Origin of the sequence: Bergeyella cardium (genome assembly GCF_009914665.1) — a bacterium.
GTDB lineage: Bacteria > Bacteroidota > Bacteroidia > Flavobacteriales > Weeksellaceae > Bergeyella_A > Bergeyella_A cardium.
Genome location: NZ_CP029149.1, coordinates 921,473 through 979,143, shown reverse-complemented (window position 1 = coordinate 979,143; position 57,671 = coordinate 921,473). Strand labels below are relative to the sequence as shown.

At 39.9% G+C, this 57,671-nt stretch carries 45 protein-coding genes (1 of these 45 cut by a window edge); 28 read left to right on the top strand and 17 right to left on the bottom strand.

What is annotated here, in order from left to right; translation table 11 throughout:
• Nucleotides 1-32 precede the first annotated feature (32 nt).
• Complete coding sequence (locus DBX24_RS04500) at nucleotides 33-2,528, bottom strand: TonB-dependent receptor (protein ID WP_160224093.1); 2,496 nt, start codon at nucleotides 2,526-2,528, stop codon at nucleotides 33-35.
• 368 nt (nucleotides 2,529-2,896) lie between these two features.
• On the opposite strand from DBX24_RS04500, the gene coaE reads away from it, so the two are divergent.
• Nucleotides 2,897-3,508, top strand: coding sequence for a dephospho-CoA kinase (gene coaE, locus DBX24_RS04495; RefSeq protein ID WP_120488177.1), 612 nt, complete (start codon nucleotides 2,897-2,899; stop codon nucleotides 3,506-3,508).
• A gap of 47 nt (nucleotides 3,509-3,555) precedes the next feature.
• Here coaE and DBX24_RS04490 read toward each other — a convergent pair whose 3' ends face one another.
• Both DBX24_RS04490 and nth read right to left on the bottom strand, forming a co-directional pair.
• Complete coding sequence (locus DBX24_RS04490) at nucleotides 3,556-3,732, bottom strand: BF3379 family histone-like protein (RefSeq protein WP_120488178.1); 177 nt, start codon at nucleotides 3,730-3,732, stop codon at nucleotides 3,556-3,558.
• A gap of 50 nt (nucleotides 3,733-3,782) precedes the next feature.
• Nucleotides 3,783-4,403 (bottom strand): endonuclease III, encoded by a 621-nt coding sequence (gene nth, locus DBX24_RS04485; protein ID WP_160224092.1) that lies wholly within the window; start codon nucleotides 4,401-4,403, stop codon nucleotides 3,783-3,785.
• 33 nt (nucleotides 4,404-4,436) lie between these two features.
• Between nth and bcp the strand changes: the two genes are divergently transcribed.
• Nucleotides 4,437-4,883 carry a thioredoxin-dependent thiol peroxidase gene (bcp, locus tag DBX24_RS04480; RefSeq protein WP_160224091.1) on the top strand — a complete coding sequence of 149 codons (447 nt, stop codon included), beginning with the start codon at nucleotides 4,437-4,439 and terminating at the stop codon, nucleotides 4,881-4,883.
• Here bcp and surE read toward each other — a convergent pair.
• Nucleotides 4,873-5,637, bottom strand: coding sequence for a 5'/3'-nucleotidase SurE (surE, locus tag DBX24_RS04475; protein ID WP_120488180.1), 765 nt, complete (start codon nucleotides 5,635-5,637; stop codon nucleotides 4,873-4,875). The genes bcp and surE overlap by 11 nt on opposite strands.
• A 114-nt stretch (nucleotides 5,638-5,751) precedes the next feature.
• On the opposite strand from surE, the gene DBX24_RS04470 reads away from it, so the two are divergent.
• Entirely contained in the window at nucleotides 5,752-7,887 is a 2,136-nt protein-coding gene (locus DBX24_RS04470) for a carboxy terminal-processing peptidase (RefSeq protein WP_160224090.1), read from the top strand.
• Nucleotides 7,888-8,236: 349 nt separating this feature from the next.
• Here DBX24_RS04470 and DBX24_RS04465 read toward each other — a convergent pair whose 3' ends face one another.
• Nucleotides 8,237-12,610, bottom strand: coding sequence for a S8 family serine peptidase (locus DBX24_RS04465; RefSeq protein WP_160224059.1), 4,374 nt, complete (start codon nucleotides 12,608-12,610; stop codon nucleotides 8,237-8,239).
• A gap of 576 nt (nucleotides 12,611-13,186) precedes the next feature.
• Here DBX24_RS04465 and DBX24_RS04460 point away from each other — a divergent pair.
• Together DBX24_RS04460 and thiL are read left to right on the top strand one after the other, a co-directional pair.
• Nucleotides 13,187-13,714 (top strand): acyl-CoA thioesterase, encoded by a 528-nt coding sequence (locus DBX24_RS04460; RefSeq protein ID WP_160224697.1) that lies wholly within the window; start codon nucleotides 13,187-13,189, stop codon nucleotides 13,712-13,714.
• A gap of 173 nt (nucleotides 13,715-13,887) precedes the next feature.
• A complete protein-coding gene (thiL, locus tag DBX24_RS04455) occupies nucleotides 13,888-14,955 on the top strand; it encodes a thiamine-phosphate kinase (RefSeq protein WP_160224089.1) in 1,068 nt (355 codons plus the stop codon).
• Nucleotides 14,956-15,287: 332 nt separating this feature from the next.
• Here thiL and DBX24_RS04445 read toward each other — a convergent pair whose 3' ends face one another.
• Nucleotides 15,288-16,565: a T9SS type A sorting domain-containing protein gene (locus DBX24_RS04445; RefSeq protein ID WP_160224087.1), complete on the bottom strand. Its 1,278-nt coding sequence runs from the start codon at nucleotides 16,563-16,565 to the stop codon at nucleotides 15,288-15,290.
• 89 nt (nucleotides 16,566-16,654) lie between these two features.
• Here DBX24_RS04445 and DBX24_RS04440 point away from each other — a divergent pair, with 89 nt between their 5' ends.
• Both DBX24_RS04440 and DBX24_RS04435 read left to right on the top strand, forming a co-directional pair.
• A complete protein-coding gene (locus DBX24_RS04440) occupies nucleotides 16,655-18,787 on the top strand; it encodes a TonB-dependent receptor plug domain-containing protein (protein ID WP_160224086.1) in 2,133 nt (710 codons plus the stop codon).
• A 21-nt stretch (nucleotides 18,788-18,808) separates the two neighbouring features.
• Nucleotides 18,809-19,882, top strand: coding sequence for an HmuY family protein (locus DBX24_RS04435; RefSeq protein ID WP_160224085.1), 1,074 nt, complete (start codon nucleotides 18,809-18,811; stop codon nucleotides 19,880-19,882).
• Nucleotides 19,883-19,969: 87 nt separating this feature from the next.
• On the opposite strand, the gene DBX24_RS04430 is transcribed toward DBX24_RS04435, so the two are convergent.
• Entirely contained in the window at nucleotides 19,970-22,417 is a 2,448-nt protein-coding gene (locus DBX24_RS04430; RefSeq protein WP_160224084.1) for a bifunctional UDP-N-acetylmuramoyl-tripeptide:D-alanyl-D-alanine ligase/alanine racemase, read from the bottom strand.
• A 269-nt stretch (nucleotides 22,418-22,686) separates the two neighbouring features.
• On the opposite strand from DBX24_RS04430, the gene DBX24_RS04425 reads away from it, so the two are divergent.
• Together DBX24_RS04425 and ybeY are read left to right on the top strand one after the other, a co-directional pair.
• Complete coding sequence (locus DBX24_RS04425) at nucleotides 22,687-24,852, top strand: patatin-like phospholipase family protein (protein WP_160224083.1); 2,166 nt, start codon at nucleotides 22,687-22,689, stop codon at nucleotides 24,850-24,852.
• Between the two features lie 30 nt (nucleotides 24,853-24,882).
• On the top strand, nucleotides 24,883-25,299 hold the full coding sequence (ybeY, locus tag DBX24_RS04420; protein WP_120488191.1) for an rRNA maturation RNase YbeY: 417 nt from the start codon (nucleotides 24,883-24,885) through the stop codon (nucleotides 25,297-25,299).
• Between the two features lie 64 nt (nucleotides 25,300-25,363).
• Here ybeY and DBX24_RS04415 read toward each other — a convergent pair whose 3' ends face one another.
• From DBX24_RS04415 to DBX24_RS04390, 6 genes are all read right to left on the bottom strand, one after another.
• Nucleotides 25,364-26,404, bottom strand: a complete 1,041-nt coding sequence (locus DBX24_RS04415) for a hypothetical protein (RefSeq protein ID WP_160224082.1) — start codon at nucleotides 26,402-26,404, stop codon at nucleotides 25,364-25,366.
• Nucleotides 26,405-26,411: 7 nt separating this feature from the next.
• On the bottom strand, nucleotides 26,412-27,434 hold the full coding sequence (locus tag DBX24_RS04410; RefSeq protein ID WP_160224081.1) for a hypothetical protein: 1,023 nt from the start codon (nucleotides 27,432-27,434) through the stop codon (nucleotides 26,412-26,414).
• Nucleotides 27,435-27,494: 60 nt separating this feature from the next.
• A complete protein-coding gene (locus DBX24_RS04405; protein WP_160224080.1) occupies nucleotides 27,495-28,490 on the bottom strand; it encodes a hypothetical protein in 996 nt (331 codons plus the stop codon).
• Nucleotides 28,491-28,625: 135 nt separating this feature from the next.
• Complete coding sequence (locus tag DBX24_RS04400) at nucleotides 28,626-29,507, bottom strand: hypothetical protein (RefSeq protein WP_160224079.1); 882 nt, start codon at nucleotides 29,505-29,507, stop codon at nucleotides 28,626-28,628.
• A gap of 28 nt (nucleotides 29,508-29,535) precedes the next feature.
• On the bottom strand, nucleotides 29,536-29,817 hold the full coding sequence (locus DBX24_RS04395) for a hypothetical protein (RefSeq protein WP_160224078.1): 282 nt from the start codon (nucleotides 29,815-29,817) through the stop codon (nucleotides 29,536-29,538).
• A gap of 39 nt (nucleotides 29,818-29,856) precedes the next feature.
• Nucleotides 29,857-30,291 carry a hypothetical protein gene (locus DBX24_RS04390; protein ID WP_160224077.1) on the bottom strand — a complete coding sequence of 145 codons (435 nt, stop codon included), beginning with the start codon at nucleotides 30,289-30,291 and terminating at the stop codon, nucleotides 29,857-29,859.
• Between the two features lie 310 nt (nucleotides 30,292-30,601).
• On the opposite strand from DBX24_RS04390, the gene DBX24_RS04385 reads away from it, so the two are divergent.
• The 5 genes from DBX24_RS04385 to DBX24_RS04365 all read left to right on the top strand — a co-directional run bounded on the left by DBX24_RS04385 (nucleotide 30,602) and on the right by DBX24_RS04365 (nucleotide 35,871).
• Nucleotides 30,602-31,261, top strand: coding sequence for a hypothetical protein (locus DBX24_RS04385; protein WP_160224076.1), 660 nt, complete (start codon nucleotides 30,602-30,604; stop codon nucleotides 31,259-31,261).
• A 37-nt stretch (nucleotides 31,262-31,298) separates the two neighbouring features.
• Nucleotides 31,299-32,066 carry an RsiV family protein gene (locus tag DBX24_RS04380; protein WP_160224075.1) on the top strand — a complete coding sequence of 256 codons (768 nt, stop codon included), beginning with the start codon at nucleotides 31,299-31,301 and terminating at the stop codon, nucleotides 32,064-32,066.
• A gap of 390 nt (nucleotides 32,067-32,456) precedes the next feature.
• Entirely contained in the window at nucleotides 32,457-34,319 is a 1,863-nt protein-coding gene (gene mnmG, locus DBX24_RS04375; RefSeq protein WP_160224074.1) for a tRNA uridine-5-carboxymethylaminomethyl(34) synthesis enzyme MnmG, read from the top strand.
• Between the two features lie 69 nt (nucleotides 34,320-34,388).
• On the top strand, nucleotides 34,389-35,030 hold the full coding sequence (locus DBX24_RS04370; protein WP_120488202.1) for a YiiX/YebB-like N1pC/P60 family cysteine hydrolase: 642 nt from the start codon (nucleotides 34,389-34,391) through the stop codon (nucleotides 35,028-35,030).
• 16 nt (nucleotides 35,031-35,046) lie between these two features.
• The gene (locus DBX24_RS04365) at nucleotides 35,047-35,871 is read left to right on the top strand and encodes a class I SAM-dependent methyltransferase (RefSeq protein ID WP_120488203.1); all 825 of its coding nucleotides are present in this window, start codon (nucleotides 35,047-35,049) and stop codon (nucleotides 35,869-35,871) included.
• Between the two features lie 171 nt (nucleotides 35,872-36,042).
• Here DBX24_RS04365 and DBX24_RS04360 read toward each other — a convergent pair whose 3' ends face one another.
• The 3 genes from DBX24_RS04360 to pncB form a co-directional block, all read right to left on the bottom strand.
• A complete protein-coding gene (locus DBX24_RS04360) occupies nucleotides 36,043-37,233 on the bottom strand; it encodes a phosphoglycerate kinase (protein WP_160224073.1) in 1,191 nt (396 codons plus the stop codon).
• A 659-nt stretch (nucleotides 37,234-37,892) separates the two neighbouring features.
• On the bottom strand, nucleotides 37,893-39,116 hold the full coding sequence (locus DBX24_RS04355) for a 3'-5' exonuclease (RefSeq protein ID WP_160224072.1): 1,224 nt from the start codon (nucleotides 39,114-39,116) through the stop codon (nucleotides 37,893-37,895).
• A 3-nt stretch (nucleotides 39,117-39,119) separates the two neighbouring features.
• Nucleotides 39,120-40,295 (bottom strand): nicotinate phosphoribosyltransferase, encoded by a 1,176-nt coding sequence (gene pncB, locus DBX24_RS04350; protein WP_120488207.1) that lies wholly within the window; start codon nucleotides 40,293-40,295, stop codon nucleotides 39,120-39,122.
• Nucleotides 40,296-40,439: 144 nt separating this feature from the next.
• Here pncB and DBX24_RS04345 point away from each other — a divergent pair, with 144 nt between their 5' ends.
• The 14 genes from DBX24_RS04345 to DBX24_RS04280 all read left to right on the top strand — a co-directional run bounded on the left by DBX24_RS04345 (nucleotide 40,440) and on the right by DBX24_RS04280 (nucleotide 56,729).
• Nucleotides 40,440-41,225, top strand: a complete 786-nt coding sequence (locus DBX24_RS04345) for a DUF5672 family protein (RefSeq protein ID WP_120488208.1) — start codon at nucleotides 40,440-40,442, stop codon at nucleotides 41,223-41,225.
• A gap of 2 nt (nucleotides 41,226-41,227) precedes the next feature.
• Entirely contained in the window at nucleotides 41,228-42,229 is a 1,002-nt protein-coding gene (locus DBX24_RS04340; protein WP_160224071.1) for a WaaS/CpsH family glycosyltransferase, read from the top strand.
• 88 nt (nucleotides 42,230-42,317) lie between these two features.
• A complete protein-coding gene (miaB, locus tag DBX24_RS04335; protein WP_120488210.1) occupies nucleotides 42,318-43,760 on the top strand; it encodes a tRNA (N6-isopentenyl adenosine(37)-C2)-methylthiotransferase MiaB in 1,443 nt (480 codons plus the stop codon).
• 334 nt (nucleotides 43,761-44,094) lie between these two features.
• Entirely contained in the window at nucleotides 44,095-45,417 is a 1,323-nt protein-coding gene (locus tag DBX24_RS04330) for a sigma-54 interaction domain-containing protein (protein WP_160224070.1), read from the top strand.
• Between the two features lie 15 nt (nucleotides 45,418-45,432).
• Nucleotides 45,433-46,140, top strand: a complete 708-nt coding sequence (locus DBX24_RS04325; RefSeq protein WP_120488212.1) for a hypothetical protein — start codon at nucleotides 45,433-45,435, stop codon at nucleotides 46,138-46,140.
• Entirely contained in the window at nucleotides 46,124-46,654 is a 531-nt protein-coding gene (gene lptE, locus DBX24_RS04320) for an LPS assembly lipoprotein LptE (RefSeq protein ID WP_120488213.1), read from the top strand. Before DBX24_RS04325 ends, lptE begins: the two co-directional genes overlap by 17 nt.
• Nucleotides 46,655-46,657: 3 nt before the next feature.
• A complete protein-coding gene (locus DBX24_RS04315; protein ID WP_160224069.1) occupies nucleotides 46,658-48,130 on the top strand; it encodes a DUF8458 domain-containing protein in 1,473 nt (490 codons plus the stop codon).
• Entirely contained in the window at nucleotides 48,130-48,753 is a 624-nt protein-coding gene (locus tag DBX24_RS04310) for a TatD family hydrolase (RefSeq protein ID WP_245957156.1), read from the top strand. Before DBX24_RS04315 ends, DBX24_RS04310 begins: the two co-directional genes overlap by 1 nt.
• 270 nt (nucleotides 48,754-49,023) lie before the next feature.
• Complete coding sequence (locus tag DBX24_RS04305; RefSeq protein WP_120488216.1) at nucleotides 49,024-51,117, top strand: TonB-dependent receptor; 2,094 nt, start codon at nucleotides 49,024-49,026, stop codon at nucleotides 51,115-51,117.
• A 206-nt stretch (nucleotides 51,118-51,323) separates the two neighbouring features.
• Nucleotides 51,324-53,348: a penicillin-binding transpeptidase domain-containing protein gene (locus DBX24_RS04300; RefSeq protein WP_160224068.1), complete on the top strand. Its 2,025-nt coding sequence runs from the start codon at nucleotides 51,324-51,326 to the stop codon at nucleotides 53,346-53,348.
• Between the two features lie 21 nt (nucleotides 53,349-53,369).
• A complete protein-coding gene (rodA, locus tag DBX24_RS04295) occupies nucleotides 53,370-54,590 on the top strand; it encodes a rod shape-determining protein RodA (RefSeq protein ID WP_160224067.1) in 1,221 nt (406 codons plus the stop codon).
• Between the two features lie 154 nt (nucleotides 54,591-54,744).
• Nucleotides 54,745-55,425 carry a MotA/TolQ/ExbB proton channel family protein gene (locus DBX24_RS04290; protein ID WP_160224066.1) on the top strand — a complete coding sequence of 227 codons (681 nt, stop codon included), beginning with the start codon at nucleotides 54,745-54,747 and terminating at the stop codon, nucleotides 55,423-55,425.
• 4 nt (nucleotides 55,426-55,429) lie between these two features.
• Nucleotides 55,430-55,828, top strand: a complete 399-nt coding sequence (locus DBX24_RS04285) for an ExbD/TolR family protein (protein ID WP_120488220.1) — start codon at nucleotides 55,430-55,432, stop codon at nucleotides 55,826-55,828.
• A gap of 37 nt (nucleotides 55,829-55,865) precedes the next feature.
• Nucleotides 55,866-56,729 carry a ferric siderophore ABC transporter substrate-binding protein gene (locus DBX24_RS04280; protein WP_160224065.1) on the top strand — a complete coding sequence of 288 codons (864 nt, stop codon included), beginning with the start codon at nucleotides 55,866-55,868 and terminating at the stop codon, nucleotides 56,727-56,729.
• Between the two features lie 141 nt (nucleotides 56,730-56,870).
• Here the strand turns inward: DBX24_RS04280 and DBX24_RS04275 are convergent, their stop codons facing one another.
• Nucleotides 56,871-57,671, bottom strand: partial view of a glycosyltransferase family 9 protein gene (locus tag DBX24_RS04275; RefSeq protein WP_120489650.1) — the 3' portion only. It continues 177 nt past the right edge of the window; the window shows 801 of its 978 coding nt (coding positions 178-978); its start codon lies beyond the right edge, outside the window — the gene reads right to left on this strand; the stop codon is at nucleotides 56,871-56,873.

The window sequence follows — 57,671 nt, the reverse complement described above, 5'->3', positions numbered from 1 at the left end:
AGTATCTATATAATATGAAAACCAAAATTCTCTTAGAAATTAAAGGCTAGGCTCGCGGACCAAGTTCTACCAAAACCGAAATAAACTTTGTTTGCGATATCTATCCCTTTATACTTGATACCTTTAGCTTCTGGATCTCCTTCCATAGTACTTGAATAGGATTCTGCAATATAAGTAGTATCAAGGAGGTTATAAACATTACCTCTAAGGGTAAAGGATTGCTTATCGTTTAGTTTAAACTTATAAGACAGGCCTAAATCCATAAGGTTGTAGCTTGGCAACTGTAATGCTTTTCTTCCAGTGTCTGTATTAAAGGAGTGTACATCGAGATTAGCATAAAGCTGATCTACATATCTCCAATTGACATCTAATTTCAAATTGGTTACAGGCTGTAGTGTAACCCCAATGGAAGCGGTAAGCTGAGCGGCGTCTCCTACTTTTACTTTATCAAGGTAGAGGTCATAGGTGCTTGAAGTTTTACCTTTTGGGATATAAGGCAGGTTGGCTTCATCGAACATTTCTGCGTGTGCTTTGCCTTTGTAGAACCAGTCTCCTAATGAGAACATACCATTGATGCTAAGGTAGTTTGTAGCTTTGAAAGAAGCATCAAATTCTACCCCTTGGTGGATTTCATTGAGGTTGGTAATCTCTCCATAGTAGCTTTTCCCAGCCTCTCTGTAAGCTCTGGTTCTAAGGTATCTATCATCCCAAGAAGTTCTGTACAGATTCACATTGGCATTAAACTTATGAGATCTGAAACCGTAGCCCAATTCAACCCCAAAGATTTTCTCATTGGTATTTTTGGAACTTACGATATTTTCATTACCTCTATAAACGGAGTTAAAGAAAGGTTGCTTGCTGTAATAACCGACATTACCAAATACATTGTGATGTTCATTGATATTATAGTTTAAACCTGCTTTTACATTGTATCCTAAGATATTTTCAAAGTCGGTTTTAGCTTTCATTACCTCTCCTCTCTTGGATTTGGTTACCCCATCGATAATGAAGTCATCGATACTTCTAAAGCCTTGATTAGAAAGGGAGCCTTGAAGGAATGCAGAGAAGTTATTTGCAGTATATTCTATCTGACCGAAACCACCATACCAAAGGACTTCACCTTCGTTGCTATAACTGATTCTGTCATTAAGAGATTGAACGCTTGCAAAAGGGTTCCAGTTTGGTTTAGATTCAAAAGTATTAGAGATGAGCCTTGAAGGTTCGTTTAGATTTCTCTTATCCAAGTAAGCAGATGCTCCTAACAGGTCTGAGACCACTTGATAGTGATATCCTTTATAGTATCTACCATCTACTCCTAGGCTGAAATTCCAGTTATCATTAATTTTCTGTTGGAAGTTGGATAAAATACCGAACCAGTTATGAGAATTAACAGATGCTCTTTTTACGATAACGCCACTGGTTGGGTTTGAAGCGAGGTTTGCAGCTCTGATAGCATCGAAGTCATAAAGTCCGTCTGCAGTTCTAAATTTGCTGGCATATTGACCGCCGACTCTTCCTAAGTCGCCAGAACCTCCACCTCTACCGAAGGAAGCATAGAGGACAGTGGATAGTTTAGACTTTTGTGCCATATTCCAATCCCAGTTGAGGGACATAATAGGCTTGTGGTAGTAGTTTGTAGCGAAGGAATACTGTCTTGAAACGCCATCTCTTCCTGTCATATATCCCCAGTCGGAGTTATATTTTCTGTTGGGCTTGTCTTCGCTGCCGCCGTATTTAGGATCGAGATAATCTGAAAGGGCAACGGAGGTTTTTCTTTGGTTGTGCCATTGTGGAGCTCCTGTGATGGTAAGCTGGAAGTCATGTTTTTTACTCGGAGCGAAACCTAATGCGAAGTAATAGTTATTTGCCTCGAAGTCTGTACCATCTGCATACATAGCGCCTGCCGTTCTACTCATTAAGAAAGAGGAAGACCAGCCCGATTGAGTTTTACCTGTATTATAAGCAAATAGTGCTTTGTGGTAGCCATTATTACCCAAGCCAACGGTAACTAAACCGCCTTGTTTTTTATCTGCAGCTCGTGTAATTACATTAATAGTACCCCCTACGGAAGCAATTGCGAGTTTGGAAGCGCCGAGACCCCTTTGCACTTGCATAGCGGAGGTAACATCTGCGAGCCCTGCCCAGTTTGACCAATATACGGCACCGTTTTCCATATCATTTACAGGCATACCATTAACCATTACGGCGATATTGGTTTGGTTAAACCCACGGATATTAATCCTGGAATCTCCGAAACCACCACCTGACTTGGTAGAATAAACGGAAGGCGTAGTATTAAGGATTTCTGGGAACTCTTGGTTTCCTAATTTCTCGATAATAACGCTTTCTTTAATGGTAGAAACTGCTACGGGGGTTTTTCTATCCTTAGCAATATCTGCCGTGCCGACAAGTACAACCTCTTCTATGTCTTTGGTGCTTCTGAGGCTGTCCTTGGTACTCTGTGCGAAATAAACACTTGCTGTGGATAATGTAACAGCAGCGAGTAATGATTTACTTAATAAGTCCATTTTTTACTTGTTTTTAATTCTTCAATATTATGCCCCAAAGATGAGATTTTTTTATTAACTATTCTTAACCTCTGGGTAAAAAAAATAAATTTTTATTTCATCAAAAAGTGAGAAATAGCCTGTATATCATTTTTAGAGCATTATGGGAATATCTTAAAAATTTTTCATCAATAGAAATGAATTAACGAATAATTAATATTTTAAAAGAGATTGAGTTTTTAACCCGATTTTTTAATTTCAATGAAAACGCTGTAGTCTTTAGCTCCATTATCTGTATTTGAATACCCAATTTTTAATCTCAATAAGGCGAAAAGAAAATTTAGTGTAGGAGACTTCATCATTTTTGGAGTTAAAAAGATTTAAAAATAATGATTATCTTGGCTGAAAAATTCATCAAAATGAAAATCATAGGGCTTACGGGAGGGATTGGTGCTGGGAAAACGGCGGTAGCAAGGCTTATTGAAAAGGCTGGATACCCAGTCTATTATTCCGACGACAGAGCGAAGGAAATTGTAACTGATGATGAGGCTTTAAGAGAGAAAATCAAGGCAGTTTTGGGGGAAGAGGCTTATGATGAGGAGGGGAATTACAACAGAAAATATGTGGCAGAGCAGGTTTTTAACGATGCGAAGCTATTAGAGGAGCTGAATGGGGTGATACACCCTGCGGTGAAGAGAGATTTTGAGAAGTGGGTGGGTGAGCAGGTGGCAGACTTTGGTTTTAAGGAAACGGCACTGCTGTTTGAGCTGGGTTTGGATAAAAGTTGCTATAAGTCTCTATTGGTTACAGCAGAGGAGTGTATAAGGATGAAGCGGGTGATGGATAGAGATGGGAAAACCTACCGAGAAGTGGAGAAAATAATGCAAAAGCAAATGCCCGAGAAGGAAAAAATAGAGCGAGCGGACTTGATTATATACAATAACGGAAACCTCGAGACACTTGAAAAAGAAGTAGAAAATACTCTAAAAAAACTAAATTAAAAAAGCCTTAGGAAAAACCTAAGGCTTTAAAAGGATGTGAAATACAATTATTTCTTGGATTCTTCAACAGAAACTTTTCTGAATTCTTTGAAAAGTTTGCTAAGTTCTAGAGCGGCTTTTCTTGCTCTGGTACCTGCTGCTTTGTTTCCTTTTTCTGCTTGTGCATTCGCTTCTGTGGAGAATGCTTCAAATTCTGCATTAATTTTTTCGATTAAGTCTTTCATCTGTAAAAAATTTATAAAATTGAAATATGTAGATGCAAATATAAATAAATCTAGCTATGAAACAGCATAGGGGTGAGAAAATCTTTCTCTTGGGAGCCTCTTGCTGGGGAATATTCGCGACCGTAGAGGATGATTTGGATGTGTAGCTTGTTCCATTTCTCCTTAGGGAAGAGCTTTTTAGCGTCTTGCTCGGTTTGGATGACATTTTTGCCATCGGAGAGTTTCCACTGCTTCATCAGCCTGTGAATGTGGGTATCTACAGGGAAAGCGGGATGCCCAAAGCCCTGACTCATCACGACGGAAGCGGTTTTGTGCCCTACACCTGGTAGCTCTTCGAGCTCTTCGAAAGATGCTGGAACCTTGCCATTGTACTTTTGTACAAGGATTTCGGACATTTTTTTGAGGTTTTTGGCTTTTTGGTTAGATAAACCGATTTGCTTGATGAGCTCCTTAATCTCTGGGACTTCTAATTTTGACATTTTTTCTGGGGTATCGGCTATGGCAAAGAGGTGGGGAGTGATTTCATTTACTTTTTTATCAGTCGTTTGAGCCGAGAGTGCAACCGCTACAAGCAAAGTAAAAACATCGGTATGGTCTAAGGGGATTTCAATCTCTGGGTAGAGCTTTTCAAGCTCAGTCATTACGATTTCGGCTCTTTGTTTTTTGGTCATATTTTTCTTTTATTTGAGGCAAAATTAGAATTTATGATAGAAACAGGAAACTCATTGCCAACTTTTGAAGGCACAAACCAAGATGGAAAAACGATAAAATCATCAGACTTTAAAGGGAAAAAACTCGTGGTATTTTTCTACCCAAAAGCAAGCACACCTGGCTGTACTGCAGAAGCCTGTAACCTGAATGAGAACTATGAAAGGCTTACCGAGCAAGGATTTCAGGTATTGGGAATCAGTGCAGATTCTGTGGAAAGACAGAAGAAATTTCACACGAAAAACAATCTACAATATGACCTCATTGCGGATGAAAAGAGGGAAATCATCACGCAATTTGGAGTGTGGCAACTCAAAAAATTTATGGGCAAGGAGTTTATGGGAATTGTGCGGACGACCTTCCTGTTTGATGAGAAGGGCATCTGTACGGAGGTAATCACCAAAGTGAAAACCAAAGACCATAGCTCACAGATTATTCCATAACCTTGCGAAGATCGGAAATGTATTCGTAGGCGGTAAGGTCAAACTTTACAGGAACGATGGAGATATACCCTTCGGATAGTGCGATTTCATCTGCATCTTGGCTATTGTCCATATTATTAAAATAGCCTGTAAGCCAGTAATATTTTTTACCGTGTGGGTTTATTCTTTCATCAAAGCTCTCTTCCCATTTGGCTTGTGCTTGTTTGCAGACTTTTATCCCTTTGATTTCCTTTTCTGGGAGTTTGGGGATATTTACATTGAGGACGATACCTTTGGGAATTGGGTTTTCTAAAACATTTCTTACGATCTGCTGAATGTATTTTTTCGCCTGAGAGAAGTCAGCATCCCAGCTAAAATCCAACAACGAAAATCCAATCGCTTGAAGCCCTTCTACTCCTGCCTCCACAGCAGCAGACATCGTCCCTGAATAGATGACATTAATAGAGGAATTGGCTCCGTGATTAATGCCCGAAACCACCAAATCTGGCTTTCGGGTAAGGATTTTATCTAATGCAAACTTTACACAATCTACGGGAGTACCGCTTAGAGAGTAGTTTTTCTGGTTTTCATCAAGATGGATTTCTTCATAGGTAAGGGTAGAATTAATGGTGATTGCATGCCCTTTTCCACTTTGAGGAGAATTGGGTGCAACGACTACAACCTCTCCTATCTCGCCCATAAACTCTGCTAATTTTCTAATACCTGGCGCAGTAATACCATCATCATTAGTTACCAAAATCAAAGGTTTCTTCATCTGAAAAAAATTTGAGCAAAAATATCAAAAAAATACTTGCTATATGAGAATAAATCTTACTTTTGGTAATTCATTTTTTAAAATTAACTTACAAACGAAATACATTTAGGATTTATGAATTTTATAAAGAAACTGAGATTAAACAAACTCCTCTTATTCTTACCTCTTACTACTCTTATTTTCTGCTTTAACTCACCTAAAAATGACGATGATAAAATGCGAACCATTATGGTGAGTGTAATGAACACCCTGCAATACTGGCATTATAGCCCCAAACCGATTAATGACGCTTACTCCCGAGAAGTCTATAATAAATACCTTGAAATGATAGACCCAGGGAAAAGATTCTTTATGAAAGAGGATATTAGTGAGTTTAACCAACATAAAGATAAGCTGGATGACTACTTCAAAACGGGAAATCTGGCATTCTATAAACTCAGTACCGATAGGCTCTATCAGCGAGTAGATGAGGTGGATAAAATAACCCAAGAAATTCTCAAAAATCCTATTAATCTCAATGAAAACGATGTATATATATTAGATTCCAAGAAGAAAAACTACCCTGCCAACAAGCAGGAACTCTATAACGAATGGAAGAAATACATCAAGTTTAATATCCTCCAAGAAATGGAAACCCTCACTGCCAAAGAGGAAGCCCAGCAAAAGAAGAAAGATTCCGTGATTGCCAACAAACTATTGGATACCATCAATGTGAAAAAACTCTCACCACAAGAGAAACTCACAAAAGCTACAGATGAAGTGAAAGACTACATCTCCCAATACTTTATCAGGTTTAAGAAAAGAAAGAGAATGAACTGGTTTACGGTCTATATGAATGCCCATACAGAGGTGTTTGACCCACATACAAGCTACTTCTCCCCGACCAATAAAGAAGATTTTGATGCCTCTTTCAAGGGAGAAATCATCGGTATTGGCGCTATTATTCAAGAGAAAAAAGGCAACCTCTTCCTCGGAGAGCTTACCATAGGCGCCCCTGCGTGGAAGTCTAAACAGCTGACCGCAGGAGACAAAATCCTGAAAGTAAAATCTAAACCCTCTGCCGAAGCGGTAAATGTCTCTGGAATGCTCGTAGATGAAGCCGTAAGACTCATCCGTGGAGAGCTGGGAACAAAAGTAACCCTCACCGTAGAGAAGAAAGACAAATCCATAAAAGAAGTAACCCTCATCAGAGAAAAAGTATCCATAGAAGACACCTTTGCAAGAAGCATCATCGTCAATGCGCCCAATGGTAAGAAATACGGGCTCATCAACCTACCGAGTTTTAACGCAGATTTTGAAAATAAGAAAGGAAGAAATGCCTCTGATGACATTAAAGCAGAGATTTTAAAGCTCAAAAAGCAGAACATAGAAGGCATCATCCTTGACCTTAGAAACAACGGCGGAGGCTCCCTCACCGAGGTGGGCGATATTATGGGGCTGTTTATGAAGTCTGGCGCTTTTGTACAGGTAAAAGATGGAGAAGGCAAAACCGAAACCTATAAAAGCAAGTCCATAGACCCTATCTGGACGGGTGACCTCATCATTATGCAAAATGAATTCTCAGCATCTGCATCTGAGATTCTTGCAGGACAAATGCAGGACTATGGCAGAGCCATCATCTTAGGCTCCCCACAATCCTTCGGAAAAGGTACAGTACAAACCTTCGTAGATCTCAACAGATTCCTAAACTCCTCTGATGATTTCGGTTCATTAAAACTCACCATACAGAAATTCTACCGCGTAACGGGGGAATCCACCCAAAGAAAAGGCATAGAGGCTGATATTAAAATGAAAGACTTCTTCAGCTACGCAGAAATCGGTGAGCGGTTTGATGACTATGCCCTCGCTTGGGACAAAATCTCCCCAACCCCTTTCAAGAAAGTGAATGAAATAGACCTAGAAACGCTCTCAAAAGCAAGCTCTAAAAGAATAGATGCCAATAAAACCTATCAGCTTCTGATGGAATCCTCCAAATGGAAAGAGGCGATGGATAAAGAAGAGAGCATTACGCTCAATCAAAAGAAATTTGATCAGCTGATGAAAACCCGAAAAGCTCAAATAGAGAAGTTCAATAGTTTGGATAAATTCAGAAACGGCCTCACCTTCTCCATCTTCCCCGAAGAAATAGAGCGAGAGAAAAAAGACGAGGCCTTTAAGAAAAAGACCGAAAACTGGATTAAAAACCTGCAAAAAGACCTCTTCGTAGAAGAAGCCATACACATCATCACCGATATGCAGAAAGCCAAATAAACTCAAAGCCACTTTCCTAATAAGTGGCTTTTTTATTTTAATATAGCTTCCATTTCCCTTAAAAAACACCTCTCTTTAAGTAGAATTAAGGTTAAAGGATTTCCTCTCTCCGTTTTTAGAAAATGATGGGAGGCTTTACAAGGTTTTGGAGCTTTCAGGCGAGCTGAAAGCTTCCCGACATAAAGGTTAGCGCTTTCACACGAATTATTCGCAATAAAACAATGAAAACATTACATTTTTAATAATTTAACACTGCCCAAAAAGCCTTATTTCCCCCAAAAAAGCAATAAAAAAGCGGGTTAATGAATATTAACCCGCTTTCAAATGATTAAGCTATGAAAAACTTACCTTACTGAACGATGAGTTTAGCCGTTTGCTTCTCACCTTTGCTATTGGTAAGGTGCAATAGATATGCGCCTTTCGGATAGTGGGTAAGGTCGAGATCAGCTCTGCTACCGCTATAATCCTTCTTGAAGAGTAGCTTACCTGAAAGGTCATAAACCTGTGCTTGAACTGAAGAAGTTCCACTACCAAGCTCGATAGTAAATCTACCATTGGATGGGTTTGGATAGATTTTCAGACCACCTTTCACTACCTCTGAAGCAGAAAGGTTATCTACAACAATCGTTACACTTGCCTTATCAGACTTCTTACCATCAGAGTACACAGCGTATACATCGTAGGTATAAGTACCAGTCTGTGTAAGATTATCTGTGTGTTTCAATGTGTTATAGTCATTGATATCGGTGAGTTTTACATTGTTTCTCACAATCTCATACTTCTCAAGTTTAGGAAGGTCTGTAGCTCCAAACTCTACTGGCACTTGCTCTCGTGCTTCTGCTTTGTATGGATCTTCAAAATCACCAGATTTCAGAATCTTAGTACCTTCTCTTACTACTTGCTTCAAGTCAACAGATGCTTCATCAGATGGTTTTGCAGCTACTGTCTTATCAGAGCTTACATTATCTTTATATCCTATCTGGATATCATCTAATGCAAGGAGAAGAGCGTCATCATCTTTTGTAGTTCTGTGGTGGAACACTACGAAGAAGTCATCCTTAGAGTGTTCTTTGATATCAACTTCTCTTTCAACAAATGTACCTTTAGTTTTTTCAGTTCCATCAAACTTGTAAACAATTTCACCTGTTGCTTTGATTTCATCTATCGTTGGTGCTTTACCAGAAGCTGGTGCTTTCACTACATACACATCATATCTTTCTACATAGTCGTGTTTCACAAAATATTTAAGCACTTCTGCTCCTCCTTTTATTTTAGGAGTTACGATCCAGTCATCTACATCCATACTTCTGAAGTACCAACCATAATTGAGTAGTCCATAATTTCCACTTGCTTTATTAAAAGCAGAAATCATCCAGCTCATTTTATCTGCATTATTGTCATAGACTGTCATCTCGGTAGGTATTTTTCCAGATTCAAATCCTTCGGTATAGGAAGGGTTCATATTAGGCCTTACCCACTTGAGATTTACCTTGTTATTCTCTTGAGTAGCTGAAAGATCTTTCACGGAATTATGTACTCCTGCTACTTTTATATCTACCTCAGCAGTGGTTTCGTTTTGTGGAGAAGTTGCTTTTAGAGAAACTTTATAGTCTCCGGATTTATTAAACTTAACTACTGGGTTATTAGATGTAGAAGTAGTACCACTTACAAATTCTGTATTATCGCTTGGCGTTACCGTCCATTCAAATGATGTAGGAAGCGGATCACCAGTAGATTTATTAGTAAATGCTACCGTTTCAGTTTCAAAGATTGAATTTCCTGAAGTGATAAATTTAGCTTGAGATGGCGTATTCTTAACAGTGATAAAGTCTTTTTTCTCCTTAACATCATTACCTGAAGAATTCGTTGCCTTCAATGTTACTGAATACTGTTTCTCTTCTGTAAATCTTACTTTCGGATCTTTAGATGTGCTTGTTGTACCGTCTTTATACTCTACTGTATTCGGGCTGAATGACCATTCATAAGTCGCTGGCTGAGTAGAGGCAGTTGTTGTATTATTATTAAGCTGAACTGTCTCATAAGAATTAACTCTTGGTTTAGCCACTGTAAAGTCTGCTGATGGTTTCCCTTCTGCAAATCTTACCAATACATCATCTACTGCTACAGCATAAGAGGCCTTATCGGCGTCCATCTTATTGTGGAAGCCTAAATAAATGACGCCATCTTTTGTAGGAGTAAATTCTCTATTTACTTTATTATAACTTGGAGCAAGGGTTAATTTATCTCCTAACTTATTGGTCATTGCTGATACTTCCGGGCTATCACCATAGAAGAATTCAAGATTTTCTTCATCATTCTGGAATCTACCTGCGTAGAGCTCCAGCATATAGAGCTTACCTGCTTTCACCTTGATAGGGTTGGAGAATAACCAATCGTCTGTACCTTTTGCTCTATTAGGGAAGTTCACCGCAAAGCTCTTTCCTGTATTTGCTAAGTCTGCATCTGTATATTTCATCCAGGTTCTTCCATTTCCATCTACATCCTTAGATACCCAGCCGCTCTTCTCGAAGTCTTCCTCAAAACCGAAGAAATGAGACTCGCCCGGATTCTCTACTGATGCAACTACCCCATACGCACTTACTGATGCAGTATTGTTCATCGTTACCTCATCTCCCACAAATACTACTTCTACCTCTACATTGTAATTCACAAATGATTTGGATAAATCTACATTAAACGACTTGCTAAGCGTCTTTCCTTGTGCTACTTCTTCTAATGCTACTTCTCCTGTATGCTCTACGGCATTACCATTGTCTACATTTACGAGTTTGTATTTAAGTTTAGCTCCTGTTGCAGATGCACTTCCTAAGTTCTCTACCTCTACCGTTACTGGCGTTTGGTTTGTATACTCCTTAGCTGGTGGTAAGGATACGGATTTTAATGCCAAGTCTTTTGATACACCATTGTTAATTCCCGTTGCAATAAGAGAGAAGTCTTGAGAAGCTGCAGGAACTAATTTACCCTGGTCATCGTTCTTTTTCAGGTCACCCTTATGGCTTACGGTGATGGTGTATTCCTTGCCTGCTACCGGGTTTTCTATCACTACCTGCTCTACATTGTCTTTGGTATTATCGCCTTTGGTAGCAGCGTTCGCTGGATTATTTACATCTAATTTCCAAGGGAAGAAAGTGGTTGCTCCATCGGATACTCGTAAATCCAAGTCATTTACCAATACGGATTCTCTGTTGTTAAGCGTAGCATCTGGAAGTTTCTCTACTACGGCATCATCCCAAACAATGGTTACAACTAATGGTGCACTTCCCGTTGCCGTGAGTTTTAGGGTATAAGTGCCATTATTATTTAAGGTAACCTCTTCTACTTTTGAGTATTTATTTTTGGTGGATAATACTTCTGCAGCTTTAAAAGTATTGAGAAGTCCCCAACCGAACTGATAATCTGGTCCCGGATGTTCGCCAGCTTCATTTGCTGTATGAATCGCCAATGCTTTTAGCGTAGCAGATTTCATAAACGAGCTGTAGAGTTTATTGTGATGCTCTTGTAATAAAGCGAGTGAACCGGTTACATTCGGAGACGCCATTGAGGTACCGCTCAAAGAGGTATATTGGCTATCGCCGGTGGAGGTGGTAGAATAAACTCCTACGCCTATCCCCGCTAAATCCGGCTTGATACGACCATCATCGGTAGGACCGAAAGCTGAGAAACTCGCTGCTTTTACATCACTTGGCTGTTTGTAGCCACCTGGGATTTTATGAGCCGCTCCGATAATAAGCCCATTTTTACCTGTTGCACCGTGGTTAATACAATCAAAACCATTGGCTCCCCCATTCTTTTGGCGAACTTTTGTAGATTTTGCCCATACTAATTTACCATTCTCTAATTTTCTTACATAGTGTGCTCCACCAGGTTCAGGACCATCTCCTCTTGGGTTACCTGCTGCTTTTACCGCCAAGTAATAAGGAGCATTTTTTGAGATTAAATCCCATTGAGCATCCGTTTCTCCATAATGTCCATAGCCTACATATTCTGTATCATCATCAGTTCCTAACCAGTGCCAACCTGTAGCTCCTGACCAGTTACCATACTCAAAACCTCCTAAATAACCATAAGAGTGATTTGAAAGAAGTGCCCCGTTAGTTGCAGCTGTTGTCATTTCATCCTCATCATCATTCCAGTCATAGGCGATAAGCTCTGCTTTTGGTGCCATTCCTTTCGCTTTCTTATCTACTCCACTGGCAACCATTGTCCCCGCCACATGGGTAGAGTGGCTATTAAGCCGTGTAGAGGTATCACCCATTTTGGCTCTTCCTCCAAATTCCTGGTGGGTAAGCCTTACAGCTCCTCCATCCCACTCACGGAGAACAATACCTTCTCCTTGAAGTTCCAATCCTGGGCTCGTCTGAAGCCTTGAAACTCCCGTACCTTCTGCTGCTCCAGCATTGCTCGTTACATAGTACAAAGGGAAGCCCTTAGCGTTAAAACCTTGCAACTGGTAAAACTTACCTCCAAACTCGGTGGTGAACGGAATGTTCATCTCCTTTGCTCTGGACTCCAGCTGCGCTCTGCTTAGCGTTCCTTTGCGGAATTGCTTGCCTAATAAATTCAATCCTTTTAGGTTCGTCTTGCTTTGAAGAACCTTTACCTCTTGGGCATTCTGTGCAAACACTGCCGTAGCAAATAAGTAACATAATGCTACTGGCAATTTTCGGGTAAATGACCCGAACTCTAATGTAGACTTTCTCATTATTAATTCATTTAAAATTAACTGGACAATACTACACAATATTTTTAATACTACAAAATTTTATTTATTTTAATAAATTTTTAATATTAAAAAACATAAAATAATTATTATTTTATTATATATTAGCAATATTTACAATATTAGCATATATACAAAAAGCAATAATAAATATTCTCAATCTTATGCTACATTCTATGAAAAACATAATAATTTATTATTTAAACCTATATTAAATTATTACATCACTAACAAAAACCACATTTACTTTATCATTATATTCTGAAAATACAATAAAATAATTGATGAAAAATTTATTTAAGATTTTTAGTTAAAATACCCTATTTTTAGTTAAATTTAAGTGTTTAGAGCTCCCAAAATCTCACACAAGTTTCCCATTTTCGTCATTTAGAAAGAAAAATTAATCAACAGTTTCAAAAAACAAACTGCTTTTTGAAAGAAAATTTTAGATTTTATACTGAACTTTTATACTTTTTATTGAAGAACAATCACCCATCAATACCACTTATAGATATTAGTAAAAAAATATGTATGTTTGACCACATAAAACATCACACAATGGCAACCTACTACCATAAATTTGAGGTGAGATGGAGCGATATAGATGCCAACCGATGCCTCGCAAACGCTGCCTATGCAGATTACTGTACGCAGACCCGTATGGGCTTTATGAACAAGCACAAAATGGGGCTTTCACAGCTGAACCGATGGGGCATCGCGCCCGTTATCCTCCACGAGGAGGTGTTTTTCTTTCAGGAGATTTATACCGACCAGGAGGTCTATGTCTCCCTCGAGCTGGCAGGGCTTTCCGAAGATGCGGGCATCTATAAATTCATCCACAGATTCTATCTCGCCGATGGCTCCCACTGCGCTACCGTTGCCGTACTCGGTGTTTGGATAGATTCTATGATTAGGAAGATGACCTCACCACCAAACGATGTGCTCGCTGCCTTTTCTGATTACAAGACCCAGAGCACCGAAATGCTCTCCCGAGACACCCTTAAAAACAGTCCTACACGCCCAGAGAATATAGACCCTTCGGTATTCCTACCCAAGAAATGGACGAAGATTCAGCTGCGCTCTTAGGAGTTAGAGAAGCCTTCTTCTATAATAAAACGATCCCCTGCTTTTTATGAAGTAGGGGGCTGTATTTTGATTTTTTTTGGTTTATGGGATAAGTAAAAAAAGAAATTCTATCTCCCCTCCTCCACAAGCATTAGAGAAAAATTCTGTATGTTTGGCGCCTTAAAACAGAAGAAATGCTCGAAGATAAATCACCACAACTTACCCCCGTTTCCGAGCTCGGAGAGTTTGGGCTCATTAAGCACCTGACCAAGAGGTTTAGCCTCCAGCAGCCTTCCTCCATCTTAGGCATAGGCGATGATGCCGCACTGCTCTCGGCAGAAGGCAGAGAGATTGCCATCACAACCGATATCCTTGCCGAAGGCGTGCACTTTAACCTTGGCTATGCCCCACTGAAGCACTTGGGATACAAAGCGGTAGTTGCCAACCTGAGCGATATTGCTGCGATGAATGCCGTGCCTGCGCAGATTCTCGTAGGGATTGCGGCGTCTAACAGGTTCCCCGTAGAGGCTTTCGAGGAGCTGTACGAAGGAATCGAGCACGCCTGCAAGCATTACGGAGTAGATGTTGTAGGAGGCGATACGACGAGTTCTCATTCTGGGCTGGTGATCAGCATTACCGCAATAGGCTATGGAGAAAAGGAAAGCCTCACGAAACGAAGCGGTGCACAACCGAACGACTTGCTCGTACTGACGGGAGACCTCGGAGGGGCGTATATGGGTCTGCAAGTGCTGGAGCGGGAGCATTCGGTATTCCTCGTAAATCCGAATATGCAGCCCGAGATGGAGGGCTATGACTACATCCTCCAAAGGCAACTAAAACCCGAAGCGAGGACGGATATCCGCGCTAAGCTCCAAGAGCTCGGCATACAGCCCACAGCGATGATTGATGTATCCGATGGGCTCGCCTCCGAAATCCTTCACCTCGCCGACCAGAGCAAGATAGGTTTCCGCCTCTACGAGGAGAAAATACCGATGGATGAGCTCACGATAATGACGGCAGATGAGTTTAACCTCAACCCAAGCATCGCAGCACTCTCTGGGGGTGAGGATTATGAGCTGCTGATGACGATTGCCCCTTCAGACTACGATAAAATAAAGAACCACCCCGACTTTACGATTATAGGGCACGCTACGGAAGCCTCCGAAGGCTGCTACCTTGTGCTAAGAGGGAGTAACGAGCTCTCCAAACTCACGGCACAGGGCTGGGATGCGTTTCTTAATAAAAAGGGGAAGGAGGATTAAAACGAAAGCAAACCCTAGGGGCATTCTCTCGGGTTAGTTATTGAGGATATAGTGGGTACTGCGACCTCCTGACTCGGATTTTTTTAAAACACCCTTTTGGAGCAAATCATTAATATCCCTGAGGGCGGTATCGGGAGAGGTTTTGGTAATTTTAGCGTACTTGGAGGTGGTAAGGTTTCCCACTGATGAATATAAAGCGCCATTGTTTCAATTTTGCGGTAAATATACGGCTTATTCTCCGAAGGTTTTGCGGAGAATAGATATAAGACAAATCCCAAAAACTAGGTTTTTGGGATTTGCACGATATGAAAAAATTTAAACTAGAAAAGTTCTTACTTCAAGATAAGCTTTTTGGTTTGTGAAGCTCCTCCGTAGCTTACTTTGAGGATATAGTTTCCTGCTGGTAGGTGCTGGAAGTTGAGCTCCTGCTTATAGAGACCGCTTTGATTGCTTAGAGAGACTTCATATACCTTCTTACCGGAGAGGTCGTAGAGCTCGGCAGTACCTTTATTACTGTCTTTTTCTTTTACATCGAAGAGGAGGGTAGCTCTTTTATCCACAGTTGGGTTCGGATATACCCCGAAAGATGCTTTAGTGTTAAGATCTTGTACGCCTAAATCATCGGTAATGTCTTTATACTTAAAGTGCATATTACCAGTAGATGCACCGCCATTGATAATAAAGTACATTCTATAGAATTTCTTTGTGCTGTTATTCTTAATATAGTATACTACATTATTATGTACAGTACTTATACCTTTCCAAGAATGCCCAATAGTGGTAATACCTTTTGAGTATTTAGAAGCTACAGGTGCGGTGAAAGTTGGAGTATCTTGGGTCTCATTTGTCTGTGCTACTACGATATTAGGGCTTTGGATAATACCAGACATACGATACATTGCTACATTATTATACAAAGTCCAATAACGGGTAAACATTAGATCCCAATCTTTTTTCGGTGGCTCGAGGTTAGGGACTTTTGCATTAGTATCAAAGGAGAAGTAGTTGAAGAAAGCGTCATCTGTTCCATCTGGGATAATTGCTGTTTTAGTATCCTCCCAAGTACCATCACTTTTTAGTTTTGCATACTTAATTTTATAATTCTTAAATCTATTCTCAATCATAAATTTATAATAAACAGCACCGCCATAGTGCAAGATATAAATCACTTTTCCTTCTATCTGGTGGGTAGTTGGGTTATAATCTCCCCAACCTAAAGATCTCGGGCCTTGTTCAAATGCTCCTACTTCAATTTTTTCTGTTTTATCAGGATTGTAAAGAGGAGTACCTGTGGAAACGATACTTGTATTAACGCTATCCCACTGGGTAGGGTCTTCACTGGCTACATAAACTAGGATATTCTTAGCATCATTTATCCTTGTACCTGTTTCAAACATACTGTTTCTATAAAAAGCAATATCCCAAGTCTCGGCAGGCTGAGAGATGAGATTGTTCTTCCCGAAGCTGTAAAACACCCTGTTCTGATAATTCTGCCCCATAGTAGCCTCTACGGTAGTGTAACCATTCGCATCTTTTACCTGAGCAGATAGATGCGTACTCATATTAGCTGAAAGAGCTAATGCCATTGATAGAAATAAACCTTTTTTCATAATTAAATCACTTTAAAAATTTTCGCAAATATAGTGATTTAGTAATATCAATTCTAAATAAATATTATCTTTGCCTAAAATTAATTTTTATGAATAAAGTTAAATATACTCTCGGAGCACTGTGCATAAGTATGGCAGCAGCAGTACAGGCACAGAAAACAGATTCCTTGCAGACAAGAGATATAAAAGAAGTGGTGATTACTGGTCAGTTTTCACCACAGTCTATAAACAAATCGGTTTATAAAGTAGAAGTAATAGACGGAGCACAAATCAAGAATATGGCGGCAAATAATGTAGCTGAAGTGCTTAACCAAAACCTGAATATGCTTATCGTTCCCGACAGGTCTAATGGTAATTCGTATGCTAATATATTGGGATTAGGAGGCGAATATACCAAAGTATTAATAGATAACATCCCCGTTATTAATGATGAATCTCTCGGTAACTTAATCGATTTAACTAAAATAAGCGTAGATAATATCGAGAAAATAGAAGTAGTGCGCGGCTCTATGGGTGTAGAGTATGGAAGTAATGCCGTAACAGGGGTAATCAACATCATTACGAAAAAGAAATACAACAAAAAATTTACAGGCAGCATCAACCTGCAAGAAGAAACCGTAAATACAGGCTACGACCTCTACAAAAAAGGTAAAGGGAGGCACATACAAAATGTAAATCTCAACTATAACATAAACCCTAACTGGTCGGTGAGCTTGGATTTTAATCATAACGATTTCAAAGGCTATGAAGGCTCAAGGAATGGCTATAAGTTTTTTAGCGAAACCGTTAATGGAAAACGAGGTTATGACTGGCAACCCAAGGATTTATACAACATCAACGGGACGATAAGATACCATAAAAACGCTACTACCCTCTTCTACAAAGCTAACCTAATGAAAGAGGAAATCAATTACAGAAGCCCCATTACCGAATCTCTACTCTTTGCTGGTGGCAAACGAACCCTAATCTCAAGAGATAACGACTACTATACCCAAAGATGGGTTCACCAGCTTAATATCGTTAGCAAGCTCGGGCATATTAATTATATGGGAGATTTTTCTTATCAAAAACAAGAAAAGCAAACCCAGAGCTATATATACGATGTGCCCAACCGAAGCGAGCTATCCAGAAATGAGAAGCTCACTTACTACGATATCAATACGATATATTCCAGAGGTATGTTTAGTAACTTTACTAACAGTGATGTATTTAATTTCCAACTGGGGTATGAGCTCGACAGAACCCAGGGGTTCGCCGACTCAAGCACAGGACTTTTCGGGGTAAATAATATTGAAAGAACAGTGTTCAATTATGCTCACTTCCTCTCCGCAGAATGGAGACTATTCCCTAAGTTTCATATACGGCCAGGTGCGAGATATAGCCTCAATAATAAGTCTGATGACCAGCTTAATTACTCACTTGCCTTAAAGTATAATCTATCTGACAAATCAGAAATAAGACTTTCGGGAGGTTCTGCAGGTCGTTTCCCAACTTATACGGAGCTTTACACTTACTTAGTAAATGCTAACCACGACATTCGCGGAAATGAAAATCTCTCTGCCGAAAAAGGCCTTACCGCAGCAATCTTTGCCGATTATAAAATCTCAAAAGAGAATAAAAAATATAATTTTAGCATCTCTGGAATGTACCTCCAAGTAAAAGACAGAATAGATTTATCCATCGTGAATCTGCAGCCATTAAAGTATCAATACATTAATATTAATGATTATAGGTCTTTATTATTCAACTTAAACTTTGATGGTAGAATCAACAACTTTAATTTCAATACCAGTGCCTCACTAACGGGAGTTTCTCAATCCTTAAAATCAAAAGTAGTAGATACTGTCTCTCCAGAGGAGTATTTCTTTACACCAGAAATCAGCGTATCTGCTGGTTACAAACTGAATAAAACCCAAACGCTGTTCTCTGTATACTATAAATACAATGGAAAAAGCAAGAAATACATACTCTCTGGCTTAGACCCTGCGAACAATAAAGGAGTCTATGAGCTCGGAACACTGGAAGACTTCAATAGAATGGATGCTACGATAAGCCAGCCTTTCTTTAAGAATCATTTAAACCTAAGCGCAGGTGTAAAAAACATTTTTGATGTAACAGAAATTAAAAACACTACACAAGGAGGTAGCGGGCACAGTATCTCAACCACCACACATCTATTCTACGGAAGGAGCTATTTTGCAAGTTTAACTTATAAATTCTAACTTATTAAAAAACATACGAAAATGAAAAATATATTTCTATACCTCAGCCTTTGTATCTTTACTTTTCAATCCTGTTTGAGGGATAACGAAGACCCCGTACCTATTGCTCCTTTTGAAGGAGCGGTTATCAGTCCAGAAATAGGAGGTCCGGCAGTACCTAATCAAGTTTGGCTAAATCTAAGCACAGGAGAGCAGACCGTTAATAAGAGACCTTCCTGGGATTTGGCATTTCACTCTGGAAAAGAGTTTAAGGTAACCCTCAACTTCTCGATTCAAATGGCAGCAGGAGTAATTGAAGGAGCAACGGATATAAACGCCGTAACCTCCGCATCTGTAAAAGATTTGCAAAAGAAAATAAAAGTAGGAACCTTTAAAGCAGAAAATGAAAACTATGTAGATAATGTTGAAGGTAATTATGCTTCTGGGCGTACTGCTATAGCAGAAATCAGTGCCGATGATGCCCAAAATGCCATCTATCTCGTTAATCTCGGAAAAGAAATCTACACTGAAGATATCACTTTAGGTCAGGCGATAACAGGAGGGGCTGACAGAGGCTGGAAAAAAATCCAGATTACCCGCAATGGCAATGGATACAAACTAAAATATGCCGACTTGGATGCCACCACCTACAAAGAGGTTATCATCAATAAAAACCCCGCCTACCACTTTACATTTTTCAATATGAAAGAGGATAAGGAAGTTTCCGTTCAGCCTGAAAAGAATAAATGGGACTTATGCTTTACCGTATTCGTTAATGTAATTGCTGGAAGTGGTACTTATACTTATTCCGATTTCGTGCTTCATAACACAATGGGAGGCGTAGGTGCATATATGGTAGAAGTACCTAGTAGCCAAAACGCCGCCGATGTATATAAATCATTCTCCACCACTGATGTGGATAATTCCAAATTTGTATACAACGACCATAGAGCCATAGGTAGCAACTGGCGAGATGTACTTAACCGTATTGTGTATAACAATGTGTTCTTTATCATTAAAGACAGCAATGGTGTTATCTACAAGCTAAAATTCAATAGATTGACGAACATTAATGGCGAAAGAGGCTACCCAGAATTTGAATACAAACCGCTTTAAGTTTATTCTTATTATTGTTTATTTTATAAAAAAGCCTCTTGTAAGTACTTACAAGAGGCTTTTTCTTATTTACAATTAGCCCTCACTTTAATTCTTTACATAGACTCTCTTTACCCTTCGGGAGATGGAGGTCAGTACTTCATAAGGAATAGTCTGGCACTTTTCGGAGAAATACAACAGCTCCTCCAGCGAATCAAAAATACTCACTACATCGCCTTCCTTTGCAGGGATATTACCGAGATTTACCATCATCATATCCATACACACATTCCCTACAATTGGTGCATAGCTACCATTAATCTTCACTCTGCCCACTCCATTTCCCAAAAGTCTTGGGAGACCATCTGCATAGCCTACGGGGATTGTCGCTATATAACAATCTTCCTCTGCCATAAACTTTCTGCTATAACCGATGGTTTCTCCCTTTCTCACTATAGAAATTTGAGAAATCACCGTTTTAAAGCTCACTGCGTTTTGCAATTGTTTCTGAATTTCCTCATTAGCAGAAAAACCTATCATACCAATTCCTATACGCACCATATCAAACTGATATTCGCTAAAGTTGGCTATACCTGGTGAGTTCAGAATATGCCTCAATGGCTTATAAGCTAACCCCCTTACCAATTTTGACGAATTTTCATCAAAGATTTTTATTTGCTCGAGGGCATAATCCCTTTCTTCTGGCATATCGGCAGTTGCCAAATGTGTGAAAACGGATTGCACTTTTACAGGAAGACTATTCAATCGCTCTATAAGGTAATCAATTTCATCTCCTTTAAAACCAAGCCTGTGCATACCTGTTTCCAATTTTATGTGAATAGGGTATTTCCCGTTATAACCTTTTATTTTCAGCTGTTCGCAGAACATATCCAGCACTCGGAAACTATAAATCTCCGGCTCAAGGTTATATTCTATAATGGCATTATGGCTGTGCTGCTCGGGGTTCATTACCATAATCGGCGTACTAATACCGTGCTTCCTGAGGTCTGCTCCCTCATCTGCATAGGCAACGGTCAGGTAATCTATATGATGATGTTGCAAAAATTCCGCAATCTCATAGCCTCCCAAGCCATAAGAAAACGCCTTTACCATAGCCATCATTTTGGTTTCGGGTTTTAGGACTGCCTTATGTACATTGATGTTGTGGAGAATGCTATTAAGATTTATCTCCAAAACCGTATCGTGCTTTTGAAGTTCAAGGCTGAGCTTTAGTTTATCAATCCTAAATTTCCTCGCTCCTTTTAGCAGGATTAAGGAATTTTCTATCGTATGAAGTTGTTGATTACTAACAATCTGCTCTGTACTATCAAAACTAAGCGTTTCAGCAGAAAACAGATGTTTATAATTTGAAATTTCCTTCCCGATAAGAAATATTTTATCAAACTTCTGTTCATTCGTTAGCCTAGCCACTTGTTCATAGAATTTGTCATCATTTTTTGTCTCGGCAAAGCTGGTCAAGATAAGAACCTTATGTGCCTTGTTATACTCATTAATAAACTGATAAGCAATATTCAAAGAATCAAGGTCAAGATTATAGGAATCATTTATAATCAAATTATTTCTAAGCCCCTCTACGCTCTCCAACCGCATTTCCACACTTTTGAGGCCTTCCACTTTTTTCAAGATTTTAGAATTTTCTATTCCCAATTCTTTCATTAGGGCTACTACGCAGAGTACATTACTAAGTGTAGCTTCATCTCTTTGGTGCACGGGCAGATTTATATGCTCACCAAAGTAGCTCATCTTCACCTCCTTATTTCTATTTTTCCAATCGCTTATAATTTTTACATCATTGGTGCTTTTTAATCCGTAAGAGATAAGTTTTTTATCTGAATAGAGCGCTTTTATCTTCGCCAATACCCGCTCATTATCCCCATTAAATAAGATAATCTCCGAGTTTTTAAATAGAGCTATTTTCTCATCTATTAAATGGTTTTCATCTCTGAAGTTAATCAAATGTGCTGTACCTATATTCGTCAGAATCCCTATTTTAGGTGAGAACACCTCTTCCAAGACTTTCATTTCTTCGGGTTGAGAAATTCCTACTTCAAAGATGCCTAAATTATGTCTATCATCAATCTGCAACAATGAAATCGGAAGACCTATTTGCGAATTAAAACTCTTCGGGCTTTTCACTATATTAAATTCATCGTTCAGGCATTGGTAGAGCCATTCTTTCACCATAGTTTTGCCGTTGCTTCCTGTAATTCCTATTGTCTTTAAACCTCCAAACTGCGAGAGATGATATCTCGCCAGCTTTTGTAAAAACGCTATTGAATTTTCGGTTATAATATAAGTTGCGCCAAGTGTTTCCTCAGGTTTTTTCTGGCAAATCACTACTTCTACACCTTTTTCTATGGCGGATTTTATATACTTCTCCCCTGAATTTTTCTGCGTACGGATGGCGATAAACGCCATCTCCTTGCTCGAAAATATATTTCTGCTATCAAAAGCTATATTTTTTACCGGCAGGTTTGGGTTTCCTATGAGTTCAGATTGGGTAATTTCGGCAAGTTGTCTTGTGGTATAAGTCATTTACAAAATCTTAAATCGTAGCAAAGATAAGACGACTTTCATAAAATAGGGCTATGCTTTTTGCTCTTTTCCCTTCTCTCCTTTTTTACCCAACAAACCTGATATCCTAAAAAAATCTTCCCACTTTAATCCCTTTTTATACTTCTCTGATTTCCCTTCGCCAAACTTTTCCCCCTTCTCCTATACCTTAAAATATTTTTAGAATACAAATCTTTATTTTTGCACCAAAAGAAAAGGAATTCCTTCTCGTTTCTTTAAAAAACAACAAGATGAAAAACAAAATCCTGCTTATATTCATCCTTTTGAGCTTTGGGCTGTACGAATCACAGGTAAAAAAATCACCTATAGCACAAAAGCCGCCCAAAATAGGGCTCGCCCTCTCTGGTGGTGGAGCCAAAGGCTTTGCACATATTGGAGTTTTAAAGGTAATAGATTCGCTCGGAATAAAAATAGATTATATCTCAGGAACCAGTATGGGAGCAATCGTCGGTGGGCTCTATGCTGCAGGATATGAGGCAAAGGATATAGAAAAAATAATGAAAGAAACCGATTTCTATACCCTACTCGCCAATGAAAAACCCCGACAAGAAACTCCTTTCTTCTCAAAGACGAATGACAAATACCTCATCACAGTACCCATACACAAAGGGAAAATCAATGTACTACCGAAGGCAATATCCACAGGACAAAAGAACCTCTACTTGCTTAAAGAACTCTTGAGCAATGTTTCTAATATCAACAACTTCTCCGAACTCCAAATACCATTTCTCTGTGTAGCTACAAACCTCGAAAGTGGCAAAATGGAAATCTTTGAAAAAGGCGATATCGTAAGCTCGATTATGGCAAGCTCAGCATATCCATCATTAATGGACCCCGTAAAGGTAGGCGACAGCCTCTATGTAGATGGTGCTATGACAGTAAACTTCCCTGCCAAGCCGCTTAAAGATAAAGGAATGGATATTATCATTGGTGTGAATCTCAGCCAGCCTCTTGCTGACAGGGAAGAATTAAACTCCGCTGTAAAAATCCTCAACCAAGTCATTGATTTCAATACCAAAAGAGAAAATATCTCTCAAGAAAAATATGCAGATATTCTCATCAATCCAAATCTGAGTGGCTACTCTACCACAAGTTTTGACGAGAAAGAAAAAATCCTCAACATAGGCTACAAAACTGCTAAGCAATTTACCGAAGTTCTCAACCAACTCCCTAAAAGAGAGCACCGCATCAGCCGAGCACCCATTAACCCTATTTACTCCAATATCTACAAAGTAGATAGCCTTGCTGTGGAGAACAACCGCATCTTCAACAGAGATTATATACAGGGAAAAATGGCACTTAAAACCCCTTCTCTGCAAACCTATAAGGGAATTAATAAAATGATTGACAAGCTCTATGCAACCAATAATTATAACCTCATCAACTACGAACTCCTGCTCCTTGGTAATAAAAATGTACTGAAACTCGAGGTAGATGAGATAGAATCAAGATACTTTTTAAAGTTTGGACTACACTACGATGAGGTTTTTAAAACAGGTCTGCTAATGAACCTTACCATAAAACGCCTACTACTAAGAAACTCTGTGCTCTCTGCAGATGTTATCGTAGGAGGAACCCACCCGCGCTACTATTTTAATTACTTTGTAGATAACGGATATATTCCTGGTCTTGGAATCTATGCCTCAGGAATGAGTCTTGAACTTCGCGACAGCCATAGAAACCTCATCGGAAAATGGAAATGGTTCCGAAACGAGGCATATATACAATCCATCTGGAGAGATAAATATGCCATCGGTGGGGGCATTAGTCACGATTATTTCGAGTCCAAATCGGGGGTAGCAAGATATGACAACGAGCGAAACTTTATCAATCCCTATGTTTTTATAAAGACCGATACTCGAGACGATAAGGATTTCCCCACCAAAGGCTTTTCCCTTGATGCAAGGGGAAAACTCTTGGACTTGTTTGATAAGAAAATTGAGAACCAAATCTTTCAGATTAAAGGAGATCTTGAAACCAATTTTGCTTTTAGCAACCGATTTACTTACAGGCTCCACCTATTTGCAGGTTTTAGCTTTGGTGAGCCACTCACGCCTTACTATCAATTTTACCCAGGCGGAATTTTTGAGCAGAACTTAGCGAATTTCGTGAGTTTCCCAGGTTATCAGTTTGGGAGTTTCAGTGCAAATAATCTCGTAATTGCTCGTAATGATTTTCAGTTTAAAATCAAAAAGAATTACTTTATCACTGGGCATTTTAATATTCTCAATACCTTTAATGAACACAATGCAAAGTCGGTTTTCAAATTTGGAGATGTCTCTGGAGGTATTACACTGGGCTATAAATCTCCTTTCGGGCAGGTGAAGCTTAATTTCAGTAAAGCAGCTGATCGCAGTAAGGGAGTTTTCAGTGTCATACTTGGGCATTGGTTTTAATGCTTTATCTTCGCAAAAATTTTCCCTAAAATGATCAACTTTTTCTTTGAAAATACTGCACCCATCACCCTACCTGCTCGCCTCTCTGAGTGGATAGAAGTCCTTATTTCCCAGGAAGGAAAGAAATTGGGCGAAATCAGCTATATTTTCTGTGATGATACCTACCTCCTGAAAGTAAATCAAGACTATCTAAATCACGATTATTATACCGATATTATTACATTTGATTATGTAAAAGGGAATACGGTAAGCGGTGATATTTTCATCTCATTAGAGCGGGTTTCTGATAACGCCGCTGGGCTCTCTACTCCTTTTGAGCATGAACTTATTCGAGTTTTAGCACACGGCATACTCCACCTCTGCGGCTACAAAGACAAGTCTGATGAAGACCAAAAAACAATGCGCTCTAAAGAAGATTTCTATATCAAAACTTATTATAACAAATAAAAGAAACTCCCAAATTTGGGAGTTTCTTTTATTTACAAGGGTTTCTATTCAGAAAAAATGTAGATTATTTCTTCACAAATTTCTCACCATTCCAGCGGTAGCGAGGGCTTTTCTTGTCTTTGTTCTCAGTACTCAGAGAGATGATCTCTATCTCATCATTCTTTGCTCCAAACCTCACGGCATAGTTTGAGTTTTCGTAAGGGGAGGATGAAATCTTCAGCATACCAGGGAGGATATCCTCTGGGAGAGGGAACTCGAGGGTATGCTCGGTAGGATTGTATCGGAAGAAGGTGAGGCTGCTGGTATTCACCATATCAGACAAGGTGAGGCTGGTGATACCGACCAAATAATCGGGAGAATTCTTGTATTTCCAGATTTTGCATTCTACATCGGTGGTAAAAGGCTCGCCGCTGTGTTTATAATCGAGCTGAGGGTTTTTGTTAGCCCCCTCCTTTGCTTTATAACTGATGTAGAGGTTTTTTTGGTCGGTTGTAATGCCCTCTACCCATTGATCTGGCGGAAGAGGGGTGCCCCACTTCAGAAGGCGAAACATTTCCTTAACATCTGAATTACCTATAAAGGGAGTGAGCTGTAGGATGAACTCCTTTATATTGATTTTCCTTGCTGGGTAGTAGAATGTTAGGGGTTTATCTTTGCAGAAGAAGGTATAGCTCTTCCCGCGATCCATCAGACTAGGCAAGTTGGCGGAGGGTTTTAAATGGAGCTTGCCATCATTATCGATATTGGCTGAGAATGTTCCCTTGTGGGGTATTTTGTCGTCATTAAGGGTGAGGTCTATTCCATATCGGATTTCGCCGTCTTTGTTCCCAGGGGTGCAAAATCCCGTATAGACGGAGAGGTTTCCCTCTGAGAAGGCATTAGCTTCTAATTTTGCTTGCGCATTCTTTCGGAACTCAACGGTTATTTCCATCTCGTCTTTTTGGTCGTAATGGTACCATTTGCCTATAAATGGAGTAGGAAGAGGGCTCAGCTTCTTCTGGGTCTGTACGGTTTTCTTCGCCTGAGTTTTCTTCTGTGCGAAGGTGGAAGGGCTGGCTGCCAAGAGCAAGCCCATTGCGGATAGGATTAAAAATCTTGTATTCATCGTTATATTATTTAAAAGTTGCTCCATTCCATTTGAGTTTGTAGTGCTTTGTAACTCGGTTTTCATTTTTTTCATTTCCGTAGAATAAGAGCTCGAGCCCATCGTTTGGAGAGGACTTGCTGTCCATTTTAGGAAATCTGAGGAAGATGGGTATTTCTTCATCTTTACTGTGATGTCTTTTTTTGAGGACAGGCATTACGGTTTCTTCATCTAAATGGATGAGGCGTTTTTTCTGTGCATCGTAGCGGTAAAAATAGATGGTATATGTGCGGAAGATATCTGGATCTATCCAAATACTAGGGTTACTGATGCAGATGAGCTTGTCGTCAGATTTAGGATAGCTCCACACGCGGAGGTCAATCTTCGCGTTGATGTATTCATCTTCGTTCACTGCGGTGTAAGAGATCTGATATTTATTGATAGCATAAGTAACCTTGGTGGTTTTTGATGTTTTTTTACCGAACATATTATCATAGGATTCACAAAAGTCTCGCTCAAAAATGTAAGGATAAATCGCTTTGTAGAAATTCTCCACAGATGGTGTTTCTTTAAAAGGGATGTCGGTATTTTCTTGGTGGAAGGTAAGGGTATTCCCAGCGGAGAAACTCATTGCTTCAAATTTTTGGGGAAATTTCACCTTCATCTGCCCCTCTTTAGTGAAGGAAATACTTAGGGTACCTTTCTTCTTTTGGTTTAGATCTGTGTTGCTCAGCGTATAGTTCAGCTTGCCATCGGAATAGGTGTAGGTGCCAGAATAGGAGGAAGCAACATCAAAGAAGCCTATTTCTTCGAGAGTTATAGACTTGTCTTTTTGAATATCTAAGATGAGCCCGTATGCTTCTTTACAATTGTAGTCGTACCACTTTCCTGTGATGGTAGGCGGGTTGTTTTGCTCTGCTTTCGGAGCATTGGAGCGGAGATGAGGATTCATCTGCTCGGTGGTGTAATGAGAATTTTTCGTTTCTCTATCCCCTCCAAAGCAAAGGAATACGAAGGAGGAGAGCACTAATGTGATGATTTTAGAATACATAATAATTTAATTTTACAAGTTATTCGGTTGAGTGTGTTTGTGGTTTTTGGGGGTTGGGGGTTATTCGGTGAAGGACTTGGGTTTTGTGTAATCCATTTCATCTTCATAGAAATAGATTTCTACCCTATCGGAGGGAGGAGAATCGGCGCTGATTGTAGGGAATTTAATGAGGTGGCCAATCATCTCTTCATCGTCTTTGTATCGTTTTTTCAGTTGGGGGATAATTTTTTCTTCATCGAGGGGTATAAGGATTTTGTTTTGAGCATCGTATCGGTAGAAGAGGATTGTCCCCGAGCGGCAGCTATTCTCATTTTCTGCACAGTAAGGATGATTAAAGCCGATGAGCTTGTCGTTAGATTTTGGGTAATCCCAAATTCGGAGGTCAAATTTTATGATAAAATTTTCTTCGTTTCTGCTGGTGTAGGTGAGCTGTTTTTTGTCGGCAGAATATTTTATGTTGGCTGGTGGATTTGGCTTTTCGGCGACGATATTGTTATACGCATCGCAGACTTCTCTCTCAAAAATGCGGGGATAAATCGCTTTATAGATGCTAATGAGCGTAGGCTGAGGGTCATTAAAAGGGATGGGGGTATTCTTTTGGTGGAAGGTAAGCGGTTTATTCTCATCGAAGCCTAAGTAAATAATTTTTTTATCAAATTTAATCTGCATCTGCCCTTCTTTGGTAAAGGAGAGCTGAAAGTTCCCCGATGCCTCATCGTACATCTCGAGATTGGCGAGGAGGTAGCTTCCTTTGCCGTTGGAATATTCGTAGGAGCCAGAATACTCGTTGGGGAGGTCGATGAAAGTATATTCTTGGAAATACATTATGCCGTCATCGTTAAACTTTATTGAGAGCGCCTGCTGCCCTTCGCAATCATAGTGGAACCATTCTCCGAGGATGGAAGATGGGTCTCTCAGATTGCGGGTGTAAGGATTTTTCTGCTCGGTTGGGTTGGATTGCTCGGCTTTGTTTTGGGTAGAATTTTGGGGTTTATTGTCTCCACAGCTGAGCAATAGAAATGTGGAGAACAGGGATATGATAGCAATGTATTTCATCTTGTTTTTGTTTTAGAGAGGATTAAAAATCTGGTTTTCGGAGGCTCTGCAGAGGGAAAATAAAGCCGTGAAGAAGGCAAAGAAAATGATTTTAGGATACATTGTATTAAAGTTTTGGTGGTGGATTAAAGATGTTTATTCTTCTGAGAAGGTTTTACCATTCCACTTAAGTTTGTAGTAGTTCTTCACTGGGGCAACTACCTCTCCGACTTCAGTTTCTTCGTAGATGTAGAGCCCTATTTTGTCCTTGGAAACAGATTCTGAGGAGCGTAAAGGGAAATCTAAGAGATAGTCTCTTTTGAAATTTTCATCTATATATACTTTTTTGAGATGGGGCACGATAGCTTTCTCATCTAATGGGAAGAGGAGGTGTTTTTTTGCATCGTAGCGGTAGAAACGGATGAGCCCAGAGCGGATGACATTGTCTAATATATAAGGTAGATTAATTCCTACGAGAAGGTCTTCAGATTTGGGATAGTTCCAGATTTTCAGGTCAAATTTAGCTGTATAATTTTCTTCATCATCAAAAGCCTCATAGCAGAGATGTTTTTTATCGGAGGAGTAGGTTAGTTTTGCCCCAGAAGAGCGCTCTCCAGAGACGATGAAGTTATAAGACTCGCAGAATCCAACCTCAAAAATGTACGGGTAAATTGCTTTGTAGAAATTGAGTGCAGTAAGATTTTTTTCTTTAAAGGCGATGGGCGTTTTCTCTTGATGGAAGGCGAGGGTATTATTCGTAGCAATATTAAATTCTTTAAAATTTTCATTGAATTTAATCTTCATCAGTCCTTCGGGAGTAAATGAAATGCTAAAAGAATTGTTTCGTACATCATTATCCTCTAAAGCATTAGTGAGTTTATATTTTCCTTTGCCATCGGAATAGGTGTAGGTGCCAGAGTATTGAGAGTGGATTTCGTAGAAGCTGCCCTCTCGTATGGTGAAGGACTTATCAGCCCCAATATCTAATATAATAGCGTCTTGCAGCTCGCAATTATAGTGAATCCATTTACAATACATCCTATTGAGATTTATCGGTTAATAATTTTTATTTAAATCTACCATTACCATCCCACTTAAGGACTGATTTTCCTTTCTTATGATATGGGTTTTTGAATAGCTCAAACTTGATATCCTTCCCGCTTCTTGGGAAATCTACTCGGTAATCTACAGGCTGTTTGGGGTTCATTACCTTTTGGAGTGCTGGGGCTACATTAGCAGGGTCGAGCTCCTGCGCCATATCCGTATCTTTATTATAGACGATAAAAATGACTTCCGAGCTGAGGTAGGCAGCCTCTTCCGACTGTTCATTAGAATGATTAATACCCAAAAGTATACGGCGCTTATCATTATAATTCCAATAGCAGAACTATATGACCGCTCCAGGCGCAGAGGGAGTCTCATAGCGGATGTATCCATTCTTCACATCATAAGTGTTATACTTACTATTCCTCGCTCCACTGCTCATAAAATCGTCATAGAACCATTTGTAGTCCTCATAACGAGGGATAATGGCACTACAAAGGTCAATAATGCTCGGTTTATTCGTTTTGAGGTTGAGTTTAAAAGGAGCACCCTTCACCGAAGGCTCATCATAAGTTTCTTCATTCTCATCGGCTGTAGCTTCTTCTTCGGTAGTAGCTATTTCCTCTTCTGCTTCTTCGGCTGAGGTATCATCGGTTATCGCTTCTGTACTGGTCTTAGCAAGGGGGAGGGTTTCATTTTGCGCAGTTTTAGGGGTCTTATCACAACCCGTAAGTAAAGCAAAAATAAATGCGTAATTAAGAATATAAAATCTAATCATAATAGTAATTATTTAAATATTGATAATGTTTTGAGTTTCTCTTACAAATTTAGTAATTTTTATTATTTATCAATGATTTACATCTATTTTAATTTAAAAATATGATTTTTACCTATTAGACTATTATTAACTCAGCAGAACTTATCATTTTAGAAAATTTTTTCTGAAATTTGTAGTAGACAAGATGATATAAAATCAAAAAGTCTTAAAAAATATATTTTAAATATCGTATGAAAAAAATCTTGATTTCAGCCCTTTTATTTGTGAGTACAAATACCTTCTGGGCACAGGAAAATGCAGTTTTAATGATATGGAGGAAGCACTCTGCCAGTGGTTCCTCAGCCCTGAAAAAGGAATCAACAAACTGCTACCCGCAAAGTCTGTAAGCACGAAGAAAAATGATTTCTCTGCAGTTCTGATGGAAAATCCTAAGCTCTACTTGGGCAGTATAGGAGAAAACCACAAAAGGTTGTTCGTAGAGTTTAGCTCGGCAAGGAAGGATAAAAACAAACCCGAAGTCTATCATATAGAAGGTAGCACTAAAGTAGGGAAAAACCTTCGCAAATTTCGTGGAACAATAAGCATAACTAAGCTAATGGAAGCCGACCCTCGTATGAATGACGACTCCGAAAAAGCACAAGGCGTGCTCATAGGAGATTTCAGCTTTGATGAATACGAAAAACTCCCAGCTACAGGTGTTTTTACAGGGCAGATGGGCATTACTTGGCTTATTGATAAGAAAGGAAAACTTCGTTATAATGACTCTTATGATGAGGCTGATGTAATCATCAATGCAGTCTATCTGGGGAAATGGACAAGCAAGCAAACAGGCAAAAGCCAAACCTCGAGATGGAGTAGATATCTCGTCCCTTGCAGTGGAGACTTGGATATAGGCGATGGCGAATTTATACCCAACCCTAAGTACTATAAATACGGCTGGAAAGGCTATAAAGCGGGGTCATACAAGTAAAAAATCAATTAATTATTAACATATAAATTTTAAAACTATGAGAAATACATTCTTCTTATTCATCCTATCAGTGGCATTGTGCAGTGCGCAGCGTAGGCAAACCCATTCGGCTAAAGCTATACACCCAACATCAACCAACGAAAGCCCCGCACTCAACGATTTAAAATTTGAAATACGAAAAATATCTTTTAAATCTAAAAAACGAAGAAAAAGTGTCTCGGCTACCTATGCTTGGTGCACCAGCAAAGGTAAATTTGCCCAAGCTTTCAATGATTCTGCTCGGGTTAGGATACTCCAAACTTTTGAGATCAATAACAAGAATCTAAAAATAGAAGATATACTTAAAGAATTAAAAAAAGCCGATAAAAAACCACTCACCCCAGAGGAGCGAGCAGAGCTTCCTGATATAGCAGATTTATACGACATAACGGTAGATAGCATCAGCTACCGCTCGAATAAAATCATCTCTCTGCGCACTTATTACGAAGCGCATTATGGCGGTATTCACGGTATCCATAGTTATAGTTACATCAATTTTAAGCCAGACGGCACTTCTTATACAAACGAAGAGCTCATAAAAAATCCTAAAAAACTAAATGCCTTAATCGAAAAAAAATTAAGAGCAGGAGCAGACCCAGAGACCTACCCCGAGAAAGTCTATGAACCTTCTATTGTCTTTGGTTTTGAAGGAGAATATTTAGTTGCTCGCTATATGCCCTACGAAATCAGTAGCTATGCTGCAGGAGATATAGAAGTAAAAATCCCAATAAAAGATATCAATAATCTGATTATTGATGTTCAGTAAAGGCTTTTACACAGCACTTGTTCTTTTAGAATACCAGAGCAGCTACATTAACGATACCTGAGGGTAATTGGTATTATTATGACTACTCATAATAAAAAATTTCTATGGGATTATTCCCTACTTCCTCTTTGATACGATAGTTATACTAAAACCATTATCGGAAGAATTGATTTGTATATATTGTAAAATTAATGGCAAAACACCTACTTTTGCTTCCTCAAATAGGGGATATATCATTAATTAATAAAATGAAACATCATTTTATACTTACTTAAAGTTATATAATAAATAAATTTATTAATTCATTATTTTTCAATAGATATATCATAAAATAAAAAAAAGAAAATATACAAATGTTTCCCGTGAAACATTAAAGAATAAGCAGATATTATGATAAACGAAATATACGATGTAATAGTAGTAGGCGGAGGGCACGCGGGTTGTGAAGCGGCAGCGGCGGCAGCAAATCTTGGTTCTAAAACAATGCTGGTAACAATGAATATGCAGACGATTGGCCAGATGAGCTGTAATCCCGCTATGGGCGGGATAGCGAAAGGACAAATCGTAAGAGAAATAGATGCCCTCGGGGGTTATTCGGGTATTATAGCCGATAAATCTGCTATCCAGTTTAAAATGCTAAACCTGTCCAAAGGCCCTGCAATGTGGTCGCCACGAACTCAAAATGACCGAATGCTGTTTGTAGAGGAATGGAGGCTGGCATTAGAACAAACAAAAAATCTGGACTTCTTCCAAGATATGGTGAGAAATATCATCGTAGAATACGGAAAAGTAGTAGGCGTACGAACGGCTATCGGTGTAGAAATCCGAGCAAAAGCAGTAGTACTGACCAATGGAACCTTCCTAAATGGACTTATCCACATCGGTGAAAAACAATTCGGAGGTGGAAGGATGGGTGAGCCCAAAGCATTTGGAATAACCGAACAATTGGTAGAGCTGGGCTTCGAGGCAGGGAGAATGAAAACAGGTACGCCCGTACGGGTAGATGGCAGAAGCCTTGATTATTCCAAAATGGAGGAACAAAAAGGAGACGAAAATCCACAAAAATTCTCCTATTTAGATACTCCAAAACTCAAAGAGCAGAGAAGTTGCTACATTACTTATACCAACGAAAAAGTACATGAAATACTCCACGAGGGTTTTGACCGCAGCCCGATGTTTAATGGAACTATCCAGAGTATTGGTCCAAGATATTGCCCAAGCATTGAGGATAAAATCAACCGATTTGCAGAGAGAAACAGGCACCAGCTTTTTGTAGAGCCTGAAGGCTGGAAAACCGTAGAAATCTATGTAAATGGTTTCAGCTCCTCACTACCAGAAGATATACAAATAAAGGCTCTACATCAAATCCCTGGCTTTGAAAAAGCAAAAGTTTTCCGCCCTGGCTATGCAATTGAATATGACTACTTCCCCCCTACTCAGCTAAAGCATACATTGGAAACAAAGCTGGTAGAAAATCTATTCTTCGCAGGGCAAATCAATGGAACTACAGGCTACGAAGAAGCTGCTGGACAGGGATTAATTGCAGGTATCAATGCACACAATAAAGTACACGGAAGAGATGAATTTACCCTGAGTAGAGACGAAGCCTATATAGGGGTTTTAATAGATGATTTGATTACAAAAGGTACAGAAGAGCCGTATCGTATGTTTACTTCCCGCGCGGAATATAGACTCCTTTTGAGGCAGGATAATGCAGATATTCGCCTTACAGAAAAGTCGCATAATATAGGTCTCGCCTCTGAAGAAAGATTGAGAAAAGTAGAAGAGAAAATTAAAAAATCTGGTGAATTAGAAGATTTTCTCAAAGAATTGTCTTTAAAGCCTGGAATTATTAATCCTATACTTGAGGAGAATGGTAGTAATCCCGTAGATCAGGCATACAGAGCCGCACAAATCCTTACCCGACCGAATATTAATTTAAAAAAGCTCTCACAGATAGAAACCATAGGAAACAAAGCAAAAGAATATACTGAAGAAGTACAGGAACAGGCAGAAATCAATATAAAATACAAAGGTTATATAGATAAAGAAAAGGAAAATGTAGCCAAACTAAGGCGGATGGAAAACATTAAAATACCAGTGGATTTTGACTTTAATAAAGTACCTTCCCTATCCTCCGAAGCTTTACAAAAAATGAATAATATCCGCCCAAAAAGCATTGCACAGGCATCGAGAATATCAGGAGTATCTCCAGCGGATATCAATGTTTTGCTGATTTATTTAGGAAAGTAATCTATGAAAAATTTGTTTATGTTCCACGTGAAACTTTTATTATAATTAAACCTAAAATTAGCTTAAGTGATGAAGAAAAATAATATAATATTAGTTGCATTTAATCTTGTATTTCTATGGAATTGCAGTACTCAAAACTTTTATAAGAAAGCTCAAAATGGAGATATAGTCTTTGTAGAAGCAAAAAAAGAAAACCTCTCTGGAGCTATTAGCAGAGTTACGAAAACAAATGAAAATACAACTTCCTATGACCACACAGCACTCATAGAAGTAAGAGGAAAGGAAAAAAATATTCTCCATTCATCTGGAGAAAACGGTTCCGAAAGGATAAGTCTTAAAACTTTTATAAAAAAGAATAGAAAAGAAAAAAGAAGAATTGACCTGTACAGGCTAAAAGATACCTATAAAAACTGTACAGATAAAGCCATACAAAAAGCCAATACAATGCTGGGAAAACCATATAACTGGCTGTATATATTAAATGAAAACGCTTATTACTGTTCAGATTTTGTAGAGCGGGCTTACAGAGATTGCCATATTTTTGAGCTAAAACCTATGACTTTCATTAACCCCAATACAAAAACAACAGATGAGTATTGGATAGAATTTTACCAGTCTAAAAACACAGAAGTCCCAGAAGGAAAATTAGGCTGCAACCCTAACGGCATATCAAAATCTGATAAAATTTATAAAGTATTCTCACTTAAATAATCATCATAGCACAAAGATGAAGATAAAAGACCATTTTCTAAGCAAGAAAGAATTTAGTATTATAGAAACCGATATTGAGGGAATCTTCAAGACCTCTCCCCTACCCCAAAATCTGAATAAATACTACGAAAGCAGAGATTATATCTCTCATCATCAGGATTCTGGAAGTATAAAAGAAAAAATTTATAAATTTCTACAGAGATTTAATCTCAATTATAAAAGAAATATACTCGCTGCAGAGGCAGGTATTCATCTTAAGGTGTTAGATTATGGCTGTGGAGCTGGGGAGTTTGTAAAATTTATAGAAAACGAATACACCACATTCGGATTTGAACCTAATGAACACGCCAGAAATTTTGCTCAGAAAAAATCCAATAAAACTACCTTTCTTACAAAACCAGATCTCTCAGAAATAGAAGATGGAAGCTTGGATATCATCACCCTATGGCATGTATTCGAGCATATAGAAGATAGGGATTTCTACCTCAACTTGTTTTATAAAAAACTAAAACCGGAGGGAGTCCTCATCATTGCAGTTCCCAACTACACCTCATACGATGGACAAAAATATAAAGAGTTTTGGGCTGCTTACGATGTGCCAAGACATATATGGCACTACTCACGAAACGGAATGCAAAGGCTCATCAATACCACTCAATGGAAAATAAAAAAAATTAAACCCCTTTTGCTCGATGCATATTATATCTCAATGCTCAGTGAAAAGTATAAGAAAAACCCGCTTTTTTGGCTAAAAGGATTCATCGTAGGAGCAATTTCTAATTATAAGGCGGTAAAAAACGGTGAATTTTCCAGTTTGGTATATATCATCGGAAAATCTTAGAAAGTCGATTTTTAATACATTTCTGAAAGTCGATTTTCACTCATCTTCATTAAAAAATAAAATTTAGAGCCACCAATTAAAAAAGAGCAGGCTCAAAATGAACCTACCCTTTCCTACTTAACTTCTAAAAAGTTTATTGAAATTACACTCAATCTATCCTATTTTTAATTCTTATTTATTAATAGCCGCTACGCCTGGCAATTCCAAACCTTCGAGGCTTTCAAGCATTGCACCGCCACCCGTAGAAACATAGGAAACTTTATCTGCATACCCGTGCTGTTTAACGAATGCCACCGAATCTCCACCCCCTACAAGTGAGAATGCACCCAACCGAGTTGCCTCAGCAATGCTATCTCCAAGGGCTTTAGTACCTCCAGCGAAATTTGATAACTCAAAAACCCCAACAGGACCGTTCCAAAGAATGGTTTTAGAATTCATCACCACATCGTTAAAAATTTCCTCCGAACGCTTGCCCACATCAAGCCCCTGCCAACCTTCTGGAATCTCATTTATATCCACCTCATCTCGATTTGCATCATTACTGAATGAATCTGCAATCACCGCATCTACGGGCAAATAAATCTTTACCTGCTGCTCTTTCGCTTTTTCTAAAATTTCAAGAGCGAGCGGCATTTTATCATCCTCCACTATTGAATTTCCTATTTTTCCACCTTGAGCTTTGATAAATGTAAATGCCATACCTCCACCGATAATGAGATTATCCACCTTCGGGAGGATGTTTTCTATAATCGTGATTTTAGAAGACACTTTCGAGCCTCCAAGTATTGCCGTTACAGGTCTTACGGACTTATTCAATACTTTATCAATCGCCTCAAGCTCCCTTGCCATTAGCAGCCCGAAGAATTTAGCTGATGGGAAGAAATCAGCAATCACAGCCGTAGATGCGTGTGCGCGATGTGCCGTACCAAAAGCATCATTCACATAGGCATCTCCAAGTTTGGAGAGCTTTTCCGCGAAAGCTCTATCGCCTTTTTCTTCCTCAGTATAGAATCTAAGGTTTTCGAGGAGGAGAACTTCCCCCTGCTGGAGATGGGAAGAGAGCCTTTGTGCTTCCTCACCTATGCAATCAGGAGCGAACTGCACCTTTCTGCCGAGGACTTTTTCAATCTCTGGGAGGATGTGTTTTAGGGAGAGCTCATCACTTACCTTGCCTTTCGGTCTCCCCAAGTGTGTCATTAGGATAACGGAGCCGCCATCGGAGAGGATTTTATCCAGCGTAGGCTTTGCTGCGAGGATTCTCGTATTATCCGTTACGCTTAGGTTTTCGTCTTGCGGTACATTAAAATCTACGCGGACGAGGGCCTTTTTGCCCGCAAAATTGAAGTCTCTTACTGTTTTCATCAGTACTTTTTTTAGTTAATTTTTTTGATACACAAATCTAAGATTTTGGGCTGAAATCTCTGCCATTTAGCCTCAGAAAATTTTCCACCGATTGGGCTACAACAATAGCAATATTTCTTTTTTATTTTAAAATTTTTAAGTGAATAATCGCTGTATACTGTTGAGTGATGTGGAAATTGTGGATAAATTTTTCTCCTCTTTTTTGCCACACCTCTCCCCTATTCTTTCCATAGGTTATCCACAGAATAAATACCTGTTTATCATATTTAATTATGGATTATCCACCTTTATGGAAAACTAAATTTTTCTCACAATGTGGGCTACTTCAGTATGGAAAAATCTGGGATAAATCATTAAAATATTTCGGAAAACCGAGACCAAATTTTTCTTATTAATTCATTTTTTTTGGACTGGCAAGGAAAAGTTTTTAGGACTTATTCACATCCGAAATTGGGTTTTCTCTATCGTTTTTCACATTCTGTTAATATTGTTTAGGAGGTATCAGTCCATTTTATATTTAGTAAGCTACAGTAGTATTCTAATATTCACAATATTAATTAATAAGGTTGATAATTTTTAATTTCTATAGTTGTGAATGTTGTTATAAATTTATTGAAAATAGCTTAAATATTCCTAAAAAAATTTCTTTGAGCCTCCCCTTACAAAGGGATTGGGCTTGGTTTAAAGTCCCGCTGGAGAATCGAGAGCTTGAGGAGGTTTTCCGTCTCCCTGCGGCTGATACTTACAGGGATTTTTAGCTGGTTGAGCTTCTCGAGCGATTGTATTTGGTTGAAATATTCATAAAACCCAAAGGCGGTGATTTTCCCCTGCTCGAGGATGATGAATGCCTTCTCGCTGCGGTTTCGTCCCTTTATTGTCCAGATTTCAGTCCTTCGGCTGAGGTCAAATTCTGCTCTGAGCTGCTCTGCGCTGTACTGCGTTTTATTTTCTTGGATAAAGCTCAGAGCCTTTCTGCCTTGCGTGAAGGAGGAGAATTTGATAAGGGGCTGGATTCCTTTGTTAAGTGCAGTTTTTTCTGCACTGAGGTGCTCATTGTGGGGGTAAAGCCCGTAGGGAAAGCTCTGTCTCTTCTGGATTCCTTTTACTTTCATTTGGAGCCTGGCGATAATCGGATGCCCAGAGAGCTCATAATGTATCTGCTCGCAGGTGTTCTGAACCTTTTCCCAGCGCTTTGATTTGGCATTGAAGACCTTCTTTGCAGCTTTGCTGATATCCCATACGAAATCGGTGTGGAGGATTTCTCCTTCCTTGTTCTGGAAATAGATGATACCCCTCTCGTGAGGGAGGTCTTGGGTAAGGGTTTTTACCCTGTTGGTATAGGTTTTTGCGTTGGTTTCTTCGAATTGTTTTTGGATGATTTGGTTATCAGTGTCTTTATCGATAAGGATTTTGAAGAGCTCGAGGGTAGCTCTGGCATCTCCAGAGGCTCTGTGCTGGTCGGTAATCCCTATTCCGATGGCTTTTGCTAGCTTACCCAATGAATAACTTTCTTGGTTGGGGAGTAATTTCTTCGCGAGAGGGATGGTGTCTAATGTATTTATCTTAAAATCGTAGCCGAGTTTTCTAAAAGATTGACGAAGCATACGGTAATCAAAGTCGATATTATGCCCGACGAGTGTACTTCCTTCGGTAATTTCTATAATTCGTTTAGCGATTTCGTGAAACTTGGGAGCGGTTTTTACCATCTTCGGGCGGATGCTTGTGAGCTTCTGAACATAAGGCGTAATGGTGCTCTGTGGATTCACCAGAGACATAAACTGATCTATGATGCGGTGGCCGTCGTATCTCAATATAGCGATATCTATGATTTTCTCCTCACCGTAGCCTGCACCATTGCTCTCAATATCTATTATAGTATACATCGTTTATTTTATTCTGAGGAATTCTTTTGCAAGCTCTATCATTTTCGGGTCTCCAGTGTATTTGTTTTTCTCATCGGAGAGTTTTACCGTATCTACCCATTCTTTATTTAGCGTTTGTATGCTTATTAGTTTCATTACGATATTCATTGGTTTGAGGCCTACATCATTGGTAAGATTGGTGCCTATACCGAAGGCAATACCTATTTTCCCAGTACAGTATTTGGTGATTTCTTCTACTTTTTCGAGGTTGAGCCCATCGGAGAAGATGATGTATTTGTAGAGGGGATTGATTCCGTTTTCTTCGTAATGTTTGATGGTTTTATCGGCAAATTCCAATGGATCTCCGCTGTCGTGCCTTACGCCGTCAAATAGTTTTGAGAATTTTTTATCAAACTGATGAAAGAATACATCTGTAGTATAGGTATCTGAAAGCGCTACACCGAGGTCTCCCCTATATACATCTACCCAGTGCTCTAATGCGATAGGATTTGCCATTTTGAAGCCGTATTCCGCACCGTGGAACATAAACCATTCGTGGGCGTGAGTACCGATGGGTTTTATGTTGTACTTCATAGCAAAATGTATATTAGACGAGCCAATGAAGAAGGTATTCTCTATTTTATTCAGGGCATTTACTACGATGTCGTGTACTCGGTAGGAGTGCCTCCTCCTTGTGCCAAACTCTGCATATACCACCCCGAGTTTATTCAGTTGTTCAGCTTTATCTAATGTTTTTTGAATGATAATTTCATTACTGTCTCTCTCCAAATGGTTCATCTCATAATGAAGTTCAGAAATCAGGGAAAGCAGGGGTACTTCCCAAAGGATGGTTCTATACCAGAGCCCTTCTACGCTTACTTCCAAATCATTTCCATTTTGGCTGATGTGTACTTCGGAAGGGTCATACCTGTAGCCTTCTAAAAAATCAAGGTAAGGAAGGTCAAGATAAGGACAGGTTTTTTGAAGGAATTTCTTTTCTTCTTTGCTGAGCTTGAGTTCTGCCATAGCATTGACCAATTCCCTCAGTGCATCTCCAAACCCTTCTGGAAAGATATGCTGTCCTCGGTTTATAAACTGATACCTCACGATGGAAGATGGGAAGAGCTTTACCACAGCATTTTGCATTGTTATCTTATAGAAATCATTATCTAAAATGGATTTCGGCTTCATATTCTGCATTGTTATTTTTTGAAATAAGGTCAAAAGTAATAAAAATTGAGGAATAAAACTTATTTACCTTAGAACTTGCTATAGTTATAATGGCATTATATTATTTTTTATGGTAAATAATTACCTTTGTGTCATTAAAATATAGACATTTTAATGGTAGATATTGTAATTCCTGTTTATAAAGAAACTCCCGATGAAGAAGATATAATTTCCCTTCGTCAACTTTTTAATACGCTTGGTGGTAAGTATCCTGTAAGTTTCATTTACCCAAAAACTATGAATATTGAGCATTATAAATCCTTTGGAAAATCTGATTTTATAGACTTTGATGATTATTTTTTTAAAGGAATACAGGGCTATAATCAATTGATGCTCAATCTAAAATTTTATAAAACTTTTTGTAGGAAATACTTGTTGATTTATCAGACAGATGCGCTTGTTTTCAGTGATGAGCTCTCTTATTGGTGTACTAAAAATTACGATTATATAGGTGCACCTTGGCTTAGGAGCAGAGAGAATATCCCACTGATTAAAAAGATTTTTGATAAAGCTGTTTATTTTATAAAAAAAACTGTGAATTATAGAAATAATGGTAAATGGCAAAAAGATAAATCTTTGCTCTATAATAATGTAGGTAATGGTGGTTTTTCACTTCGTAAGAGAGAAAAATTTATTGAAGTTTTGGAGCGTTTGGATAAAGTTGTAAAAATTTATTCAGAGCCCATAAATCAATCTGAATTTTATGCTGAAGATGTATTTTTCAGTGTGGAGCCAGAGCGTAATGGCATTCCTTTTTCCAAACCTGATTTCAAGGAAGCCTGTGCATTCTCAATTGAAAATAAACCCGAAAAAGCAATGGAGTATAACCGAGGGAAACTTCCTTTTGGCTGTCACCGTTGGAATAAAGAAAACAAAACTTTTTGGAAAAAATACCTTTAATTATGCCTCAAACTTTTCAGGGAAAGAAAATACTTATTGCAGTTCCGAATCACTTTGGTCTTCCAGATATTTTTAAGAAAAATCTGGAGTTTTTAGGCTTTGAGGTTTTTATATTATCAGGGGCAGAAGGTAAACAGAAAATCTCTAAAAAAGATACTCTCATTCACGGGATAAGGAAGTTTATTTTTAAGGATAAAACCTATAAGCAGAAGATAAAAAATAGCATTAATGAGAAAATTCAGCTGGATTATTTATCTACCCTTCCCATTATGGATTATGCCCTTTTTATTCGCCCAGATTTATACAGTACTAGTATAGTAAATAGGGTAAAAAGTATCTCACAAAAGGTTGTGGCCTATCAGTGGGATGGGATTAGCCGCTACCCTCTCGTAAAGGAATACATTCATTTGTTTGATGCATTTTTTGTCTTTGATGAGAATGATTCTTTAAATTATCCCTCTACGATAAAGACGAATAATTTCTACTTTGATTTTTTACCAGATACCATTCAGAAGTTGCAGGATGTATTTTTCATAGGTACTTATATGGAAGACAGAATAGCCGAAATCGTAAATCTGACTAAGCTACTCACAGATTTTGGACTTAAAACAAATATTAATATTGTTTGTAAAAACAAAAAGAAGGTACTTAAGTATAAAGACTCACCCGTTCATTTTATCTCTCAGGGGATAAGTTTTGAGCAGAGTATCAGAAATTCGAAGTCTTCCGATATTATTTTAGATGTTGAGAATTCCATACATCGAGGTATATCTTTCAGACCATTTGAAGCTATTGGCTATGGTAAGAAGCTCATTACAAATAATTCTCTTGTGAAGAACTATGATTTCTATCATCCGAATAATATTTATGTTATAGAAAACCGCAGTTACGAGGGTTTGGAAGATTTTCTCCATAAATCGTTTGAAACCCTCCCTTCTGAAATTCGAGAGAAGTACAGCTTTACTTCCTGGCTTCAAAATATATTATCCACCTCTCCTTTTTAAGCATTCTTTGTGCTGTAGGCATTATAGTTGCCCCTCAAGTTGTAGGTGATTATCTTTGCGGATTATTTTAAAAAATGAATTTTGCAGAATGCTACAAGAAAAGAAATATATAGATGAAACCCGCCAAGGCGAAGCCTATGCTGGGAAAGAAATAAAAGGAAATACCAAAAAACTCTTCTTGGAGAGCTACGGCTGCCAGATGAATTTCTCAGACTCCGAAATCGTAGCCTCTATTCTCAGCGATATTGGCTATAATACCACAACCAAAGTAGAAGAGGCAGACCTCATCCTCCTCAACACCTGCTCCGTGCGAGAAAAAGCAGAGCAAACCGTAAGGATGCGCCTCTCCCAGTTTAAAAAACAAAAGGAATATAACCCCAGCCTCACCGTCGGCGTGCTCGGATGTATGGCAGAGCGCCTCAAAACAAAACTCCTAGAAGAAGAGCAGCTCGTAGACCTCGTCGTAGGCCCAGACGCCTACCGAGACCTGCCCAACCTCCTCCGAGAAACTCAGGAAGGCAGAGACGCCATCAATGTAATGCTCTCCAAAGAGGAGACCTATGCAGACATCAGCCCCGTGAGGCTCAGCGGGAGTGGCGTTACCGCTTTTGTAACCATTACACGGGGGTGCGACAATATGTGCACCTTCTGCATCGTGCCCTTCACCCGCGGTAGGGAGCGCAGCAGAGACCCACACTCCATCATCAAAGAATGCCAAGAGCTCTGGAATAATGGCTACAAGGAAGTAACCCTCCTCGGACAGAATGTAGACTCCTACCTCTGGTACGGGGGCGGCGCAAAGAAGGATTTCACCAAAGCCTCCCCTATGCAGCAGGCTACCGCCCTCCACTTCGCTCACCTTTTAGAGATGGTTGCCCAAGCCGTTCCCCAGATGAGAATCCGCTTCGCTACCTCCAATCCGCAAGATATGAGCATCGATGTATTTAAAATGATGGCAAAATATCCCAATATCTGCCGATATGTACACCTCCCGATACAGTCAGGGAGCGATGCAATGCTCCGAGCAATGAACCGACAGCACACCCGCCAGCAGTATTTGGATCTGATTAAAGAGGCAAAGCTCATCGTCCCCGATATCGCTTTCTCACAAGATATAATGGTAGGATTTTCTGGCGAGACGGAGGCCGACCACCAGGATACCCTCAGCCTGATGAAAGAAGTGGAGTACGATTATGGCTATATGTTTGCCTACTCCGAACGGCCAGGCACCCCAGCCCACAAAAAAATGCCAGACAACATCCCCGATGAGGTGAAAAAACGAAGACTCCAAGAAGTAATCGACCTCCAAGGCGAGCTCTCCTCCGCACGGATGAAAACCTATGTAGGCAAGTACCACGAAGTACTGATAGACGGCGAGAGCAAGAAAAATAAAAACCAATGGAAAGGGCGAAACTCCCAGAATGTGGTCGTAGTCTTCGATAAAAAACAAGGCGAGAAGCTCGGCGATTTCGTTACCGTCTTCGCTTATGATTCTACGCGTGGCACGCTCCTCGCTCGCCATGAGGCCTAACCTTTCCACACAAAAAAGAATACCCTCTCTTCAAAACAAAATTTTTTCCCTACTTTTGGCTCACGGCTTCCAGTTGGAGATTGAGTTCTTTTTCAAAAAAATATTCGTCTTTGGAGGCTTCCTATTTTGGGAAAAGGGTAAGCAAACCATTTTATAGTCACTATTGGCAGTAAAAAATTGAGTAGGGAGATAATGAATATCACTCATTAATGGAGAAGCAAAGTGTAAAAACTTTATGGATTCTAAAACTAAGAGAAAAGAGAACACTTATAATTTTTAATTAATTGCTTGGGGTGGGTATACTACCCACTCCTTTATTTGAAAACCAAAAAAGATGGCAGATTTACAAATGATAAAAAACCGATTTGGGATTATTGGCAACTACCCCGCACTGAACCGCGCATTAGAAAAAGCGGTACAGGTAGCGCCTACGGATATCTCCGTTCTCGTCATTGGTGAGAGTGGTACGGGTAAGGAGTTTATCCCGAAAATCATACATTCCGAATCTCGCAGGAAGCATCAGCCCTATATTGTGGTGAATTGTGGTGCCATCCCCGAAGGTACGATAGATTCTGAGCTTTTTGGGCACGAGAAAGGCGCTTTTACAGGGGCTACCAGCACGAGAAAGGGCTACTTTGAGGTGGCAGACGGCGGTACGATTTTCCTCGATGAAGTCGGTGAGCTCCCCCTACAAACCCAAGTGAGACTCCTCCGAGTACTCGAGAGCGGTGAGTTTATGAAAGTGGGCTCCTCACAAATCCAAAAGACCAATGTGAGAATCGTAGCGGCAACCAATGTGAATATGATGAATGCCATACAGGAGGGTAGGTTCCGCGAAGACCTCTATTACCGCCTCAATACGGTGCAGGTAGATATGCCTCCACTAAGGGACAGGAAAGGCGATATTCATCTTCTGTTCAGGAAATTTGCAATAGACTTTGCCGAGAAATATAGAATGCCAGAGCTGGAGCTTTCGGAAGATGCCGTGCAATACCTCGAGAGCTACCCCTTCCCTGGAAATGTACGCCAGCTGAGAAACCTCGTGGAGCAGATGACGGTAGTGGAGCAGTCCAGAACCATCTCTGCCACTAAGATCGCAGAATACATCCCTGCACAACCGAACCTGCCCGCTGTGGTAGGCAATCGCCAGAATCTGGGCAGTAGTACGACGGATTTCAGCACCGAGCGAGAGATTATGTATAAAATCCTCTTTGATATGAGGAATGATATTAATGATTTAAAATCCCTCACCTCCGAGCTTATCAAAAACCGAGGAGCGGTAGATTTCTCTACCCAAGAGCAGAACCTTATCAATAGGATTTATGCGGCAGACGGCGGTTCGGGCGCCAGCCCTCGCCTCTACTTTGAGCAAGGAATAGGGGGTAGCCCTCTCGGAGAGAATGCTCAGCCTGCGGCGTTTTATCCATCGCCCATCAGCCATCATCCCGTAGATATCAATGAGGAGTATCACAATATAGAAGATATAGAACTGGAAGAAGCAAAAACCGATAGCCTCTCGCTACAAAACAACGAGAGAGAGCTTATCATAAAGGCATTAGAAAAACATAAAGGGCGAAGAAACCGTGCGGCAGACGAGCTCGGAATATCCCAAAGAACCCTCTACAGAAAACTGAAACAATACAACTTAGAATCATAATATCCCCCGAATCTTATGGCTACGCTGAACATCAACCCCGTAAATTTTAAATTCTCCCAATACCTTAGCCAAGGTTGGGAGCTTTACAAGAATAATTTTGGCAATATACTGCTGGCAAGCCTCCTCACCTTTGTGATGGCATTCATCCCCTTCTGTGCAATGCTTGCCGTGGGTAATCTCTATAAATACCTGCGAAAACTCCACAAAGGGCAAAACGCCGAGGTCTCTGAAATCTTCAACTTTGATGATTTTCTGCCTTACTTCTTCCTCCAGCTGATATTGTTTGGGATATTCTTCATATTATACATCCCTGGAATCGTGTTTTGGGTATGGGCAATTACTTCATTAGGCAAAACAGATGTGCCAAGCCTCCCCTATACCCTATTTTATTATGCGTATGTTTTTCTTATAGCAATTATCATTATGCTCATAAGTGTTAAGATTTTCTACAGCCCTATGCTGATCTCCTTCCTTCAAGTGAAGGACATAAAGACTGCCTTGAAAGCATCTTTTATAATGACTCGTGGAGCATTCTTCCAGATACTGGGCTTTAGTTTAGTGGTAGGTCTTTTGGCATCGGTAGGATACTTTGCTTGTCTTGTGGGATTAATTTTTACACTGCCGTTCACTTATGCGTGTAATTATTTCGCCTTTGAAGATGCAGTAGAACAGATTTCTTATGACGAAATTTCAGAAATAGGAAGCTATGATGATGCGCATTAGACAGATTTTGGTTTTAGGTGCCTCCCTCCTACTCTACTCCTGCTATACCTTTACGGGCTCGTCTCTGCACAAAGATGTGAAGACGATTAAGATTAATGAGTTTGTGGATAATTCTGCGCTTAAAAATCCTACCCTCGCACAGCAGTTCTCCATAGATATGCAGAATAGATTCCTCCAAAGAACCACCCTGAAAGGCGCTACCGAAAGCCCCGATATTTTTATAGAAGGAGAAATCGTGGATTATAACCCGAGTAGCCCGGCAGCAGTCTCATCCAATACGGTGGAAAATGTTTCAGGAGGCTTTACCCAAACTTCACAGAATAAAATGACCATCACCGTAAAAGTACATTACGAGAATAAATATGAGCCCCAAAAAAACTTTGATAGAACCTATACCGATGAAGCCGTGTTTAGCAGCGATTTAGATATTAACCAAATCGAGGCTCAGCAAACCAAAATCGTTATAGAAAGGCTCATCAATAAAATATTTAATGATATAATTGCAGATTGGTAAAAGATGATACAAGAACGAACCTTAGAGCTCCTCAAAAACCCCCAAGCCCTAACGGCAGAAGACCTCCCAGCTCTTGAGAGCGAGCTCTCGGCTTATCCCTTTATGCAAAGCCTAAGGGCAGTGCTCCTCTACGGGGTTCATAAGTATAACCCTACAGCATACAAAGACCTCCTAAGCCTTACCGCTGCCTATACCACAGATAAAAAAATCCTCTATAAACTCATCAACCCACCAGTGGAGGTTCCACTTCCACTTATTGATGATAAAATAGAAGAGGCAGTGCCTCCGCTTCCACTTATTGATGAGGTAAAAAAAGAGGTAGAGCCTCCGATTATTGAAGAAAAAATCAATGATGAATTACTTGTTGCTGTTGAAGAAGAAATCAATGATAAAACACCTGTGGCTGTTAATGATGAAGAAATAAAAGCAGTGGAGCCTCCACTTCCGCTTATTGATGATGAAATGGAAGAGGCAAAGCCTCCAATTGTTGAGAAAGTAAAAAAAGAGGTAGTGCCTCTAAAAATGGAAGTAGGGGAGACAGAAGTTTATATTCCAAAGGCTGAGCCTAAGAATAAGTATGAAGAGGAAAGGCTGAGCCTTATAGCAGAGGTGGAAGCAAAGATGGCGAGGAAAAAGAATGCAGCACCAGTAGTTCGCCAAGAAGAAGACGAAGTATCTAATACGGATATTAATTTCAGTGAAGCAGAAAGGGCATTGCAGGAGGAAACCCCTGTTTCGGAGCCATTAAAAACCGAAGAAAAGCCAAAAGACGCCCTCCCAGAGGGAGAAATTCAGGAGGAGTATTCGGTGCCATCACCCTCAGCTTGGAAGCCATTGAGCTTTTTACAAAACACACCCGATGCGCTTATTTCAGAAAAAAAATCGGAAGAGGCAATAGCCTCTCCAATAGAAACTAAGAAAGTAAGCGATGTGCCAGAGGTGGAGATCTCTTCATCAGAAGAAAAAGCACCTTCCCCATCGGATGAGCACAAAAGCCCAGTGATAAGCATCTCATTCATTTCAGAAAATGAGGAAATTTTTCAGGAAGAGGAGCATTCCTCCGAGATTGAAGCTGTCCCATCTTCGGAAGAAGATAAGCCTCAGAGCAATGTACCTGAATTTATCAATACTTGGCAGAGCTGGCTGAAATTGGATAAAATAGCTGCGGTAGAGGAGCAGGAAATCAAGGCAGCTCAAAGTATAGAGGAAATCAAGAGCAAGGCAATAGATACCTTTATAGAGAATAACCCAAAAATCAGCAAACTGAAAGAGGAGAACGATTTTATTTTAAAAGAAAAGAGCGATGATATCTCCCACCTGATGACAGAAACTCTTGCCAATCTCTACCTTGACCAGAGGCTCTATGCAAAAGCGATAAATGCTTTTGAATTATTATCAGAGAAGCACCCTGAAAAAAAGGACTACTTCCAGCAGCGAATAAAAGAAGTAAAAGAAATCAGGCAGGGGAAAGCCTAATGATGATGTTTTTTGATTTTCACCATCACGCAAAAGACAAGCAGGGGATTTATAATCTCAATTTTTTAGAAAACCCTGTAGAGACGGCTTTTTCTGTGGGGTTTCACCCTAAGGACTTAGATTTTATTACAGAAAAATCTTGGGAATGGTTTAAGAAAAGCAGTTTGAGTGCTCATTGCCTTGCCATAGGAGAATGCGGCTTAGATGCTTTTGTCCCCACAAGTGAAAAGGAGCAGGAAGAGGTTTTTAGTCGGCAGATTCTTTGGGCAAATGAAATCCAGAAGCCCGTGATTATTCACTGTGTAAGGAGGTTTTCTGAGCTGCTAAGATTTAGTAAAATCGCGAGAGTTCCTTTAATCATTCACGGATTCAATAAAAAGGAAACAATTGCCAAAGGGCTTTTGGATAAGGGTTTTTATCTTTCTTTTGGCAGAGCGGTGCTCCACAATCTCTCTTTGCAGGAGATTGTAAAGAATACACCGATAGACCGATTTTTTTTAGAAACAGATAATACAGATTTCAATATTGAGGATTTGTACCGTAAAGTTGCAGCTTTAAAAGGCATCAGCTTGGAAGATTTGCAGGAAAAAATCTTACAAAACAGGCTGAGAATGGGCTTTTAAAGTCTTTTAAATAAATTATTTATCTATCCATTATTAAAAAATTAACAAAAATAAGGGGAATTATTCCTCTTTTTTATATTTTTGTGCTGTCTCAAAGGGGTGCTGTAAAAGGCTGAGATTATACCCATAGAACTTGGGCTGGTAATGCAGTCTAAGGAAAAGAAGCTAAATGAGTGGCTTGTTTTTGCTGTTGGGTTGCAAAGACAGGCTTTATTTTTTAATTCCATAAAATAATTACCTCTTTTATTTTACAAAAACTTTCATTTTGTAATGAAAAAATTATTTTTTATGGCACAGGCACTTGCGAGTATTACAGCAGCTGCCCAAGAATCTAAAGCAGATTCTACTAAGGTGATAGATGAGGTGCTCATCACAGCAGTAAGAGCAAAAGAAACACTGCCAGTTACCTTTTCTAATCTATCCAAAAAGGAAATCAAACAGCGAAATGTAGGCAAGCAGATTCCTGTTCTTGTAGACAGGCTGCCGAGTGTGGTTTCCTATTCTGAAGATGGTACGGGCTTTGGCTCTACGGCGCTTTTCATTCGTGGTAATGATTTGCAGAGAACCAATGTAACCATCAATGGTATTCCGTATAATGATTCCGAATCTCTTGGGGTGTATTGGTATAACCTTTCGGATTTTGCAGGCTCTGCCGAGAGTATTCAAGTGCAGAGAGGTGTGGGCACTTCTACCAATGGAGCGGGGGCTTTTGGAGCGAGCCTTAATGTACTTACAGATGCCATTTCCCAAAATCCTTATGGAGAGATTGCCAATTATTACGGAAGCTATAACTCCCACAAGCATTCACTTAAATTCTCCACAGGTAAGTTGAATGACAGGTTTGAAATCTCAGGAAGACTCTCAAAAATCAATTCAGATGGTTATGTAGACAGGGCTTTCTCAGACCTTACATCTTATTTTTTACAAGCAGCATATTCGCACAAGAATACGCTGATAAAAGCCCTTGTTTTTGGAGGTAAAGAGAAAACTTACCTCGCATATAAGGGGATTGATGCCAAAACGCTGGAGGAAAACCGAAGGTATAATCCATCAGGGAAATACACCGATAAAAAGGGAAATATACTTTTCTACGATAATGAAACCGATAACTATCAGCAAGACCACGCACAGCTGCATTGGTCTGAAAAATGGTCGGGCAGTTGGACAACCAATCTCGCCTTTCACTATACCAAAGGCAGGGGCTATTGGGAGCAAATGGACAATTGGGGAGATGCCAATGGAAATTTCGTTATCCAATATAAAATGGATAATGACTTCTACGGTACTACCTTCTCCGCAAATTATAAAAAGGAGGCGATAGACCTTATCTTCGGAGGGGCTGCGAATACCTACGACGGTCGCCATTTTGATGAATATATCTGGACGGAAAACGCAACCAAAGCCTACAAAGAAAGACTCGGTAAAAAAATCTATGGCAAGAAAAATGAGGCATCGGCTTTTGCTAAAATCACTTATTCGCTCACCGATAAATGGAGCCTTTTTGCAGATGTTCAGTACAGGTATGTAGGTTTCAAATCTCTCCTTTTTGAAACGATGATTGATGAGCCTCTTCACCTTTTTAATCCAAAAGCGGGCGTTACTTTCAAGGTAAATGATTCTAGCAGCCTCTACCTCTCCTATGCCCACGCAACTAAGGAAGCCAACCGCTCCGATTATAAAGACTATGCAGAGAATATCTCCAAAGGCAACCTGCTCCCAAAAGCTGAAAAAGTAAATGATTTTGAGCTCGGCTGGCGCCTCATCACCGATAGGCTAAGGCTCAATACCAATCTTTATTATATGGGCTATACCGACCAGCTCGTCCTCACAGGGGATATCAGCAAAACGGGCTATCCTCTTAGGAAAAACAGCGGGAATAGCTACAGATTCGGTCTCGAGGCAGATGCCCTTGTAAAAATCTCCGATACATTCTTCTGGCAGCCCAATTTTGCCCTTAGCCGAAACCGAAATAGAGACTATCATACGAAGGATAAATCGGGGAAAATTATCAATCTCGGCTCTACTGAGATTTCCTTCTCTCCATCTTTTGTCGCCAGCAATGCCCTTACTTATGTACCGCTTAAAAATCTGCAAATCACCTGGCAGGCGAAGTTCGTAGGCGAGCGATATCTTACCAATGAACAAGAGGAGAATGCCAAACTTCCAGATTTCTTCGTCAATAATCTCAGCCTTTCGTATGAGCTCGTTCCTCGAGGTTTTTGTAAGTCCGTCATCTTTACTTTTGATGTGAATAACTTCCTCAATCGCGAATATGTGGCCCACGGAAGATACAAAAAAGGCAAGCCCTACTATTATCCTCAGGCTACTGCCAACTTCCTTGCAGGAATGGTTGTAACATTCTAATTCAAGATTTTGACAGGTAAAAAAATAAACCCTACCGATAGCGGTAGGGTTTATTTTGATGCTTCCTCGAAGGTACAGGGCTTATCTTAAAAATTTTTCCTTTAATCAGTTCTAATCTTTCCTGAAGCTTCCACGCTGAAAATCTCCACTAAAAAATCTTATCTTTGCGCCTCCTAAGCTCCGTTTTTCAGGGGTTTTTGCACAATATGAAGCATCAGTATATCAAGATTACGCTTATCCTCCTGCTTATTGCCTCCATTTTTATTGCGAGGCTTGCGTATTTACAGCTTTTCACCGATAGATATGCTCTCAATGCCCTCAATACCTCTATAAAAACCGAGTATGTTATCCCACAAAGGGGTGCCGTTTTTGATCGCAATGGTAAAATCCTCGTGAGCAACCAGCCTTCTTATGAGATTTCCTACACAGAGGCGCTTATGAAGCCTGATTTTGATACTATCGCTTTCTGCAATCTTGTTGGGATTGATGAAAACAGCTTTGTAGAGCGCATCAATACGGCACGAAAGGAGAAATACTTTTCCCCTCTTACCTCTGTTACTTTCCTTAAAAACCTTACCCGCAAAGATGTTGCCAGAATCCAAGAAATCATCTTCAAATATCCTGCTTTTAGTATTGTTTCTCGTCCTCAGCGCCGTTATGAAGTCTCTACTTCTGGGAATCTGCTCGGCTATACCAACGAGGTAAATGAGCGAGACATAAAAAAAGATTCTCTCTATTATCGTCCAGGGGATAATATCGGTAAATCAGGTGTGGAAAAAGCCTATGAAACTACTTTGCGCGGAGAGAAAGGAATTAACTATATCCAAAAAGACATCAGGCTAAGGAATATCGGTTCTTATAAAGGAGGTAGCCTTGATAAAGAGGTGGTAACGGGTAAAGACATCACACTTACGATAGATTATGACCTTCAAAAACTCGCCGAAGAGATTTTAGTGAATAAGCAAGGCGCCATCGTTGCCCTTGACCCCAATAATGGCGAAATTCTCGCTATGGCAACAGGCCCAGACATTGACCCCAATCTCTTTACAGGTCCAGAAAAGTCCAAAAACCTCTACAAATTGCAGGTAGATACGCTCTATAACCAGCGCCCAACTTTTGATAGGTCTGTACAGGCGGCTTATCCCCCTGGTTCTACCTTTAAGATGCTTACTGCACTTGCGGGAATGCAAATGGGAGTGATGACGGATAAGACCATCTTCCCCTGTGGAGGAGGTTTTAATTATAGAGGGCTTAGGATTAAAGGACACGGTGGAGCCACTCCCCTCATCCCTTCTTTACAAGTCTCGAGCAACTGCTATTTTTCCCACGCTTTCCTTGCCATTGTAAATAAATATCCAAATAACCCTTCCAAGGGCGTTGATGAATGGAAGGAAATAATGGCGAGCTTTGGTCTCGGTGTCTTTCTCAATAATGACCTTGCCGTTGGCTCAAAAGGGAGAATCCCCAGTGGAGAATATTATGAAAACAGACAGAAAAAACTCAATATGCACAGCTCAAAGAAGGAGGGTAATTATAAAAACTGGGATGCACTCTCCACAGGAGCTGTTTTCAATGGTATGGGGCAGGGAGATGTACTCCTCACCCCCATCCAAATGGCAAATGCTATGGCTGCCATTGCTAATAAAGGCTGGTATTATACCCCCCACATCGTAAAATCGATAGATGGAAAGCCAAACCCCGACCCAAGATTTAAGGTAAAGCACAAAACCCTTGTAGAGCCAAAATATTTTGAGCCCGTTCTCAAAGGAATGGAAGCCGTAGTACAAAGAGGTACTGCCCGTTCGCTTAAAACTTCGGAATTTACACAGCTTGCTAAAACAGGTACTGCTCAGGTTCCTCAGGGTAAGGATAATTCTATCTTCGTACTCATCGCACCAGCGGAGAGTCCTAAAATTGTTGTTGCCGCTGTTATGGAGCACGCAGGTTTTGGAGCTACTTGGGCGGGTCCTGCCGCTACTCTCATCGCAGAGAAGCATATTACAGGGAATATCAAAAGAGAACATCTCTATAAGAAGATGATTAATGCCTCCTTTATGCCTGAGTATAAAAGACAATGGGTGGCAGATATGAAACGCAAAGGCTGGTACAAACCCACAAAGGAAGACTCCCTTGAACGGAAAAGAAAAGATAGTTTGAAAAAGGTAGAGCTCCAAAATCAGCTTAAAAAAGAGCAGGAAGCTCGATTGAATAATAATAATTCTCCTAATTAACCCCTCTCAATTTCAAACCCAATGGAAGGTATAGATAAATTCGGTATTACAATGTATATCCTGCTCTGTGGCTTTGCTATCGCTAATATTTATAGTGTAGATGAGGCTCTAGGTACTAAGCAGTTTATATTTTTCTGTATTTCCTTTGTGGTGGGGATTGTTATTTTCTTCACCAGGAGTAAATTCTTTGAGAATATGGCTGGGATTTTTTATATCGCAGGTGTACTTCTCCTCATTGGGCTTTTCCCTTTTGGAAAGGAGATTCTTGGGCAGAAAAACTGGTATAAATTCGGGAGCTTTACAATGCAGCCTGTGGAGTTTGCAAAAATCAGTACCGCACTGATGCTTGCCAATTATGTCTCAGGAGCAGATTTTAATCTGAACAATAGAAACTCGCTTATTTCAGCTCTTGCTATTATTGGAGTTCCTGCCGTTGTTGTGCTTATGATTCCCGATGTGGGTTCTTTGCTTGTCTTCTTTGCTTTTGCTATTGCGCTCTACAGAGAGGGGCTTAGCGGGTGGCTATTTATTTTCATATTTGTTTTTGCAGCGGTATTTTTAGTGGCTCTTGCCATTAATCCGCTTTATGTAATAGGAGGGATTATCGCTCTTGCATTTCTTTTTGTTCTCTTTAATTATTCCCGCATCCATTGGAATGTCATCAGCGTAGCTGCTCTGGTGGGGATTGTTGCATTTCTCTCTGCATTTGCTATGGTTACTCCTAAGGTTTTGGAAAAGCTCCCAAGACACCAAAAGGAGCGTATAGAAGTTCTTTACAAAGGTGAAAAAGCCTTCCGTGATACTTCTGGATATAATCTATTGTATTCTAAAACCGCAATAGGCTCTGGCGGATTAAAGGGTAAGGGATACAGAGAAGGCTCCGTTACGAGGGGGAAGTTCGTGCCCGAGCAGGAAACCGATTATATCTTTTGCACCGTAGGTGAGGAGTGGGGTTTTGTGGGCAGCACGGCACTGATTCTCCTTTATACTTTGTTTATCGGGCGTATTTATTACCTGTCCGAAAGGCAGAAATCTACTTTTAACCGAGTCTTTGGGTATAGCTTTGCTTCTATCCTCTTAATGCACTTTGGGATTAATATAGGTATGGTTATGGGGCTTTTCCCTACGGTTGGGATCCCTCTCCCCTATTTCAGTTATGGAGGGAGCTCTCTTCTTGCCTTTTCTATTATGACAGCGATTTTCTTTAAACTGAATTATACCGATAAAAATAGCCTCGTCTGATGCAGTACTGCCTTTAAGATTGTACAGGAGCAGAGGTTTTTTATATCTTTGCTCGCCCTAGGAAAATTAGAGTCTATCCACTTGAAAAGTGGTGAGGATTAAAAAGATAATATTAAAATAAAAATATCGTTAGATTACATTAAAAAATACTTTTATGCAAGATAGTTTAGCCACAGGAACCGTACAGTTACAATCCGAAAAGCATATTTTTTCCCTTTGGGAGATTCTTTTCAGTGGAGGTATTTTAGGAAATACGATTATGATTGCTATTTTCCTTCTCGGAGTGCTTTCTCTTTATATCTTTTTTGAGCGGTATTTCTTCATCCGAAGGGCTGCAAAGGAAGTCCCTAATTTCTTAGAAAATATTAAGGATTTTGTACAAGATGGCAAGATAGAAACAGCTATTGACTATTGTAAAACGATAGATTCTCCAGAGGCGAGAATGATAGAGAAAGGGCTATCCCGAATCGGGCGCCCCATTTCTGATATTTCTAATGCAATGGAAGCTCAGGGGCAGGTAGAAGTATCAAAGCTGGAAAAGAACCTTAATATTCTGGCTTCGGCTTCGGGAGCAGCTCCTATGCTTGGCTTCCTCGGTACGGTGGTTGGGATGATTATGGCGTTCTTTGAAATCTCTAATGTAACGGGTGCCGTTAGCCCAAAGCTGTTGGCTACGGGTATTTATACCGCTATGGCAACTACGGCTGTGGGGCTTTTCGTGGGTATCCCCGCTTATTTCTTTTATAACATCCTCGTTACAAATGTAGACCGATTGGTTCTCAAAATTCAGACGCACACAGGAGAATTCCTCGATACACTAAACAAACCCCTCTAAACCTATGAACCTACGAAGAAGAAACAGGGTAAGTGCAGAGTTCAGTATGGCATCGATGACGGATATCATCTTCCTCCTCCTTATCTTTTTTATGATTACCAGCTCTGCCATTAGCCAGAGTGCCATAGATGTAAAACTCCCCAAAGCATCAGCTGGAGATCCAAGTATCCAAGACCCTACAGCAATTACCGTAAAAGAAGATGGCTCATATTTCATTAATGATAAAGAAATGAAAGCCGAAGAGATAGAAAACTACCTTGTCAACCTCCTTAAAGATGAGCAAAACCCCGCTTTTACAATTCGAGCAGATGAAAATACAAAGCATAAAGACATCGTATTTTTAATGAATATCGCAGAGACTCATCATTTCAATATCGCTATTGCAACGCTGCAAGTAGATTAATACATCATCTCAATATTTACTATCAAAAAAACGCGGGATGGATTACGCTGAGCTACATAGAAACAACCAAACGAAGGACAAAAGGAGAAGTGCCGTTATAACCGCTCTCCTCACCCTCCTGTTCTTTCTCCTTATCTATTTTTATCAGTTCACGAGAACGCTTCCTAAGGAGGAAGTGATCACTACTATGCTCATCAACTTTGGCGATAATCAAAACGGTACAGGTGAAGAAGAGCCCGCTCCTCAGATACCTCCAAACACAGTAGAAAATATCCAACCTCAGCCTACGCCTGTTTCCCCGCCTCAGCCAGAAACAAAACCTCAGCCTCAGGAAACCGTGAAAGATAAAATCCTAACAGGCAAGAATGAAAAACTCATAGCCGAAAAGCCAAAAGAAACAAAAAAAGAGGTAAAGTCAAAAGAAAAAACCACAACTCAAAATACCGATAAAGCCACTTCTTCTCAATCAAAAACAAAGCAAGCCTCATCTGCCAATACGAATAGCCAGCCACAGCCGAATGAAGCGGTTGCAAACCTCTTGAGGGGTAGAGGAACTAAGGCTGGCTCTCAGGGTACGGCAGGTACTTCCGGTAATGAGGGAGACCCTCTCGGTGGCGAGGGCAGTGGCAATAGCAAGATTGGAGTAGATAGAAAGCTCGTTGCATTTATCCCTGGCACTATGGGGCGTGGAGGCGCTCAGCCTGCGCACGACTGCACCGCTTCTGGCACTATTACGATTTCCTATACGGTGGATAAGGCGGGTAATGTAACTTCTGCCCACCGCCTTTCGGGGAGCTCAGACCCGTGTATTGTAAGTATCACCATCTCGTGGATTAAGAGATATGTAAAGGCAGAAAAAGCCCAAACCTCTTCCACAGGTACTTATAGCATTAGTTTTTAAGTAGAATCACATTTTATTCGATAAAACAAAGGCAAAGCCTTTTAGTTAAAATTGCCAGAGAATATTAAGTATAGACAAAGTTGTGTAGTCTTTTAATTTTAAACTAAATGGTAAGGATTATTTTTCAGATAAAGGATTACTTTATACCTCTTGTGGATAGACCTTGCTGAGGATTTTTTGGATATTGATTTCGTGGAGGCACGCCCAGTCGCCCCTGTAGCATTCCTTATCTCCGAATACGGAGCAAGGGCGGCAGGTGAGGTCTTGGATATGCACGGCGTCTTCTAACCGCTGCCCATAGCCGAGGAAGCCCGCATAGGGGTGGGTTTGCCCCCAGATGGAGATGCATCGGGTGCCCATAAGGCTTGCGAAGTGCATATTGGCAGAGTCCATAGAAATCATCAGTTTTAGCTCACCGATCTGCTGTAGCTCTTCTTTTAGTTTGAGCTTACCTGCGAGGCTGTGGGTATTGGGGATTTCTTTTTCCCATTGGGAGAGGATTTCGGTTTCTTCCTTCCCCCCTCCGAAGAGGTATACTTTTTCTTTTTTGGCGATGATTTTAATGAGCTCGTAGGTTTTTTCTATGGGCAGAACTTTGCCTTTGTGCTGAGCAAAAGGAGCGATGCCGATGCCGTGCTTTGCCTCAGAAGTGGGGCGGAGCTTGTCTGAGAGCGTTACGGGAAACCCCATCTCTCGGAAGACATCTGCGTAGCGCTCGGTGGTTCGTTTAATGGGGTGTTTTTCTATATTCCAGACATCGGTGAGGAGTTTTTTTTCTTCCTTTCCTTTATTTATTTTGAAGACTTTATAGCCTTTTATTTTGAAGATTTTATTGAGCATTTTGCTGCGGATAACATCGTGGAGGTCGGCAATAAAATCGGGTTTTATCTCGTGATGAATCTCAAGCGCGAGCTTTCTCATCCCCATCAGCCCTTTGTATTT

What these genes read in the sequence shown, in the direction of transcription:
- thiL (WP_160224089.1), top strand. Translation starts at nt 13,888, where the DNA reads ATGCTCGAAGATAAATCACCACAACTTACCCCCGTTTCCGAGCTCGGA.
- DBX24_RS04345 (WP_120488208.1), top strand. Translation starts at nt 40,440, where the DNA reads ATGGTAGATATTGTAATTCCTGTTTATAAAGAAACTCCCGATGAAGAA.
- DBX24_RS04470 (WP_160224090.1), top strand. Translation starts at nt 5,752, where the DNA reads ATGAATTTTATAAAGAAACTGAGATTAAACAAACTCCTCTTATTCTTA.
- DBX24_RS04500 (WP_160224093.1), bottom strand. Translation starts at nt 2,528, where the DNA reads ATGGACTTATTAAGTAAATCATTACTCGCTGCTGTTACATTATCCACA.
- DBX24_RS04340 (WP_160224071.1), top strand. Translation starts at nt 41,228, where the DNA reads ATGCCTCAAACTTTTCAGGGAAAGAAAATACTTATTGCAGTTCCGAAT.
- DBX24_RS04310 (WP_245957156.1), top strand. Translation starts at nt 48,130, where the DNA reads ATGATGATGTTTTTTGATTTTCACCATCACGCAAAAGACAAGCAGGGG.
- DBX24_RS04400 (WP_160224079.1), bottom strand. Translation starts at nt 29,507, where the DNA reads ATGTATTGTAAATGGATTCACTATAATTGCGAGCTGCAAGACGCTATT.
- DBX24_RS04285 (WP_120488220.1), top strand. Translation starts at nt 55,430, where the DNA reads ATGAACCTACGAAGAAGAAACAGGGTAAGTGCAGAGTTCAGTATGGCA.
- DBX24_RS04460 (WP_160224697.1), top strand. Translation starts at nt 13,187, where the DNA reads ATGGCAACCTACTACCATAAATTTGAGGTGAGATGGAGCGATATAGAT.
- DBX24_RS04360 (WP_160224073.1), bottom strand. Translation starts at nt 37,233, where the DNA reads ATGAAAACAGTAAGAGACTTCAATTTTGCGGGCAAAAAGGCCCTCGTC.
- nth (WP_160224092.1), bottom strand. Translation starts at nt 4,403, where the DNA reads ATGACCAAAAAACAAAGAGCCGAAATCGTAATGACTGAGCTTGAAAAG.
- DBX24_RS04410 (WP_160224081.1), bottom strand. Translation starts at nt 27,434, where the DNA reads ATGTATTCTAAAATCATCACATTAGTGCTCTCCTCCTTCGTATTCCTT.
- DBX24_RS04385 (WP_160224076.1), top strand. Translation starts at nt 30,602, where the DNA reads ATGGAGGAAGCACTCTGCCAGTGGTTCCTCAGCCCTGAAAAAGGAATC.
- DBX24_RS04405 (WP_160224080.1), bottom strand. Translation starts at nt 28,490, where the DNA reads ATGAAATACATTGCTATCATATCCCTGTTCTCCACATTTCTATTGCTC.
- DBX24_RS04330 (WP_160224070.1), top strand. Translation starts at nt 44,095, where the DNA reads ATGGCAGATTTACAAATGATAAAAAACCGATTTGGGATTATTGGCAAC.
- DBX24_RS04435 (WP_160224085.1), top strand. Translation starts at nt 18,809, where the DNA reads ATGAAAAATATATTTCTATACCTCAGCCTTTGTATCTTTACTTTTCAA.
- mnmG (WP_160224074.1), top strand. Translation starts at nt 32,457, where the DNA reads ATGATAAACGAAATATACGATGTAATAGTAGTAGGCGGAGGGCACGCG.
- DBX24_RS04280 (WP_160224065.1), top strand. Translation starts at nt 55,866, where the DNA reads ATGGATTACGCTGAGCTACATAGAAACAACCAAACGAAGGACAAAAGG.
- pncB (WP_120488207.1), bottom strand. Translation starts at nt 40,295, where the DNA reads ATGCAGAATATGAAGCCGAAATCCATTTTAGATAATGATTTCTATAAG.
- DBX24_RS04305 (WP_120488216.1), top strand. Translation starts at nt 49,024, where the DNA reads ATGAAAAAATTATTTTTTATGGCACAGGCACTTGCGAGTATTACAGCA.
- DBX24_RS04430 (WP_160224084.1), bottom strand. Translation starts at nt 22,417, where the DNA reads ATGACTTATACCACAAGACAACTTGCCGAAATTACCCAATCTGAACTC.
- DBX24_RS04465 (WP_160224059.1), bottom strand. Translation starts at nt 12,610, where the DNA reads ATGAGAAAGTCTACATTAGAGTTCGGGTCATTTACCCGAAAATTGCCA.
- DBX24_RS04370 (WP_120488202.1), top strand. Translation starts at nt 34,389, where the DNA reads ATGAAGAAAAATAATATAATATTAGTTGCATTTAATCTTGTATTTCTA.
- rodA (WP_160224067.1), top strand. Translation starts at nt 53,370, where the DNA reads ATGGAAGGTATAGATAAATTCGGTATTACAATGTATATCCTGCTCTGT.
- DBX24_RS04445 (WP_160224087.1), bottom strand. Translation starts at nt 16,565, where the DNA reads ATGAAAAAAGGTTTATTTCTATCAATGGCATTAGCTCTTTCAGCTAAT.
- DBX24_RS04300 (WP_160224068.1), top strand. Translation starts at nt 51,324, where the DNA reads ATGAAGCATCAGTATATCAAGATTACGCTTATCCTCCTGCTTATTGCC.
- DBX24_RS04290 (WP_160224066.1), top strand. Translation starts at nt 54,745, where the DNA reads ATGCAAGATAGTTTAGCCACAGGAACCGTACAGTTACAATCCGAAAAG.
- DBX24_RS04390 (WP_160224077.1), bottom strand. Translation starts at nt 30,291, where the DNA reads ATGATTAGATTTTATATTCTTAATTACGCATTTATTTTTGCTTTACTT.
- DBX24_RS04355 (WP_160224072.1), bottom strand. Translation starts at nt 39,116, where the DNA reads ATGTATACTATAATAGATATTGAGAGCAATGGTGCAGGCTACGGTGAG.
- DBX24_RS04415 (WP_160224082.1), bottom strand. Translation starts at nt 26,404, where the DNA reads ATGAATACAAGATTTTTAATCCTATCCGCAATGGGCTTGCTCTTGGCA.
- coaE (WP_120488177.1), top strand. Translation starts at nt 2,897, where the DNA reads ATGATTATCTTGGCTGAAAAATTCATCAAAATGAAAATCATAGGGCTT.
- bcp (WP_160224091.1), top strand. Translation starts at nt 4,437, where the DNA reads ATGATAGAAACAGGAAACTCATTGCCAACTTTTGAAGGCACAAACCAA.
- DBX24_RS04365 (WP_120488203.1), top strand. Translation starts at nt 35,047, where the DNA reads ATGAAGATAAAAGACCATTTTCTAAGCAAGAAAGAATTTAGTATTATA.
- DBX24_RS04325 (WP_120488212.1), top strand. Translation starts at nt 45,433, where the DNA reads ATGGCTACGCTGAACATCAACCCCGTAAATTTTAAATTCTCCCAATAC.
- DBX24_RS04425 (WP_160224083.1), top strand. Translation starts at nt 22,687, where the DNA reads ATGAAAAACAAAATCCTGCTTATATTCATCCTTTTGAGCTTTGGGCTG.
- DBX24_RS04490 (WP_120488178.1), bottom strand. Translation starts at nt 3,732, where the DNA reads ATGAAAGACTTAATCGAAAAAATTAATGCAGAATTTGAAGCATTCTCC.
- surE (WP_120488180.1), bottom strand. Translation starts at nt 5,637, where the DNA reads ATGAAGAAACCTTTGATTTTGGTAACTAATGATGATGGTATTACTGCG.
- miaB (WP_120488210.1), top strand. Translation starts at nt 42,318, where the DNA reads ATGCTACAAGAAAAGAAATATATAGATGAAACCCGCCAAGGCGAAGCC.
- lptE (WP_120488213.1), top strand. Translation starts at nt 46,124, where the DNA reads ATGATGATGCGCATTAGACAGATTTTGGTTTTAGGTGCCTCCCTCCTA.
- ybeY (WP_120488191.1), top strand. Translation starts at nt 24,883, where the DNA reads ATGATCAACTTTTTCTTTGAAAATACTGCACCCATCACCCTACCTGCT.
- DBX24_RS04315 (WP_160224069.1), top strand. Translation starts at nt 46,658, where the DNA reads ATGATACAAGAACGAACCTTAGAGCTCCTCAAAAACCCCCAAGCCCTA.
- DBX24_RS04380 (WP_160224075.1), top strand. Translation starts at nt 31,299, where the DNA reads ATGAGAAATACATTCTTCTTATTCATCCTATCAGTGGCATTGTGCAGT.
- DBX24_RS04440 (WP_160224086.1), top strand. Translation starts at nt 16,655, where the DNA reads ATGAATAAAGTTAAATATACTCTCGGAGCACTGTGCATAAGTATGGCA.